Source organism: Ensifer sp. Root278 (genome assembly GCF_001429285.1).
In the GTDB taxonomy this organism is placed as follows: Bacteria; Pseudomonadota; Alphaproteobacteria; order Rhizobiales; family Rhizobiaceae; genus Ensifer.
This window is the reverse complement of the sequence record NZ_LMJJ01000044.1, coordinates 224287-281405: the sequence shown is the minus strand read 5'-3', so window position 1 is coordinate 281405 and position 57119 is coordinate 224287. Positions and strand designations below refer to the sequence as shown.

Annotated in this window: 50 protein-coding genes and 6 tRNA genes (1 of these 56 running past the window's edge); 28 read left to right on the top strand and 28 right to left on the bottom strand. The window is 61.4% G+C overall.

Features of this window, described 5'->3' with window-relative positions:
• Window positions 1-297 carry the beginning of an NAD(P)H:quinone oxidoreductase gene (wrbA, locus tag ASE60_RS32995; RefSeq protein WP_057255954.1) on the bottom strand. 303 nt of this gene lie to the left of the window's left edge, so the window shows 297 of its 600 coding nt (coding positions 1-297); it begins with the start codon at window positions 295-297; its stop codon lies off the left edge, out of view.
• Window positions 298-463: 166 nt separating this feature from the next.
• Here wrbA and ASE60_RS32990 point away from each other — a divergent pair, with 166 nt between their 5' ends.
• Both ASE60_RS32990 and gpt read left to right on the top strand, forming a co-directional pair.
• Window positions 464-1216 carry a competence/damage-inducible protein A gene (locus ASE60_RS32990; RefSeq protein ID WP_057255952.1) on the top strand — a complete coding sequence of 251 codons (753 nt, stop codon included), beginning with the start codon at window positions 464-466 and terminating at the stop codon, window positions 1214-1216.
• A gap of 174 nt (window positions 1217-1390) precedes the next feature.
• Complete coding sequence (gpt, locus tag ASE60_RS32985) at window positions 1391-1888, top strand: xanthine phosphoribosyltransferase (protein ID WP_057255950.1); 498 nt, start codon at window positions 1391-1393, stop codon at window positions 1886-1888.
• Window positions 1889-2070: 182 nt separating this feature from the next.
• Here gpt and ASE60_RS32980 read toward each other — a convergent pair whose 3' ends face one another.
• On the bottom strand, window positions 2071-3546 hold the full coding sequence (locus ASE60_RS32980) for a bifunctional ADP-dependent NAD(P)H-hydrate dehydratase/NAD(P)H-hydrate epimerase (protein ID WP_057255948.1): 1476 nt from the start codon (window positions 3544-3546) through the stop codon (window positions 2071-2073).
• Window positions 3547-3889: 343 nt separating this feature from the next.
• Here ASE60_RS32980 and ASE60_RS32975 point away from each other — a divergent pair, with 343 nt between their 5' ends.
• The 3 genes from ASE60_RS32975 to hspQ all read left to right on the top strand — a co-directional run bounded on the left by ASE60_RS32975 (window position 3890) and on the right by hspQ (window position 6326).
• The gene (locus tag ASE60_RS32975) at window positions 3890-4228 is read left to right on the top strand and encodes a P-II family nitrogen regulator (protein ID WP_003528058.1); all 339 of its coding nucleotides are present in this window, start codon (window positions 3890-3892) and stop codon (window positions 4226-4228) included.
• Window positions 4229-4292: 64 nt separating this feature from the next.
• Entirely contained in the window at window positions 4293-5702 is a 1410-nt protein-coding gene (gene glnA, locus ASE60_RS32970; RefSeq protein ID WP_057255946.1) for a type I glutamate--ammonia ligase, read from the top strand.
• A 294-nt stretch (window positions 5703-5996) separates the two neighbouring features.
• Window positions 5997-6326, top strand: a complete 330-nt coding sequence (gene hspQ / locus ASE60_RS32965) for a heat shock protein HspQ (protein ID WP_057255944.1) — start codon at window positions 5997-5999, stop codon at window positions 6324-6326.
• A gap of 77 nt (window positions 6327-6403) precedes the next feature.
• Here hspQ and ASE60_RS32960 read toward each other — a convergent pair whose 3' ends face one another.
• On the bottom strand, window positions 6404-7033 hold the full coding sequence (locus ASE60_RS32960; RefSeq protein ID WP_057255942.1) for an invasion associated locus B family protein: 630 nt from the start codon (window positions 7031-7033) through the stop codon (window positions 6404-6406).
• Window positions 7034-7340: 307 nt separating this feature from the next.
• Between ASE60_RS32960 and ASE60_RS32955 the strand changes: the two genes are divergently transcribed.
• A complete protein-coding gene (locus ASE60_RS32955) occupies window positions 7341-9122 on the top strand; it encodes an extracellular solute-binding protein (protein ID WP_057256086.1) in 1782 nt (593 codons plus the stop codon).
• A 90-nt stretch (window positions 9123-9212) separates the two neighbouring features.
• Window positions 9213-9875 (top strand): DsbA family oxidoreductase, encoded by a 663-nt coding sequence (locus ASE60_RS32950; protein WP_057255939.1) that lies wholly within the window; start codon window positions 9213-9215, stop codon window positions 9873-9875.
• 55 nt (window positions 9876-9930) lie between these two features.
• On the opposite strand, the gene mfd is transcribed toward ASE60_RS32950, so the two are convergent.
• Both mfd and ASE60_RS32940 read right to left on the bottom strand, forming a co-directional pair.
• A complete protein-coding gene (gene mfd / locus ASE60_RS32945) occupies window positions 9931-13434 on the bottom strand; it encodes a transcription-repair coupling factor (protein ID WP_057256084.1) in 3504 nt (1167 codons plus the stop codon).
• Between the two features lie 7 nt (window positions 13435-13441).
• The gene (locus ASE60_RS32940; protein ID WP_057255936.1) at window positions 13442-13747 is read right to left on the bottom strand and encodes a succinate dehydrogenase assembly factor 2; all 306 of its coding nucleotides are present in this window, start codon (window positions 13745-13747) and stop codon (window positions 13442-13444) included.
• Window positions 13748-14076: 329 nt separating this feature from the next.
• Between ASE60_RS32940 and recG the strand changes: the two genes are divergently transcribed.
• Window positions 14077-16182, top strand: coding sequence for an ATP-dependent DNA helicase RecG (gene recG, locus ASE60_RS32935; RefSeq protein WP_057255934.1), 2106 nt, complete (start codon window positions 14077-14079; stop codon window positions 16180-16182).
• 47 nt (window positions 16183-16229) lie between these two features.
• Here recG and ASE60_RS32930 read toward each other — a convergent pair whose 3' ends face one another.
• From ASE60_RS32930 to glmU, 4 genes are all read right to left on the bottom strand, one after another.
• Window positions 16230-16919 carry a DUF502 domain-containing protein gene (locus ASE60_RS32930; RefSeq protein WP_057255931.1) on the bottom strand — a complete coding sequence of 230 codons (690 nt, stop codon included), beginning with the start codon at window positions 16917-16919 and terminating at the stop codon, window positions 16230-16232.
• Between the two features lie 18 nt (window positions 16920-16937).
• Complete coding sequence (locus tag ASE60_RS32925; protein WP_057256082.1) at window positions 16938-17435, bottom strand: N-acetyltransferase; 498 nt, start codon at window positions 17433-17435, stop codon at window positions 16938-16940.
• Window positions 17435-19261, bottom strand: a complete 1827-nt coding sequence (glmS, locus tag ASE60_RS32920) for a glutamine--fructose-6-phosphate transaminase (isomerizing) (RefSeq protein ID WP_057255929.1) — start codon at window positions 19259-19261, stop codon at window positions 17435-17437. Before glmS ends, ASE60_RS32925 begins: the two co-directional genes overlap by 1 nt.
• A 249-nt stretch (window positions 19262-19510) precedes the next feature.
• Window positions 19511-20881: a bifunctional UDP-N-acetylglucosamine diphosphorylase/glucosamine-1-phosphate N-acetyltransferase GlmU gene (glmU, locus tag ASE60_RS32915; protein WP_057255926.1), complete on the bottom strand. Its 1371-nt coding sequence runs from the start codon at window positions 20879-20881 to the stop codon at window positions 19511-19513.
• A gap of 244 nt (window positions 20882-21125) precedes the next feature.
• Between glmU and ASE60_RS32910 the strand changes: the two genes are divergently transcribed.
• Window positions 21126-22892, top strand: coding sequence for a hypothetical protein (locus ASE60_RS32910; RefSeq protein WP_057255924.1), 1767 nt, complete (start codon window positions 21126-21128; stop codon window positions 22890-22892).
• Window positions 22893-22902: 10 nt separating this feature from the next.
• Here ASE60_RS32910 and ASE60_RS32905 read toward each other — a convergent pair whose 3' ends face one another.
• Entirely contained in the window at window positions 22903-24549 is a 1647-nt protein-coding gene (locus tag ASE60_RS32905; protein ID WP_057255922.1) for a Na/Pi cotransporter family protein, read from the bottom strand.
• A 350-nt stretch (window positions 24550-24899) separates the two neighbouring features.
• Between ASE60_RS32905 and ASE60_RS32900 the strand changes: the two genes are divergently transcribed.
• From ASE60_RS32900 to glp, 5 genes are read left to right on the top strand one after another with little or no spacing between them, the layout of a single operon-like run.
• A complete protein-coding gene (locus ASE60_RS32900) occupies window positions 24900-26792 on the top strand; it encodes a peptidylprolyl isomerase (protein WP_057255921.1) in 1893 nt (630 codons plus the stop codon).
• 18 nt (window positions 26793-26810) lie between these two features.
• Window positions 26811-27824, top strand: a complete 1014-nt coding sequence (gene trpD, locus ASE60_RS32895; protein WP_057255919.1) for an anthranilate phosphoribosyltransferase — start codon at window positions 26811-26813, stop codon at window positions 27822-27824.
• Between the two features lie 16 nt (window positions 27825-27840).
• Window positions 27841-28656, top strand: a complete 816-nt coding sequence (gene trpC / locus ASE60_RS32890; protein ID WP_057255917.1) for an indole-3-glycerol phosphate synthase TrpC — start codon at window positions 27841-27843, stop codon at window positions 28654-28656.
• Window positions 28656-29144: a cyclic pyranopterin monophosphate synthase MoaC gene (gene moaC / locus ASE60_RS32885; RefSeq protein WP_057255914.1), complete on the top strand. Its 489-nt coding sequence runs from the start codon at window positions 28656-28658 to the stop codon at window positions 29142-29144. The genes trpC and moaC overlap by 1 nt, the downstream gene beginning before the upstream one ends.
• 4 nt (window positions 29145-29148) lie before the next feature.
• A complete protein-coding gene (gene glp / locus ASE60_RS32880; protein WP_057255912.1) occupies window positions 29149-30360 on the top strand; it encodes a gephyrin-like molybdotransferase Glp in 1212 nt (403 codons plus the stop codon).
• A gap of 311 nt (window positions 30361-30671) precedes the next feature.
• Here the strand turns inward: glp and ASE60_RS32875 are convergent, their stop codons facing one another.
• The 8 genes from ASE60_RS32875 to pcsA all read right to left on the bottom strand — a co-directional run bounded on the left by ASE60_RS32875 (window position 30672) and on the right by pcsA (window position 39596).
• On the bottom strand, window positions 30672-31964 hold the full coding sequence (locus ASE60_RS32875; protein WP_057255910.1) for a hemolysin family protein: 1293 nt from the start codon (window positions 31962-31964) through the stop codon (window positions 30672-30674).
• Window positions 31965-32129: 165 nt separating this feature from the next.
• Entirely contained in the window at window positions 32130-32873 is a 744-nt protein-coding gene (locus ASE60_RS32870) for a FadR/GntR family transcriptional regulator (RefSeq protein ID WP_057255908.1), read from the bottom strand.
• 264 nt (window positions 32874-33137) lie between these two features.
• Window positions 33138-34208 (bottom strand): BMP family ABC transporter substrate-binding protein, encoded by a 1071-nt coding sequence (locus tag ASE60_RS32865; protein WP_057255906.1) that lies wholly within the window; start codon window positions 34206-34208, stop codon window positions 33138-33140.
• 48 nt (window positions 34209-34256) lie between these two features.
• Window positions 34257-35177 (bottom strand): ABC transporter permease, encoded by a 921-nt coding sequence (locus tag ASE60_RS32860; protein ID WP_057255904.1) that lies wholly within the window; start codon window positions 35175-35177, stop codon window positions 34257-34259.
• On the bottom strand, window positions 35177-36271 hold the full coding sequence (locus tag ASE60_RS32855) for an ABC transporter permease (protein ID WP_057255902.1): 1095 nt from the start codon (window positions 36269-36271) through the stop codon (window positions 35177-35179). The genes ASE60_RS32860 and ASE60_RS32855 overlap by 1 nt, the downstream gene beginning before the upstream one ends.
• The gene (locus ASE60_RS32850; RefSeq protein ID WP_057255900.1) at window positions 36261-37835 is read right to left on the bottom strand and encodes an ABC transporter ATP-binding protein; all 1575 of its coding nucleotides are present in this window, start codon (window positions 37833-37835) and stop codon (window positions 36261-36263) included. The genes ASE60_RS32855 and ASE60_RS32850 overlap by 11 nt, the downstream gene beginning before the upstream one ends.
• Window positions 37836-37883: 48 nt before the next feature.
• Window positions 37884-38861, bottom strand: a complete 978-nt coding sequence (locus tag ASE60_RS32845; protein WP_057255898.1) for a quinone oxidoreductase — start codon at window positions 38859-38861, stop codon at window positions 37884-37886.
• 9 nt (window positions 38862-38870) lie between these two features.
• A complete protein-coding gene (pcsA, locus tag ASE60_RS32840) occupies window positions 38871-39596 on the bottom strand; it encodes a phosphatidylcholine synthase (RefSeq protein ID WP_057255896.1) in 726 nt (241 codons plus the stop codon).
• A 275-nt stretch (window positions 39597-39871) separates the two neighbouring features.
• On the opposite strand from pcsA, the gene ASE60_RS32835 reads away from it, so the two are divergent.
• The gene (locus ASE60_RS32835) at window positions 39872-41083 is read left to right on the top strand and encodes a UbiH/UbiF family hydroxylase (protein ID WP_057255894.1); all 1212 of its coding nucleotides are present in this window, start codon (window positions 39872-39874) and stop codon (window positions 41081-41083) included.
• Here the strand turns inward: ASE60_RS32835 and ASE60_RS32830 are convergent.
• Together ASE60_RS32830 and ASE60_RS32825 are read right to left on the bottom strand one after the other, a co-directional pair.
• On the bottom strand, window positions 41051-42013 hold the full coding sequence (locus ASE60_RS32830) for an AEC family transporter (protein WP_057255892.1): 963 nt from the start codon (window positions 42011-42013) through the stop codon (window positions 41051-41053). The two genes, ASE60_RS32835 and ASE60_RS32830, sit on opposite strands and share 33 nt — an antisense overlap.
• A gap of 226 nt (window positions 42014-42239) precedes the next feature.
• Window positions 42240-42986, bottom strand: coding sequence for a cytochrome c biogenesis CcdA family protein (locus ASE60_RS32825; RefSeq protein WP_057256079.1), 747 nt, complete (start codon window positions 42984-42986; stop codon window positions 42240-42242).
• Window positions 42987-43177: 191 nt separating this feature from the next.
• Between ASE60_RS32825 and ASE60_RS32820 the strand changes: the two genes are divergently transcribed.
• Both ASE60_RS32820 and ASE60_RS32815 read left to right on the top strand, forming a co-directional pair.
• A tRNA-Lys gene (locus tag ASE60_RS32820) sits at window positions 43178-43253 on the top strand.
• A 422-nt stretch (window positions 43254-43675) separates the two neighbouring features.
• Window positions 43676-44179 carry a hypothetical protein gene (locus ASE60_RS32815; protein ID WP_057255889.1) on the top strand — a complete coding sequence of 168 codons (504 nt, stop codon included), beginning with the start codon at window positions 43676-43678 and terminating at the stop codon, window positions 44177-44179.
• Window positions 44180-44358: 179 nt separating this feature from the next.
• Here the strand turns inward: ASE60_RS32815 and ASE60_RS35955 are convergent, their stop codons facing one another.
• Window positions 44359-44688 carry a hypothetical protein gene (locus ASE60_RS35955; RefSeq protein ID WP_057255887.1) on the bottom strand — a complete coding sequence of 110 codons (330 nt, stop codon included), beginning with the start codon at window positions 44686-44688 and terminating at the stop codon, window positions 44359-44361.
• A 198-nt stretch (window positions 44689-44886) separates the two neighbouring features.
• Here ASE60_RS35955 and ASE60_RS32805 point away from each other — a divergent pair, with 198 nt between their 5' ends.
• The 3 genes from ASE60_RS32805 (at window position 44887) to ASE60_RS32795 (ending at window position 46122) form a co-directional block, all read left to right on the top strand.
• Window positions 44887-45129 (top strand): hypothetical protein, encoded by a 243-nt coding sequence (locus ASE60_RS32805; RefSeq protein ID WP_057255885.1) that lies wholly within the window; start codon window positions 44887-44889, stop codon window positions 45127-45129.
• Window positions 45130-45334: 205 nt separating this feature from the next.
• Window positions 45335-45589: a YMGG-like glycine zipper-containing protein gene (locus ASE60_RS32800; protein WP_057255883.1), complete on the top strand. Its 255-nt coding sequence runs from the start codon at window positions 45335-45337 to the stop codon at window positions 45587-45589.
• 269 nt (window positions 45590-45858) lie between these two features.
• Window positions 45859-46122 (top strand): hypothetical protein, encoded by a 264-nt coding sequence (locus ASE60_RS32795; protein ID WP_057255881.1) that lies wholly within the window; start codon window positions 45859-45861, stop codon window positions 46120-46122.
• Between the two features lie 164 nt (window positions 46123-46286).
• Here ASE60_RS32795 and ASE60_RS32790 read toward each other — a convergent pair whose 3' ends face one another.
• A complete protein-coding gene (locus ASE60_RS32790; RefSeq protein ID WP_057255879.1) occupies window positions 46287-47267 on the bottom strand; it encodes a GlxA family transcriptional regulator in 981 nt (326 codons plus the stop codon).
• Between the two features lie 459 nt (window positions 47268-47726).
• On the opposite strand from ASE60_RS32790, the gene ASE60_RS32785 reads away from it, so the two are divergent.
• Window positions 47727-48539, top strand: a complete 813-nt coding sequence (locus ASE60_RS32785) for an alpha/beta hydrolase (RefSeq protein WP_057255877.1) — start codon at window positions 47727-47729, stop codon at window positions 48537-48539.
• A gap of 64 nt (window positions 48540-48603) precedes the next feature.
• Here the strand turns inward: ASE60_RS32785 and ASE60_RS32780 are convergent.
• The 3 genes from ASE60_RS32780 to ASE60_RS32770 all read right to left on the bottom strand — a co-directional run bounded on the left by ASE60_RS32780 (window position 48604) and on the right by ASE60_RS32770 (window position 49351).
• Window positions 48604-48680, bottom strand: a tRNA-Arg gene (locus tag ASE60_RS32780).
• A gap of 36 nt (window positions 48681-48716) precedes the next feature.
• Window positions 48717-49022: an ETC complex I subunit gene (locus ASE60_RS32775; protein ID WP_034791376.1), complete on the bottom strand. Its 306-nt coding sequence runs from the start codon at window positions 49020-49022 to the stop codon at window positions 48717-48719.
• 252 nt (window positions 49023-49274) lie between these two features.
• A tRNA-Pro gene (locus ASE60_RS32770) sits at window positions 49275-49351 on the bottom strand.
• Window positions 49352-49594: 243 nt separating this feature from the next.
• On the opposite strand from ASE60_RS32770, the gene ASE60_RS32765 reads away from it, so the two are divergent.
• Both ASE60_RS32765 and ASE60_RS32760 read left to right on the top strand, forming a co-directional pair.
• Window positions 49595-50779: a GGDEF domain-containing protein gene (locus ASE60_RS32765; RefSeq protein WP_057255875.1), complete on the top strand. Its 1185-nt coding sequence runs from the start codon at window positions 49595-49597 to the stop codon at window positions 50777-50779.
• A 486-nt stretch (window positions 50780-51265) separates the two neighbouring features.
• Window positions 51266-51907 carry a DUF1062 domain-containing protein gene (locus ASE60_RS32760; protein ID WP_057255873.1) on the top strand — a complete coding sequence of 214 codons (642 nt, stop codon included), beginning with the start codon at window positions 51266-51268 and terminating at the stop codon, window positions 51905-51907.
• A gap of 48 nt (window positions 51908-51955) precedes the next feature.
• Here ASE60_RS32760 and ASE60_RS32755 read toward each other — a convergent pair whose 3' ends face one another.
• From ASE60_RS32755 to ASE60_RS32745, 3 genes are all read right to left on the bottom strand, one after another.
• Window positions 51956-52603, bottom strand: a complete 648-nt coding sequence (locus ASE60_RS32755; RefSeq protein WP_057255871.1) for an outer membrane protein — start codon at window positions 52601-52603, stop codon at window positions 51956-51958.
• A 184-nt stretch (window positions 52604-52787) separates the two neighbouring features.
• Window positions 52788-53267: a DUF192 domain-containing protein gene (locus ASE60_RS32750; RefSeq protein WP_057255869.1), complete on the bottom strand. Its 480-nt coding sequence runs from the start codon at window positions 53265-53267 to the stop codon at window positions 52788-52790.
• Entirely contained in the window at window positions 53267-53845 is a 579-nt protein-coding gene (locus tag ASE60_RS32745) for a cold-shock protein (RefSeq protein WP_043623636.1), read from the bottom strand. The genes ASE60_RS32750 and ASE60_RS32745 overlap by 1 nt, the downstream gene beginning before the upstream one ends.
• Before the next feature lie 196 nt (window positions 53846-54041).
• On the opposite strand from ASE60_RS32745, the gene ASE60_RS32740 reads away from it, so the two are divergent.
• The 5 genes from ASE60_RS32740 to ASE60_RS32720 all read left to right on the top strand — a co-directional run bounded on the left by ASE60_RS32740 (window position 54042) and on the right by ASE60_RS32720 (window position 56854).
• Window positions 54042-54482, top strand: coding sequence for a VOC family protein (locus tag ASE60_RS32740; protein WP_057255868.1), 441 nt, complete (start codon window positions 54042-54044; stop codon window positions 54480-54482).
• Window positions 54483-54879: 397 nt separating this feature from the next.
• Window positions 54880-56214 (top strand): YcbK family protein, encoded by a 1335-nt coding sequence (locus tag ASE60_RS32735; protein WP_057255866.1) that lies wholly within the window; start codon window positions 54880-54882, stop codon window positions 56212-56214.
• Between the two features lie 136 nt (window positions 56215-56350).
• Window positions 56351-56425 (top strand) — tRNA-Glu (locus ASE60_RS32730).
• 10 nt (window positions 56426-56435) lie between these two features.
• Window positions 56436-56510, top strand: a tRNA-Glu gene (locus ASE60_RS32725).
• 269 nt (window positions 56511-56779) lie between these two features.
• Window positions 56780-56854: transfer RNA gene (locus ASE60_RS32720), tRNA-Glu, on the top strand.
• The last annotated feature ends 265 nt before the right edge of the window (window positions 56855-57119 follow it).

Here is a 57119-nt window from a genome sequence, read left to right as displayed (position 1 = left end):
GGCCCACAGGCTGCCCGTCTGGTCGATGAAGTTGCGCATCTGCGAGGCAACGGTGCCGTAGCGCGTGCCTGCGCCGAAGATGATTGCGTCATATTGCGCAAGTTCTTCGACGGTGGCGATTGGCGCTGCCTGGTCCAGCTTGTAGTACGAAGCCTTGGCGACTTCTTCCGACACAAGTTCGGGCACGCGCTTCACGTCCACTTCGGCGCCGGCCGATTTCGCGCCTTCGGCCACCGCATAGGCCATCGTTTCGACGTGTCCGTATGCCGAATAATAGAGAACAAGAACCTTGGCCATAAAATGCTCCTTTGGATTCAAGCGATCCCACTTGATCACCGCTGCCGGGAAGATTTATCAAAATGCGGCCGCTTGCCAGAAGCTGTCCGAGAAACAGACTGTTCTCGCCCGTCGAACAATAAACAATCACTGTTAAATGATTGGCTTATATAAGTAGGAATTACCGATGAGCACAAAAATCGTCACTGCCGCGATGGTCGCCATCGGCGATGAACTTCTGTCGGGTCGCACCAAGGACAAGAACATCGGCCATCTCGCCGACATGATGACCATGGTGGGCATTGATCTGCGCGAAGTGCGGATCGTCGCCGATGACGAAGCCGCCATCGTCGAAGCGATCAACGCCGTACGCAGCCGCTACGATTACGTCTTCACCTCGGGCGGCATCGGCCCCACCCATGACGACATCACCGCCGACGCGATATCACGCGCCTTCGGCGTCGAGTGCGTCTACGAGCCCGAGGCGATGGCCCTGCTCGGCGCGATGTACGAGCGCCGCGGCATGGAGTTCACCGACGCCCGCAAGCGCATGGCGCGCATGCCGCTTGGCGCACGCCACATCCCGAATCCCGTCTCCACCGCGCCGGGCTTCGCGATCGGCAATGTGCATGTCATGGCCGGTGTGCCGCAGGTGTTTCAGGCCATGCTCGACGCCTTGCTGCCCGGCCTTCAGGTCGGTTCGCCCCTCCTCTCGCGCACCGTTCGCTCGCCATTCGGCGAAGGCGATATCGGCAGTCCGCTGACGGAGGTGCAGAAAAACCATCCGGAGACCAGCATCGGCTCCTACCCCAAGTTCGACGGCAAGAACTTCTCGACCGATATTGTCGTGCGTGCCCGCGATCCGCAGGCGCTGGCTGCGGCCGAAGCCGATGTGCAGGCGATGATCCAGGCAATCACCGAAGCACGCGCAAAAGCGTGACTTCCCTGTATAGCGCCCTTAGCGCGTCTTAAAGGACGCGCGGCGCTGTAGAGCCTTGCACTTTGACCGCTATTGCCGTTATTGCATGTCGGCAAATCAGGATGACGCGTTCCCGCCTGCCCGATCTGCCGGACGCTTCGTCTTTACCAAGTACAGACAAGCCGGAGCCCACTGATGTCGCTGCCCGATAAAGCCTTTCCCGTCTCCTGGGACCAGTTCCACCGTGACGCGCGCGCGCTTGCGTGGCGCCTCGCCGACAACGGCCAGGAATGGCGCGCCATGGTCTGCATCACACGCGGCGGCCTGGTTCCTGCGGCGATCATCTGCCGCGAGCTCAATATCCGCATGATCGAGACCGTCTGCATCGCGTCCTACCACGACTATGACACGCAGGGTCAGATGAAGGTGCTGAAGGGCATCGCACCCGAAATCGCCGAGAACGGCGGCGAAGGCGTGCTGATCGTCGACGACCTGACCGACACCGGCAAGACCGCCGCGGAAGTGCGCGCCATGCTGCCGAAGGCGCATTTCGCCGCCGTCTACGCCAAGCCGAAGGGCCGGCCGATGGTCGATACCTTCGTTACCGAAGTGAGCCAGGACACCTGGATCTACTTCCCCTGGGACATGGGCTTCACCTATCAGGAGCCGATCGCCAAGGGCACCCGCGGCTAAGAGCAATTCCAGGAAAAGTGTGAAACGGTTTTCCGTCCGGAATTGCGTAATTTCAAAGACTTAGATCATATCAGTGTTTCGATGAAACAATGAAATGATCTAAGAGCCGGGCAAACAGACAAAAGCGCCTCGAGCGGTCCCTCCCATGAAGTCCGGCTGCTCGAGGCGTTGCATTTCCAGCCTCACGCCAATGGCGGTATGACGCCAATCAATGTCTCGGCGGTGAGCCCCCGCCCGGCCTGGCTGCCGGCCGCGCCATGTCGCCACACGGCGGCCGCCGCTGCCTCGAAGGCCGGCATCCCTTGAGCAAGATGTGCGCCGATGATGCCGGCGAGAACGTCGCCCGAACCGGCCGTTGCCAGCCATGCTGGCGCATTGTTATTGACCACGGCCCGACCGTCCGGTGCTGCGATCACCGTGTCTGCTCCCTTGTAGACGATGACCGCATGGCTCTCGCGAGCCGCCTTCTGCGCCCTTTCGATCTTGGAGAGTGCGCCGTCGCCGGCAATTTGGGGAAAGAGGCGCGCGAATTCGCCCTCGTGCGGCGTCATGACCATCTGCCCTCCGCCCCTCGCAAGCGCGGCGAAGAGTTCCTCGCGGTTCGCCTGAAACGACGTGATCCCGTCTGCGTCGAGCACCAGCGACCGATCGCACAAAGCAAGCGCAAAGTCCCTCGCCTTCTTGCCGACACCGAAGCCGGGCCCGAGGACGAAGCTGCCCAAGCGACGATCCTGCAGCCATTTCGTCAGGTCTCGCTTACCTTCCACTTCGTTGACCATCACAGCGGTCAATTGCGACGCATTGATGCCGAGCGCAGCCTTTCCCGTTGCCACCGTGACCAGTCCGGCGCCGGCCGCGAGCCCTGCCGTGGCCGCCAGGCGCGCGGCCCCCGTTGCTTGCCGGTCGCCTGAAAAGACGACGAGGTGACCACGCCTGAACTTGTGCGTTGACGGCGCGAGATCTCCACGCCAGCCGGACCAGACCGTCGGCGAATTCAGACGCAGCGGGCCGGCCTCGGCCAGCACGATGCGCGGCGGGATTCCGATATCGAAGACGTCGAGCTTTCCGCACAGGGATCGACCGGGCAAAAGCCAGTGGCCCGGCTTCGGCGCCATGAAGGTTACCGTGTGGCGGGCTGCGAAGGCGGCGCCACGGACTTCACCGGTCCGCCCATCGATGCCGCTCGGCAGATCGACCGCGATGACCGGGAGCCCGCTCGCGTTGATCCGTTCAATGAGCTGAACGACGTCCCCCGAGAGACCGCGCGAGAGCCCGGCCCCGAACAGCGCATCGATGACGACATCGCCGGCCCGAAGTTCGATTGCGTCAAGCGACGCCGCCGGTCCCTTCCATTCCGACCGTGCGCGTGCGGCGTCGCCTTGAAGTGCCGCGGGATTGCCGAGTGTAAAAACCGCGACATCCGCCCCACTTTCCGCAAGACCGCATGCCGCGACATAACCATCGCCGCCATTGTTGCCCGGCCCGCAGAGCACGAGGAAACGGAGGGCATCCGGGAAGTGTCGCAAGGCCGCCGCGGTCACGGCCAGGCCGGCGTTGCGCATCAGTGTGAAGCTTTCGATGCCGGATTGGGCGGCCGCCTGATCGATTGCCGTCATTTCCGAGGGCGTGATCAACAAGTGCTGAAGTTCGGAGCGCATGTCGTAGACTTATCCATGCCCGACGGCGTGACGCAAGGTCTCACACCCAGCACGGATTTGCCCCAAAATTATGCATTTGCACATATTTGTTGCTCAAATAACGTGCTTCACCCTGTTGATGACTGAAAGCATCGACCGATGCCGGGCAACTTTCGATCGAAAATCATAAAAATTAGGCAGATCCCAGCCAGGAAATGGCATGGAAAACCCGCAATCCACGTCGTGGCAGTAGATTTTTTGTCGTTCTGACAGATTTTCGCAGAAAAACTGGCATGCAACGTGCATATTCAGGGCGAGCGGGCATGATCCTGCTTTAAAGGGAGAAGCGGAGAGACATTTTCTCATGAAAAAGATCGAAGCGATCATTAAGCCCTTCAAGCTCGACGAAGTGAAGGAAGCCCTTCAGGAAGTCGGCCTGCAGGGCATCACCGTCACGGAAGCCAAGGGCTTCGGGCGGCAGAAGGGTCACACGGAGCTGTATCGCGGCGCCGAATACGTGGTGGACTTCCTGCCGAAGGTTAAGGTCGAGGTCGTGCTGGCGGACGAAAACGCGGAGGCCGTCATCGAGGCAATCCGCAATGCCGCGCAAACCGGCCGCATTGGTGACGGAAAGATTTTCGTTTCCAATGTGGAAGAAGTCATCCGAATTCGCACGGGCGAAACCGGCCTCGACGCCATCTGATATCACGGGCCGTCCGGCCCGGTTCTTTTCAAACCTCGTCATCTCACACAGGGAATAACGGCAAATGACGACTGCAAGCGATATTCTGAAGCAAATCAAGGACAACGACGTCAAGTTCGTCGACCTGCGCTTTACCGATCCCAAGGGCAAGCTGCAGCACGTAACGATGGATGTGGTCTGCGTCGACGAAGACATGTTCGCCGATGGCGTCATGTTCGACGGCTCCTCGATTGGCGGCTGGAAGGCCATCAACGAGTCCGACATGGTGCTGATGCCCGATCCGGAAACAGCGCATATGGACCCGTTCTTCGCGCAGTCGACGATGGTCATCATCTGCGACATTCTCGATCCGGTTTCGGGCGAATCCTATAACCGCGACCCGCGCGGCACGGCCAAGAAGGCGGAAGCCTACCTCAAGGCATCGGGTATCGGCGACACCGTCTTCGTCGGCCCGGAAGCCGAATTCTTCGTCTTCGACGACGTCAAGTACAAGGCCGATCCGTACAACACCGGCTTCAAGCTCGACTCCTCGGAACTGCCGTCGAACGACGACACCGACTATGAGACCGGCAACCTCGGCCACCGCCCGCGCGTCAAGGGCGGCTATTTCCCGGTTCCGCCGATCGACAGCTGCCAGGACATGCGCTCGGAAATGCTGACGGTTCTGTCCGAAATGGGCGTAACGGTCGAAAAGCATCACCACGAAGTGGCCGCCGCCCAGCACGAGCTCGGCGTCAAGTTCGACGCGCTGGTGCGCAACGCCGACAAGATGCAGATCTACAAGTACGTCGTGCACCAGGTCGCCAACGCCTACGGCAAGACGGCAACCTTCATGCCGAAGCCGATCTTCGGCGACAACGGTTCGGGCATGCACGTGCATCTGTCGATCTGGAAGGACGGCAAGCCGACCTTCGCAGGCGACGAATATGCCGGCCTGTCGGAAACCTGCCTCTACTTCATCGGCGGCATCATCAAGCACGCCAAGTCGCTGAATGCCTTCACCAACCCGTCGACGAACTCCTACAAGCGTCTCGTCCCGGGCTACGAAGCACCGGTTCTGCTCGCCTATTCGGCACGCAACCGCTCGGCTTCCTGCCGCATTCCGTTCGGCACGAACCCGAAGGCCAAGCGCGTTGAAGTCCGCTTCCCGGACCCGACCGCGAACCCCTACCTCGCCTTCGCAGCCATGCTGATGGCCGGCCTCGACGGCATCAAGAACAAGCTGCATCCGGGCAAGGCCATGGACAAGGACCTCTACGACCTGCCGCCGAAGGAGCTGAAGAAGATCCCGACGGTTTGCGGCTCGCTGCGCGAAGCGCTCGAAAGCCTCGACAAGGACCGCAAGTACCTGACGGCCGGCGGCGTGTTCGACGACGACCAGATCGACTCCTTCATCGAACTGAAGATGCAGGAAGTGATGCGCTTCGAAATGACGCCGCATCCGGTCGAGTACGACATGTACTACTCGGTCTAAGACCATGCAGGCCGGCAGCAACACCGCTTCCAGCTAAGCACCCCATGCAGAAGGCCGGCGCCTCGATCGAGGTCGCCGGCCTTTCTTTTTCGGCTGATGCTCGCGCTCTTGGAAACGCCGCACCTTGTGGTGGGCGGCACGCTTTGCCGAATTGTGTGATATTATGTTGACGGCAACTTGTGCGCGTCTATCCGGACAGCTAGCGCAATTGCCCAACGCGGGGCGGAAGGGAGATCCCTATTGATGTTTTGGGTTCGCCAACCCAGATAATCTCCTGAAAGGATGTGTTGCGTCATGAAACAAAGAAACGCCAAATTCGAGATCGGACAGGTGGTTCGCCATCGGATTTTCCCGTTCCGAGGCGTCATTTTCGACGTCGATCCGGAATACGCCAACACCGAGGAATGGTGGAACGCCATTCCGCAGGAGATCCGCCCGAGCAAGGATCAACCCTTCTACCATCTGTTCGCCGAAAACGACGACAGCGAGTATGTCGCCTACGTTTCCGAGCAGAACCTGGAGTTCGACGACAGCGACCGGCCGATGCGCCACGCCCAAGTCGATGCCCTGTTCGACAAGGACGGCGTCGGCCACTACAGGCCCAAGGCGGCTTTCCGTCACTAGGGCTTTTCGCCCCGGACAAATAAAAACGCCCGGACGCTAAGTCCGGGCGTTTCTTTTTGGGAATAGCGAGAGATCGCTTAGTTCTTCTTGGCAGCCTTCTGGGCTTCTTCGAGCTTCTTGCGGGCGTCTTCCGCCTTCTTCTGCATTTCTTCCTGCAGAAGGCGCTGACGCTCTTCGAGCTGCGACTGCTCGATCGGCTCGCCGTCGAAAATACCGGTGAAGCCCGTGAGGGCCATCTTGATCGGGTTCGGAGCGCGCTGGAAGTTGACCGAGGTGAAGACCACCTCGTTGCCCTTCTTCAGGCTGGCGATCAGCTGGTCGGACAGCGGCGCTTCGGCGACGCACTTGTCCGGCATGCAGATTGCGTAGTCGAGCTTCACCGGCTTGCCGCCGTCGATCTGCATCTGGACCCCCGTCGGGATGAGGCGTGCGGACGGTACGGAAACCTGCAGGACCTTACGGTTGACCTTGCCGCTTACGGTGATGAGGCCGACGGCGGTCACGAGCTGGCCGTTGTTGGCGGTCAGGAGGTTCTGAACGATGCAGACGTCATTGTCTTCCTGCTTGGTGCAGATCTTGAACCAGCCCTGCGGCGGCTTGCCACCCGCCTGCTGGGCGGATGCAACACTCGGTACGCCCGCAGCAGCTACAGAGAGCGCCAGCGCTGCCATAGCCGAGCGTTTGGTAAAATTCGACTTGAAGATCATTGTGATTCCGTCTCCTGAAATCCGGTAACGGAACAGTTCGTTCCGCAGGTGAGTATCGTCAGCCGCCGTTGTCCTGTTGGCCAAATAAGGCAAATGCATGACCCCGTTTCCGGAAACACCTGTTACATTGGCTCGCTTCGATTATCCAGTGTTTCCTGTCATTTTTTGACTTGCTACTGGGCGGAATTTGGGCGGCTGATCGGTTGGCTTCATCGGTCTCCATTGGTAACGTTCAGGGAATCGGCCTGTTGATACCCCTTCACGGGAGGTGACTTTGCGTGCATTTCTTTCCGGTCTGGCCCTGCTCATGACCGTCACTTCGTTCGGCAATGGTGCGGTAGCCGCGCCCGTGCATGCCATTGCCATGCACGGCGAGCCGGCGCTGCCAGCCGATTTCAAGAACTTCCCCTACGTCAATCCGAACGTGAAAAAGGGCGGGAAGATCGCCTACGGCGTCGTCGGCAGCTTCGACAGCCTCAATCCCTTCATTCTGAAAAGCATGCGCACGACAGCGCGCGGCATGTGGGATCCGGAATACGGCAACCTCGTCTACGAATCGCTGATGCAGCGCTCGCGCGACGAAGCCTTCACCATGTACGGCCTGCTCGCCGAATCGGTTGAATGGGATGACGACCGGACCTTCATCCAGTTCAACCTCAACCCCAATGCCCGCTGGGCCGATGGGCAGCCGGTCACCGCTGAAGACGTGATCTTCAGCTTCGAACTGATGCGCGACAAGGGACGTGTCCCCTTCAGCAACCGCCTGACCAAGGTGGCGAAGATGGAGAAGGTCGGTGACCGCAGCGTACGCTTCACCTTCACCGAAGAAGCCGACCGCGAGCTTCCGCTGCTGCTCGGCCTCTCGCCGGTCCTGCCGAAACACGCCATCGACGTTGCAAGCTTCGACCAGACGAGCTTGAAACCGCCGCTCGGCTCCGGCCCCTATCGTGTCACTGAAGTGAAGCCCGGCGAACGCATCGTCTACAAGAGAAACCCGGACTACTGGGCGAAGGACCTGCCGTCGAAGGTCGGCCAGGATAATTACGACGAAATCTCGGTCGAATACTTCCTCCAGGAAAATTCGCTGTTCGAGGCGTTCAAGAAGGGCGAGATCGACATCTATCCGGAAGGCAGCGCCACCAAGTGGGCACGCGGCTACGATTTCCCGGCGGTCCGCTCCGGCGACGTCGTCAAAGAGACCTTCAAGCCGAAAACGCCCTCGGGCATGCTCGGCATCGTGTTCAATACCCGCAAGCCGATGTTCGACAATCTCAAGCTCCGCCAGGGTCTGGCGCTGGTGTTCGACTTCGAGTGGGTCAACAAGAACCTCTTCGATGGTGCCTACACGCGCACCCAGAGCTATTGGCAGAACTCGACGCTGAGTTTCCTCGGCGCACCGGCAGACGACCGCGAACTCGGCCTCATCGGCGATGCGCGCGATCGCATCAATCCGGCAATCCTCGATGGCACCTACCGGCTGCCGGTGACCGACGCCTCCGGGCGCGATCGCAACGTGCTGCGCGTCGCCGTCTCGCTGATGCGAGAGGCGGGCTTCCAGATCAAGGACGGCAAGATGGTGGACGCCAAGGGCGCGCCGCTCGCCTTCGAGATCATGAGCCAGAACGCGGGCCAGGAAAAGATCGCCCTCGCCTACCAGCGCTTCCTCGCGCCGCTGGGCATCCAGGTGTCGGTGCGCACCGTCGACGATTCGCAATACCAGCAGCGCAGTCAGTCCTTCGACTATGACGTGATCATCAAGTCCTTCCCGTCGACGTTGTCACCCGGCATCGAACAGGCCGGGCGCTGGTCCTCCCAGGCCAGGGATCGGCAGGGCAGCGACAACTTTGCCGGCGTTGCCGACAAGGATGTCGACCGCATGATCAACAACATTCTCCAGGCCCGCACGACCGAGGATTTCACGGCTGCCGTGCGCGCCCACGACCGGCTGCTGATCAACAATTCCTACCTGGTTCCGCTCTATCATCTGGACGCACAGTGGGTGGCCCGACGCAAGCACATCGGCCGCCCCGATGTGTTGCCGCTTTATGGCTATCAGCTTCCGGCCTGGTGGGATCAAAACGCCCAATAGAGGGTTGGTTCCCTTTTGGTAACGCATTGAAAGCCGGATAAAACCGGCTTATCTCGCCGACATACCAAAACAAGGAAAGGCACCCGCACCATGCAAACCGTCAGCATCGATATCGTCTCGGACGTCGTCTGCCCCTGGTGCTATCTGGGCAAGGCAAGGCTGGATCAGGCGATCACCAACGTCCCCGACGTGCTCGTCACCGTCAACTGGCGTCCCTATCAGCTCAATCCCGACCTGCCGCCGGAAGGCGTCGACCACAAGCAGCACCTGGCGGCAAAGCTCGGTGGCCAGGCGGCGGTCGATCGCGCCCATGATATGCTGCGCGAACTCGGAAACGCCGAGGGCATCGCCTTCGACTTTGACGCCGTGAAGATCAGCCCGAACACGCTCGACGCGCATCGGCTCGTCCGCTGGGCTGCAACCAGCGGCGAGGCAGCGCAGACGGCCGTCGTCGGCATGCTGTTCAAGGCGAATTTCGAGGAAGGCCGCAATGTCGGCGATCACGCCGTGCTTCTGGATATCGCCGAGAAGGCCGGTCTCGACCGTCCCGTCATCGCGGCGTTGCTGACCTCCGACGCCGATAAGGACGCGGTCAAGGAAGAGGTCGGTTTGGCCCGCGAGATGGGCGTGACCGGTGTCCCCTGCTTCATCCTCGAAGGGCAATATGCCGTGATGGGAGCGCAATCCGTCGACGTGTTGACGAATGCGCTGCGCGAAATCGCCGAGATGAAGGCAAGCGGCAAGCCGAACTGAGCCGCCGCGAACGCTGACGCTGCCGCATCACGCGGCAGCGCGATGCCTGCATAGGCTATTTCGCCAACCCTGCGAGCTGCGTCATCACCATCGCAGCGCCCGAAAGACGCTTCTCCGGCGTTGCCAGTTCCCTTTGGAAGAAGATGCTGTGGTCCGGCCGGATCTTCACAAGCGTACCCTGCTTGGCGATGTAACCGACGAGCGCGGCCGGGTTCGGGAATTCCTTGTTGCGGAACTGCACCACGACACCCTTCGGCCCGGCATCGAGCTTCTCGACATTCGCCGTACGGCACAGCGACTTGATGTAGACGATCTTCAAGAGGTGCTGGACCTCGATCGGCAACGGGCCGAAGCGGTCGATCATTTCGGCGCCGAAGCCGTCGATCTCCTTGAGATCCGTCAGTTCCCCGAGGCGGCGATAGAGACCGAGCCTCAGATGCAGATCCGGCACGTAGTGTTCGGGGATCATGACCGGGGTTCCGACCGAGATCTGCGGCGACCAACCGGTATCGTGGATTTCTTCTTCACCCTTGAGCTCGGCGACCGCCTCTTCCAGCATCTGCTGGTAAAGCTCGAAGCCGACCTCCTTGATATGGCCCGACTGTTCCTCGCCGAGCAGGTTGCCGGCGCCGCGAATATCGAGGTCGTGGCTCGCCAGCTGGAAGCCGGCACCGAGCGTGTCGAGCGACTGCAGCACCTTCAGCCGTCGTTCGGCAGGTCCCGTCAGCGTCTTGTTTACCGGAAGCGTGAAAAGCGCGAAGGCACGCACCTTCGAGCGGCCGACACGACCGCGCAGCTGGTAGAGCTGCGCAAGTCCGAACATGTCGGCGCGGTGCACGATCAGCGTATTGGCCGTCGGCACGTCGAGACCGGATTCGACGATCGTCGTCGAAAGCAGCACATCGTAACGCCCATCGTAGAAGGCGTTCATGATGTCTTCGAGCTCGGTTGCCGGCATCTGGCCGTGAGCAACCGCTACCTTCAATTCCGGAACGTCCGATTTCAGGAAGTCGTGGATCTCCGAGAGGTCACTCAGGCGCGGGCAGACATAGAAGCTCTGGCCGCCGCGATAATGCTCGCGCATCAGCGTTTCGCGAATCACCAGCGCGTCGAAGGGTGAGATGAAGGTGCGCACCGCCATGCGGTCGACCGGCGGCGTGGTGATCAGCGACAATTCGCGAACGCCGGTCAGCGCCAGCTGAAGCGTGCGCGGGATCGGCGTTGCCGAAAGCGTCAGCACGTGGACATCCGACTTCAGCTCCTTCAGCCGCTCCTTGTGCTTGACGCCAAAGTGCTGCTCTTCGTCGATGATCAGAAGGCCGAGATTGGCGAAATTGACCGACGTGCCAAGCAGCGCGTGGGTGCCGACGACGACGTCGGTCTTTCCGTCCGCCACCTCCTTCTTGGTCAACGCCAATTCCTTCGATCCAACGAGGCGGGATGCCTGCTGGATGCGGATCGGCAGACCGCGGAAACGCTCGGAGAAGGTCTTGAAATGCTGGCGCGCCAGCAGCGTCGTCGGCACGACGACGGCGACCTGTACGCCGTTCATGGCCGCGATGAAGGCGGCACGCAGTGCAACTTCCGTCTTGCCGAAGCCGACGTCGCCGCAGACGAGGCGGTCCATCGGGCGGCCGCTGCCGAGATCGTCGCGCACGGCCTCGATCGAGTTCAGCTGGTCCTCGGTCTCATCATAGGGGAAGCGCGCGGCGAATTCGTCATAGACGCCATCCTGCGCTGCAAGAACCGGTGCCCGACGCGTGTGGCGTTCGGCGGCGATACGGATGAGACCGCCTGCCATGTCCAGCAGGCGCTTCTTGAGCTTGGCCTTGCGTGCCTGCCAGGCGACGCCACCAAGCTTGTCGAGGATCGCATCGGTCCCTTCTGCTCCATAGCGCGACAGAAGCTCGATGTTTTCGACCGGCAGGAACAGCTTGGCATTGTCGGCATAGACGAGCTCGAGGCAATCATGCGGTGCGCCGACGGCTTCGATGGTGCGCAAGCCGACAAACCGGCCAATGCCGTGTTCGGCATGCACGACGTAGCTGCCCTCGTCGAGGCCCGCGACTTCGGCGATGAAGTCGGCCCCGCGCTTGCGGCGCCTCGAACGGCGTACCATGCGGTCGCCCAGGATATCCTGTTCGCCGATGATCACGAGATCGCCGGTCTCGAAGCCGGCCTCGATGCTGAGGACGGTCGATCCCGCCTCGCCCGGCTTCAGGCTCTTGACCTCGGCCAGCGCCTTGATCGGCTTGATGTTGCCGAGTCCGTGCTCGGCAAGCACCTGCAACAGGCGGTCCAGCGATCCCTCGCTCCAGCCCGAAATGACCACCTTGGCGCCCTTCGAGCGCCGCTCGGCGATGTACTTGACCGCCTGGTCGAAGACGTTGACGCGCTCGCTATCGGTCTCGCCCTCGCCGGCCGACTTGGCCCAGCGCATGCCCTGGCGCGCGTCGACCGATATCACCTGCCGGGCTTCGCCTTCATGCTCGTTGAAAGGCGACAGACGAATAGCGTCGCGCGAGGTCAGTGCAGCATTGAAGCCCTGCGAATTCAGATAGAGCAGTTCCGGCGGAACCGGCTTATAGGGCGTGCCCTGGGTCGTCTGCGATTTGCCGGGAGAGGCCGATGCCAGACGGGCATCGTAATAGTCGAGAATGAGCTTCGAGCGTTCGGCCGCAGCTTCACGCGCCAGATGATCGGTGACGATGCGGAAACCATGGAGATAGTCGAAGACCGTCTCCAGCCCGTCATAAAAGAGCGGCAGCCAGTGCTCCATGCCGGCATAACGCCGCCCTTCGGATACGGCCTGGTAGAGCGCATCGTCGCGGGTGGTCGCGCCGAAAAGCGACAGATACTGCTTGCGGAAATGGCTGATCGTCTCCGGCGTCAGCGACACCTCGCTCATCGGGTTGAGATCGAGAGAGCGGACCTGGCCGGTCGTGCGCTGGCTTGCGGGATCGAAGGAGCGGATGGTCTCCAACGTATCGCCGAAGAAGTCGAGGCGCAAAGGTTCGCCGCTGCCGGGCACGAAGACATCGAGGATGCCGCCGCGCACGGCATATTCGCCAACCTCACGCACCGTCGCGACGCGCTCGAAACCATTGCGCTCGAGCCGCATCGCGATGTCATCCATGCGCACCTGGTTGCCCGGGCGGGCCGAAAACGCCAGACTCTCGATCACATTCTGCGGCGAGATCTTCTGCAGGGCAGCGTTGATCGTCACCAGCACGATCGCTGCATGCGGTTTCTTCTTGTGCGCGATGAGCGCACTGAGCGCCGCGAGACGCCGCGCTGACGTGTCGGCGCTTGGCGACACGCGGTCATAGGGAAGGCAGTCCCAGCCCGGCAGCGTCAATACCGGGATATCGGGTGCCACGAAGCCGAGAACCTGCTCAAGATCCGCGATCCGTTGACCATCCGAGAGAATATAGGCGACCGGCTGGCCCGCCCGCGCGAGCTCGGCGAGAACCAGTGCCTCGGCGCCTGATGGAACCGGGCCGATCGTGATCTCTCGTTGTGCTTCGACAATCTTCTTCGGATCAAGGCCAACCAGCATCATCGCTCTATTTCATCCCTTCGGGAAGCTTGTCGAAATCCGGACGATAGGCGGCAATGCGCTCGAACATCGGCGTCTGATAGCGAACGGGCAGAGGTTGTTCACCGGTGATCCACCTGACGAGATCATTGTCCTCTTCGCGCATGATCGTCTCGAGTTCATCGAGCTCCACTTCGGAAAGCACCGAAAGCTCGGCCTCTGCAAACTGCCCGAGGATCAGGTCCATCTCGCGGATGCCGCGATGCCAGGCGCGGAACAGGATCCGCCGTCGCCGCGGATCGAGATCGGCGCTGGTGCGTGAGATGCCAGTCATGGAAATTCCTTCCTGCCGCCCGCTACCGCGCCGCGCGTCTTCCAAGGCGCACGAAAGTCGCTGTAGCACTTTAGATTGCTGCATGTTTTTGTCCCTAAACCGGATTGGATTTAGGGAGAAAGGAAACATGCAGGAGAGCGCCGCGCATTCGGACGAACACGCGAGGGACGCTCCAGCGCTTTGATTCCAGAGCACCTTGTCGCCTTCAGTGATACCACTTGAAAGCGGGACGCTCTAGGCTACGGTTTGTCGTCAATGGGCTCTATAAACTCTGAATTGGTGATTGTCAGCCTTGCCAAAGCCCGATTTATCATCGCAATTTCATCACCATGCGTCCCGCCCTGCTCGACCCGCTCTTCTCACCGCTCGACACGCTTCCCGGCATCGGCCCGAAGATCGGCGAGCTCTATGCCAAGCTGCTCGGCCGCGAAACGATCGAGGATTGCCGTGTCGTCGATCTTGTCTTCCATGCGCCGCATTCGCTGATCGACCGTCGCCAGCAGCCCGGCATTGCCCATGCGCCGCAAGGGGTAATCGTCACCATTACCGGCCGGGTCGATCGCCATCAGCCACCGCCGCGCGGCAAACCAAACCTGCCCTACCGCGTCTTCCTGCATGACGAAACCGGCGAACTGGCGCTCACCTACTTCCGGGTCAAAGGCAATTGGCTGGAGAAATCGCTGCCGGTGGATGAGACGGTGATCGTCAGCGGCAAGGTCGACTGGTTCAACGGCCGGCCTTCGATGGTCCATCCAGACTACGCGGTCCGCGCAAGCGAGGCGGAAAACCTGCCGCTGGTCGAACCGGTCTATGGTCTGACCGCCGGACTTTCGCCCCGGACCTTGCGCAAGTCGATCGAGGCGGCTGTCGCCCGCGTCCCGGAAATGCCGGAATGGGTGGACGATGCGCTGCTCACCAAGCAGGGCTTCGCCAGTGCGGCCGAGAGTTTCCGAGCGCTGCATGATCCCCGGGATGCAACGGATATCGATCCCCAGGCACCCGCGCGCCGCCGCCTGGCCTATGACGAATTTCTTGCCGGGCAACTGTCATTGGCACTGGTCCGGCAACGTCTGCGCAAGGTCGCAGGCATTCCGGTCCATGCTACCGGCGCGCTCTCCCGCCCGGTCATCGACGCCCTTCCCTTTTCGCTGACGGCGAGCCAGTCCACGGCTATTGCCGACATCCTCAAGGATATGGCAGGCACCGAACGCATGCTGCGGCTGCTGCAGGGCGACGTCGGCTCCGGCAAGACGATGGTGGCGCTGATGGCGATGCTCGCAGCGGTCGAATCCGGCGGCCAGGCCGTGCTGATGGCACCGACGGAAATCCTCGCCCGGCAACACCATGCGACCCTTGCCAGGATGGCCGCCCCGGCCGGCATCACGATTGACGTCCTGACTGGCCGCACCAAGGGCAAGGAACGCGATGCAATCCTTGATCGCATCGCATCCGGCGAGACGCGGATGGTGATCGGTACGCACGCACTTTTCCAGGATACGGTGAACTATAGAGAATTGACGCTGGCGGTGGTGGACGAGCAGCATCGTTTCGGCGTTCACCAGCGCCTGCGCCTGACCGCCAAGGGAATCTCGCCGCATATGCTCGTCATGACGGCAACACCGATCCCGCGTACGCTGGTGCTCGCGGCCTTCGGCGACATGGATGTCTCGAAGCTGACTGAGAAGCCTGCCGGGCGGAAGCCGATCCAGACCGTGACGATTCCGACGGAGCGTACCGGCGATATCGTCGAACGGCTGGATGCAGCGCTTCGCGAAGGCAAAAAGGCCTATTGGATCTGCCCGCTTGTCGAGGAGTCGGAAGCAGTCGACGTCATGTCGGCGGAAGAGAGGTACGAAGGCCTCGCCAAACGCTTCGGCAACACCGTCGGCCTCGTACACGGTCGCATGAATGGGGCGGAGAAAGATGCAGTCATGCTCGCCTTCAAGAATGGCGAGATCCGCTTGCTGGTCGCCACCACCGTCGTGGAAGTCGGCGTCGACGTGCCCGATGCGACGATCATGGTGATCGAACATGCGGAACGCTTCGGCCTTGCCCAGCTTCATCAATTGCGCGGCCGCGTTGGCCGGGGCGATGAGGCTTCGACCTGCATCCTGCTCTACAAGGGACCGCTCAGCGAAAATGGCCGATCACGGCTCTCGATCCTGCGCGACAGCGAGGACGGCTTCCTGATCGCCGAGGAAGACTTGAAGCTGCGCGGCGAAGGCGAGTTGCTCGGCACGCGCCAGTCGGGCACGCCGGGCTTCCGCATCGCCAGCCTGGAAGCCCATGGCGACCTGTTGGAAATCGCGCGGAAGGACGCCGCCTATGTGATCGAGCGCGACCCAGATCTGACGTCGGAACGCGGTGAAGCACTCCGGACGCTGCTCTATCTCTACCGACGCGACGAGGCGATCCGCTTCCTGCGCGCCGGCTAGAGGCGAGAAAGCGTGAGCCGGTTTCCGTCCCGAAGTGTGCCTCGATGTCAGGCGGTTTTCTGCTGGCTGATCTTCAGCGGCGCGTTGGCGAGCGGCTTGTAGTCGGGCGTCACCAAGCCGCCGGAAATCAGCAGCTTGGCTGCATCTTCCGCGCTCATCTCAAGCGGTATGATCTTGTCGCGCGCAACAAACAGCAGAAAGCCGGCAGTGGGGATCGGAGTCGGTGGCAGGAACACCGCCACCATGTCCATGCCACGATCGTCGAACTTGGATGCGATCTCGCCTTTAACGTCGGTCGCAATGAACACGAGCGACCAGAGGCCGGGGCTCGGATACTCGATCAGCCCTGCCTTCTTGAAGGACGACGACTGTTCCTGCAGCACCGTCTGGAAGATCTGTTTCGTTGCCTTGTAGATCGTACGGACGAGCGGCGTTCGATTGACCAGGGACTCGGCGAAATTGACGATCGACCGACCGACGAGGTTTGCGGTCATGAAGCCGACGAACGTGATCACGAAAATGGCAACGAGCAACCCGAAGCCGGGAATGGCTACGGGCGAATAGGTGTCCGGATTGTAGAAGTTCGGCAGATACGGCTTCACCCACCCATCGGCCCAATCGATGAACGTGCGCACGAGCCAAACGGTGATCGCCACCGGTGCGCAGACGATCAGGCCGGTCAGGAAATAGTTGCGCAGCCGGGTGCCGATATAGCCGCGTTTTGAGTGTTCCGTCATGCTTCTTCCGTCTTAACCTCACTCGGCCCCAAAGGCCGGATGATAGGCGACCGTGCCAGCCGCCATCGCGCTGGAAAGAGCCAGCGCCATGAAATATTGCGGCGCACAACCGGGGAATACAAGAGCCGATTCGTTGCGGAAACCGAACTTTTGATAATAGGCAGGATCGCCGACGACGACGCAGCCAGAGGCACCCTCGGCACGCAGCCATTCGAGGCCCTCGCGGATCAACTGCCTGCCGATGCCCTGTGCCTGAACGTCCGGCTTGACCGACACAGGCCCAAGCCCGAACCAGCCGGATTCTGCCGGCGTCAGAGTGACGGGCGAGAAGGCGACGTGCCCGACAATCTCGTCGTTCATCTCGGCAACCAAAGACACGCTGAGCGCCCCGGCTTCGCGCAGGCGTTCGATGATGAGGGGCTCGCTCTGATCACTGTGCGGATGCCCTTCGAAGGCGGCCGCGGTCACCTCGCGGATCCCCTTCTCATCTCCTGGGCGCTCATGCCGGACGTAGATCACTCAACGGTCACCGATTTGGCGAGGTTGCGGGGCTGGTCGACGTCTGTGCCCATGAACACCGCGGTGTGGTAGGCAAGCAGCTGGATCGGCAGAGAAAAGATCATCGGCGCGACGACCTCGTCGACATTTGGCAGCACGATCGTCGCCATCGTTTCGAGCTTGGAGGCGGCGGCCCCCTTCTCGTCGGTGATCAGGATGATCCGGCCACCGCGCGCAGCCACTTCCTGCATGTTGGAGACCGTCTTCTCATAGAAGCGGTCGTGCGGCGCGATGACGATGACCGGCATGTTTTCATCGATCAGCGCGATCGGTCCATGCTTCAGCTCGCCGGCGGCATAACCTTCGGCGTGGATATAGGAGATCTCCTTGAGCTTCAGCGCGCCTTCCATCGCCAGCGGGAAGCTGGTGCCGCGGCCGAGATAGAGCACGTCGCGGCACTTCGACAGCTCGCGCGACAGAAGCTCGATCTGCGGCTGGATCGCGTTCAGCACCTGGCCCATGATACGCGGCATTTCGGCGAGAGAGCGAACCAGCACCTGCTCCTCGTCTGCACTGACCGTGCCGCGGGCGCGTCCGGCGCCGATCGCGAGCGACGCCAGCACCGCGAGCTGGCAGGTGAAGGCCTTGGTGGAGGCGACACCGATCTCCGGACCGGCGAGGATCGGGAACACGGCGTCCGACTCGCGGGCGATCGTCGATTCGCGCGTATTGACGACGGCGCCGATCTTTAAGCCCAGCTCCTTGCAATAGCGCAGCGAAGCCAGCGTGTCGGCGGTTTCGCCCGACTGCGAGATGAACAGTGCTGCCGACTGCGGCGACAACGGGATTTCGCGATAGCGGAACTCGGAAGCGACGTCGATTTCCACCGGCAGGCGGGCATAGCGCTCGAACCAGTATTTGCCGACGAGGCCGGCAAGATAGGCCGTGCCGCAAGCGGAGATTGCGAGACTCGGAACCTTGGCAAAATCGATCGTGTCGCCGAGTGCCTTGATGCGGTTGCCGGCAAAATCGACGTAGTGACTGAGCGCGTGCGCGATCACCTCCGGCTGCTCATAGATCTCCTTCTCCATGAAATGCCGGTGGTTGCCCTTGTCGATCATATAGGCGGCGGCCGACGAGATCTGCCGCGGACGGTCGATGGCATTGCCGGCGAGATCGAAGATATGCACGCCGTTTGCGCCGATCACCGCCCAGTCACCATCGATCAGATAGGTGATCTCGTTGGTGAAGGGCGAAAGCGCGATCGCGTCGGAGCCGAGGAACATCTCGCCCTTGCCGTGGCCGATCGCCAGCGGCGGTCCGTTGCGCGCCGCCATGATCGTCGACGGGTCGTCCTCAAAGAGCACGGCGAGCGCATATGCGCCGGTGACCCGCTTGAGCATCGCATGCATCGCCTCGCGCCGGCCAAGGCCCTCGCGGCGGAACCTGGAGAGCAGATGTGCCACGACCTCGGTGTCGGTGTCCGTCTCGAACTTGGCGCCGTCGGCGATCAGTTCGTCCTTCAAATCGGCAAAGTTCTCAATGATGCCGTTGTGGACGACGGCGACACCGTCGGTGAAGTGCGGATGGGCGTTGCGCTCGGTCGGCGCGCCATGGGTCGCCCAACGCGTGTGCGCAATGCCGATCGTGCCGGCGAGCGGCTCTTCGCGAAGCCGGATCTCGAGATTGACGAGCTTGCCCTCGGCACGCCGGCGCTCCAACGCTCCACCATTGATGGTCGCAACGCCGGCGGAATCATAGCCGCGGTATTCGAGGCGCTTCAGCGCATCAACCAGGCGCTCCGATACCGGCTGGTTGCCAACGATGCCAACAATACCGCACATAGTCGTCTCCGATTTGTCCCCGCGCCCGTTGTGGCGCCTCAGCCGATAAGGGCGGATGTCCCGCCCGTTGCGCTGCCTTGGTAAAGCATTTGTCGAGCGAGGCAATCCGCCCCGATTTCACTTTCGGTTTCAGTATTTAACGCTCCGCAGGCTTCCTTGAATCGCAACCGATTCAGGCAAGAAAACCTGCAGCAATCAAAGCGCTACAGCGACCTTTGCGCATCCGATAAGGCGCGCGGCGCTGTAGATCTATTCGGCCGTTTTCGCAGCTTTCTTGGCCGCCTTCACAGCCAGGTAGCGCTCGCGCAGCAGCCGCGCCCGACCCGGCTTGATCTCCTGGCGCGCGCGGCCGAAGGCAACGGCATCGGCCGGAACATCCTCGGTAATCACGCTGCCCGAGGCGACCAGGGCGCCATCGCCGATCGTCACCGGTGCGACCAGCGACGAATTCGACCCGATGAAGGCATCTTCGCCGATGCGGGTCTCATGCTTGTTCACGCCATCATAGTTGCAGGTGATCGTACCGGCCCCGATGTTCGAACCCGCGCCGACGAAGGCGTCGCCGATATAGGTCAGGTGGTTGACCTTGGCGCCGGCGCCGATCTCCGCCTTCTTGACCTCGCAGAAGTTGCCGACCTTGGACTTTTCGCCAAGATCGGCGCCCGGGCGCAGCCGAGCAAAGGGACCAACTGTCGCCCCTGCCCGGACCGTCGCGCCCTCGACATGCGAGAAAGCGTGGATGATCGCACCGCTCTCGACGCGCGCGCCGGGACCGAAGACGACATTCGGCTCGACCAGCACATCCTGCTCAAGCACCGTATCCCAGGCGAGGAACACCGTTTCCGGCGCGATCATCGATACGCCCGACAACATCAGCTCGTGGCGCCGCCGCTGCTGCCAGAGCCGCTCGATGAAGGCGAGTTCGGCGCGTGTGTTGCAGCCGGTCAGTTCCTCCTCAGGAGCCTCGACGGCGATCGCCCGCCCGCCGATCTCGCGCACGATCTCGACGAGATCCGTCAGGTAATATTCGCCCTTGACGTTGGCGTTGCCGATGCGCCCGAGGAGATCGAGCGCCTTGCGGCCGTCGATCGCCATCAGTCCACCGTTGCAATAGGTGATGCGGCGTTCTTCGTCGGTCGCATCCTTATGCTCGCGAATGGCGAGCAAGGCACCGTCCTTGACGATTAGACGTCCATACCCGCTCGGATCCGCCGCCTCGAAGCCGATCACCACCACGTCGTTGCCGGCGGCAAGGCCATCACGTGCGGCCTTCAGCGGCTCCGGCTTGATCAGCGGCGTATCACCGAAGACGACGAGAATATCGTCATAGCCTTTCGCTATGGCGTCACGCGCGGCCAGCACTGCATGACCCGTGCCCAGCCGTTCCTTCTGCAGATAGGAAGAGACCGACACGCCGCCGACATCGGCCGCCGCCGAAACCGATTCCGCATCACGACCGACCACCAGGGCGATATCGGAAATCGAAGCGCTTGCCAGCGCCTGGACGACATGAGCGATCATCGGCCGGCCGGCGACCGGATGCAGCACCTTCGACATGGACGATTTCATCCGCGTGCTTTCACCCGCAGCCAGAATGATGGCCAGGCACGTCCGTTCCATACAATAGTCTCCTTGGTCTTTCCGAGGCCGACGCCCCCTGCACAATTTCTTAAATCGAAATCGCCTCAAGTACAAAATCACGCACGATTCGGCGCTGTGGTATCGCCAAGATATTGCGAGAAGCATAATTCTCACAATCACGTCGCATTAACCGGCTTAAAACCGGATGATGGCATAAGAAGGCGCGGAGCCTGTGTCAGCAAGCAGTGCGGGTGCATCGCTCCCCGGGGGGAACGAAACCGCAATGCATAGCCGCACCGAACTGGATGTACAGGCACGACAGGCGAGCGTGGCCCTCACCTTCGTCCGCTCACCATTGTTCTTGCTTGTCGTCACCCTCGGCGTGCTCGCGCTCCTGCTCTCCATCACGATCCGGCAGCCGATCGGCCCGATGTTCTGGGATCACTACCTTTATCTCGATGCCGCCAACCGCATACGAGACGGGCAAGTGCCGTCAGTCGACTTCTTCACGCCCGTTGGCGCGCTTGGCTACTACCTGTTCACGGGTCTCCAGGGCATCTTTCCCAACGGCCAGCCGTTGCTGCTGGCGAGCTGGTGCTTGCTGCTCGTCACCGGGCCGGCGATCGCGCTCGTCGTCTTCGACGTGCAAAAGCGCTCTGCGCTCCTTGCCTATGCGATCCTGCTGCCGTTCCTGGTCTTCTCGGTGGTGCCGTTCAACACCGGCGATTTCTACCCCTACCCCGGCTCCGATGGCTTCGGCATTTACAACCGCCAGGTCTGCCAGCTCCTCTACGTGCTGGCAGCGGCATTGGTTCATGTTCGCGACCGTCGTATTCTCGTGGTCGTCGTTGCAGCGGCGATGGCCGCTCTCTTTTTCGTGAAGATCACGGGCGTTATCGCTGGCACAGTTCTTTGCCTAGTGGCATTTGCCGCAGGCCGTATCCCCTTCAAATCAGCGGTAGCCGTAGCGTTGCTGTTCTTCGCCGTGCTGGCCGTGGTCGAGATTTCGATGGGCGCGGTGTCTGCCTATATCGACGACATCCTTGCGCTGCTGGCCGTCAATGACGGCAGCCTGTTGCCGCGTCTGCTGCAGGCGGCGTCGCTCAATGCCGGCCTGCTGATTCCGGCCGGACTGCTCGCGCTGGTGCTTTTCGTGGCGCACCTTCTGTCCTTTGCGCGGTCCTTGCGACAGCTTGGCGGGAACCCCTCTGCATCGGCACTCGCGGACGTCTTCGACCAATCGTTTCTTTGGCTGGCGGCCTTCGTTTTCGCCGGCATTCTTTTCGAAAGCCAGAACACCGGCAGCCAGGCCTTTATCTTTCTGCTGCCTTTGCTGCTCAAGATCGTTGTCGACGAGGTCAGCGGTGCCGCGCCCAAGCCACGTGCGATCACAGTGGCCATTCTTGCCCTGGCGGCCGCCCTGCCGCCGGCCAGCGCCATTGTTCAAAAGAGCGCTCGCGCCTGGATCGGCGCCGTCAACAATGTGCCGCTCGAGAGCCGAAACCTCAAAACGATGGGGGCAGTCAATCTACGGCCGATTCTCGCACTGCGCGCCGAGCGCCTGCGCGATATCTATGCGGCGCATCGCCCCACATTCGATGCCATGGCGGATGCCGGCGAGCTACCGTCTTTCCTGCTTTACAGCGATTTCGATTTCCAGGCCGGCTGGCTGACCAATGTGGATGAAGCCATCGATGCGATGCGCGCCTATGAAACGGCAAATGGCGTACGTTTCGAGACGATCCTCAACGTCGATTTCACCAATCCTTTTCCCTGGCTGATGGATCGCCGCGCGCCGGAACATGTCGCCATCGGTGCCGATCCGTTCCGTGCTGTCCCTCCGCCGGATGAAAATGTCCGCGCCGCTATCCGGTCACTCGACATCGCGCTCGTACCGACTTGTCCGGTCACCAACGTAAACCGCATGCTGCTTTCGCTCTATCAGCCGAGCCTCGAGCCCGGCCACACCCGAGTGATGCTGACGAAATGCTATGACGCCTTCATCCGCAATGAATTAAAGGCCGCGGCGCCCGCCGCCAGTGGCTCTTGAGATCTGACGATTAGGCTTCGGGCCGGAGACGGCTTTCGGTCAAAAGCCCGCTCTCCTCCAGGATCGGATAGGCGACGGACGCGATATGCGCGTTGACGCGCTTGAGATCGCGCAGCATGTCGAGATGCAGCGAGCTGGTCTGCAGGCTTTGAACCAGCCCGTCGCGCAACCGCTCGATGTGCCGCTCGGCCGAACGCTTCTCCATGTGGCGAACGCTCACCTTCACCTCGATGAGCTGGCGGGCGAGATCGGCATTGCGACTGACGAAGATGGATTGGGCAACGCGAAGATTGTCGATCGTAAGATTGAACAGGCTTTTCAGCTCCTGATAACCTTCCTCCGAGAACTTCAGACCGTTGTTGACCTTCTTGGCGATCTCATCGCAGAGCCCCTTCTCGATGATGTCGCCCATATGCTCGAGGTTGATGGCGTAGTCGATGATGACGATCGAGCGCCGGCCGTCTTCCTGGCTCAAACCATCGCGCCCCAAGCGCGACAGGAAGATCTTCACTTCCTGCTGTAGCTGGTCGACCTGTTTTTCGAACTTGGCGATGTCGCGAATATCGGAGAGATCGTTGTTCTCGAAAGCATTGGCTGCGCGCATCAGCATCATCTCGACCAGGTCGCCCACGCGCAGCACCTCGCGGGTCGCTCCGGAAAGCGCCATGACCGGGGTGTGCAGGGCATTTTCGTCGAGATAGCGCGGCCCGCTCTCTTCCGTCTCCGTATCGGGAATGAAGCGGACCATCAGTTGCGACAATAGCCCGGCAAAAGGCCAGGCGAGGATCGCGACGGCGAGATTGAAGGCAAGATGGATATCGACGGGCAGGTTCTGGCGCGGCAGCGGCAGGCTCTGCAGGAACTCGACGCTCATGCTGGTCAGCGGCAGCGCAATCAAACAGCCGACCGCACGAATGACGAGATTGCCGAGAGTGACGCGGCGCGCGGACGGGGCAGAAGCCAGGGTCGCCATGACCGGCGGGATCGCTCCTCCAAGGTTCGCGCCAAGCACGAGCGCCACCGTCAGCCCCACGGTGAGAATGCCCGCAGACGAAAGCGACAGGACCAGCATGACGACCGCCAGGCTGGAAGATGAAGCGAAGGCAAGCCCGGCAGATATGATGAGCGCGACGGGCCAGGCGCTGTCGAGCATGCCGAGAAACGCGGCGAGCGCCGGAGAATCACGCATCGGCTCGGTCGCCGAGCCCAGCAGATGCAACGACAGCAGCATGAGGCCGATGCCGACAAAGGCCGCCCCGAGACCCTGGCGGGCGTTCGAGCGGCTGGCACGGTGCAGAACTACGCCGACGAGGATCACGAGCGGCGACAGCCACTCGATGCCGGTCGCGACGATCCAGGCGGTCATGGCTGTCCCGACATTGGCCCCGAGAAGCACGATCTGCGCCATGCGCGAGCGCACGAGCCCCTTCTCCACGAAGGAAGCGGTCATCAAGGCGGTGGCCGTCGAACTCTGCAGGGCCAGCGTCGCCACAAGTCCGGTCGCGAACGAGCGTACGGCCCCGTTGGTTCCTTGGGCGAGACCGGCGCGCAAGCGCGCACCGAAGGCGCGTGTCACGCCGTCCTTGACGAGCGACAGGCCGAAGAGCAGCAGTGCGACTGCTCCAAAAAGATTGACCATCACGATTGTCGACTGCATGGCATGCCTTCCTGCGGGGTCTTCAGAATCGCCCCTTACCGTGCAACAGAAGCACAGTTCCAAGGCGTATTCGACACAATCTGACAGATAAATTTCAATTGCCGGCTAATGAATCCGACATGGATTGTACCGCGCGCGCCCGATGGGCTGGCGGGCTGACCGGCGATCTCACGCGCGCGCTGCAATGCGCCGGTGGCAACCATTGAAAACCGGGCGATCGGGATCGACCAACGATCCCGTGAGCGTGCGCAATTTGCGGCAAACAACCCTTCATTTCCTGTTTCGTTTGTTTTAAGGAACGAATTCGTTTTGGCCAATGGCCGCCGCATTGCAACGAGGTTTCTGCCCCCATGCTCGAATTCCTGAGAACTGCCGCCCAGACCTGGGTTGTCAAAGGCCTGCTAGTCATTCTCGTGCTGTCGTTCATGGTGTGGGGCGGCTCATCTCTGACGATGACGAACCAATCGGATGCGGTGGTGGTCGTCGGCGACGTCAAGGTCAAGGCGCCGGAGTTCCGGCTTACCTATGAAACCATGCTGGCTCAGGCCTCCCGCCAGCTCGGCACGCGGCTGACGCCACAACAGGCACGCGCCTTCGGCATCGAACAGCGGGTCTATTCGCAGGTCGTCGCCGGCGCTGCTCTCGACCAGCTTGCAGACGACATGAACCTCGGGCTGTCGCAGGACCGGCTGGCCAAGCTGATCGCCGACGATCCGGCGTTCCACAGCGTCAACGGCCAGTTCGACCGTCTGACGTTCTCCAGCGTTCTGCGCAACGCCGGCCTGCGCGAACAGGACTACATCAACAGCCAGAGCCAGACCGCGATCCGTTCGCAGATCGTCGATGCCCTCTCGGACGGTTATGCCGCTCCCAAGGTGCTGACCGACGCGATCGGCGCCTACCGCCACGAAAAGCGGACGGTCGACTACCTGCTGCTCTCGAACGCCAATATCGACGCTGTGAAGGCACCGGGCGACGACGTGTTGACGCCCTGGTACGATGGCCGCAAGGCAAACTATCGCGCCCCCGAATACCGCAAGGTCAGCTATGTAAAGCTCGAGCCGGTCGACGTCGCCGACACCGCAGCCGTGACGGAAGATGAGATGCGCACCGAGTATGACCGGCGCAAGGAGAGCTTCCGCACCGTTGCGACGCGGACCATCGAGCAGCTTACCTTCCCGTCGCGTGCAGCGGCTGACGCCGCAGCGGCCAAGCTCTCGTCCGGCACGAGCTTCGACGATCTGGTGAAAGCCGAAGGCAAGACGTCGGCCGACGTTCTTCTCGGCGAATTCTCCAAGGATCGCGTGCCCGATGCCAAGGTCGCCGAGGCGGCCTTCGCAGTTGCCGCAGACGGCGGCGTATCTCCGGTTGTCGACGGCGCCTTCGGCCCGGTCATTCTCCGCGTGACGAATATCCGGCCGGAAGCGGTGCGCAGCTTCGACGAAGTCAAGGAAGAGCTGCGCAAGGACATCGCGCTTTCCGCGGCGAGCGAAGAAGTCATGCGCCTCCACGACAAGATCGAGGACGAGCGCGCTTCCGGGGCTCCGATCAAGGAAGTGGCCGACCAGCTCAAGCTGAAGCTGGTGACCATCGATGCGATCGATGCAACCGGCAAGGACAAGAACGGCGACGACGTTGCCGGTCTGCCGGAGCAGGCAGCCCTTCTGCAGGAAGTCTTCAAGGCGGATGTCGGCGCAGAAACCCTGCCGGTGAATGTCGGCCGCGACGGCTATGTCTGGTTCGACCTCGATGAAGTTACCCCCGCGCGTGATCGCACGCTGGACGAGGCTCGCGACGAAGTCGGCGCCGACTGGATGGCAGAACAGCAGCGCGCAGCACTTGCCAAGAAGGCCGGTGAGCTGAAGCAGCGTCTCGCGCAGGGTGCAAAGCTTGCCGACATTGCCAATGAACTCGGCCTCGCCGTCGAAACGAAGTCCGGCCTGATGCGCTCCACTTCGGACGCCGCCCTTAGCCCGGCGGCTGTCGTCGCTGCCTTCTCGGGCCCGAACGGTTTTGTCACCAACGCTGCCGGCATCGGTGGCGAGGGACAGGTGCTCTTGCAGGTGACGGCGGTCGAGGATGGCGGCCCGACGGATGCCCTGCAGGACGATAGCCGTCAGATCGAGGCTCTGGCCAGCGTCAGCGGTGCAGATATTGTCGATCAAATGGTCGCCACGCTGCAGGCCGCTTATGGCGTGACGATCAACCAGACGCTCGGCGAAACCGCAATTGCGCAACGATAGGCTTCGAGGAAACAAACGATGAGTGATCTGAAGCCATTCGTCGCCAAGGTGGCCGCCCGTGAGGCGCTGAACCGCGAAGACGCGCGTGCCGCCTTCGAAATCATCATGTCGGGGGCCGCGACGCCATCGCAGATCGGTGGCTTCCTGATGGCGCTGCGCGTGCGCGGCGAAACGGTCGATGAGATCGTCGGCGCGGTCGGCGCCATGCGTGCCCGCATGCTGCCGGTCGATGCACCTGATGATGCCATCGATATCGTCGGAACCGGCGGCGACGGCGCCGGCACCTACAACATCTCGACGCTCGCTTCGCTCATCGTCGCCGGCGCCGGTGTACCGGTTGCCAAGCACGGCAACCGCGCGCTGAGCTCGAAGTCGGGCACCGCCGATGCGCTCTCGTGCCTCGGCGTCAAGCTCGACATCGGCCCCGAAGCTATCTCGCAGTGCATTCGCGAGGCGGGCGTCGGCTTCATGTTCGCACAGCAGCATCATTCGGCAATGCGCCACGTCGGCCCAACGCGGGTGGAGCTTGGCACGCGCACGATATTCAACTTGCTCGGCCCGCTCTCCAATCCGGCGGGCGTCAAGCGACAGCTGGTCGGCGTCTATGCGCCGCAGTGGGTACAGCCGCTCGCGGAAGTGCTGCGCGATCTCGGTTCCAAAAATGTCTGGGTCGTTCACGGCGAAGGCCTCGACGAGATCACCACGACCGGGACGACGCAGGTCGCTGCCCTCGAAGACGGCAAGATCTCGACTTTCACGCTGACGCCGGCCGATTTCGGCCTTCCTACGGTGACGCTCGATGTACTGAAAGGCGGCGACGGCGCGCACAATGCCGTTGCGCTCCAGGCCGTGCTCGATGGCGCCGAGAACCCCTATCGGGACATTTCCCTTGCCAATGCGGCCGCATCGCTGATGATAGCCGGACGGGCGAAAGACCTCGGCGAGGGCATGGCGCTCGCCCGCCAGTCGCTTTCGAGCGGCGGCGCCAAGATGGCGCTGCAGCGCCTGATCAGCGTTTCGAACGCAGCCTGAAGAAGGATCGGCAACGATGACGGATATCCTGCGCAAGATCGAAGCCTACAAGCGCGACGAGATCGCGGCCGCGAAAGCACAGACGCCGCTTTCCGAACTCAAGGCGCATATTGCCGAACAGTCTGCGCCGCGTGGCTTTCACTCAGCGCTCACCGCGCGCAGGGCCGGCGGCACATTCGGGCTGATCGCGGAGATCAAGAAGGCGAGCCCATCCAAGGGGCTCATTCGTCCGGACTTCGACCCGCCGGCGCTTGCCAAGGCCTACGAAGCTGGTGGTGCCGCCTGTCTCTCGGTACTCACGGATGCGCCGAGCTTTCAAGGTGCACCGGCCTTTCTGGAAGCCGCACGCGCGGCCTGCGGCCTGCCGGCACTGCGCAAGGACTTCATGTTCGAAAGCTACCAGGTGTTCGAGGCTCGGGCCTGGGGCGCGGACTGCATCCTGCTGATCATGGCTTCGCTCAGCGACGACGACGCCCGCCGCCTTGAAGATGCGGCCTTCGAGCTTGGCATGGATGTGCTGATCGAAGTGCACGACGCCGAGGAAATGGAACGGGCGCTCAAGCTCGCCTCCCCCCTCGTCGGCATCAACAACCGCAATTTGCGCACCTTCGAGGTCAACCTCGCCGTCTCGGAGCAGCTAGCAGGCATGGTCCCTTCCGACCGGCTGCTGGTCGGCGAAAGCGGCATCTTCACCCATGAGGATTGCCAGCGCCTGGAAAAGAGCGGCATCACCACCTTCCTCGTCGGCGAAAGCCTGATGCGCAAGAGCGATGTGGAAGCGGCCACGCGTACCCTGCTGACCGGCGCTGCAAACACATTGGCGGCCGAGTGATGGGTAAGCCGACGCTCACGCATCTTGGTGGCAGCGGCGAAGCGAACATGGTGGATGTCGGCGAAAAGGCCGAGACGGTGCGCATTGCGGTCGCCGAGGGCCATGTGCGCATGAAGGCGGAAACGCTGACGCTCATTCTCGAAGGCGATGCGAAGAAGGGCGATGTCATCGGCACCGCGCGGCTCGCCGGCATCATGGCCGCCAAGCAGACCGCCAATCTCATCCCGCTCTGCCACCCGCTGATGCTGACGAAGGTTGCCGTTGACATCACGCCCGACCCCACGCTTCCCGGCCTCCGGGTCGAGGCACTCGCCAAACTCACCGGCCGCACGGGCGTCGAGATGGAAGCGTTGACGGCTGTGAGCGTCGCGTGCCTTACCATCTACGATATGGCGAAGGCCGCAGATCGGGAAATGGAGATCGGCGGGATCCGGGTGGTCAGCAAGTCCGGCGGTCGGTCCGGCGATTTTCGGCGCGAAGGGAACTGAGGTCATGTCGCTGCTGTCCGTCGAAGATGCACTCGACCGAATTCTCGACAGCGCAACCCCGAGACCACTGGCAGAGCGTGTCGATCTTCACGACGCTGTCGGCCGCGTCCTTGCCGAGGATATCTCGGCACTCGTCACTCATCCCGCCTTCGACAATTCGGCGATGGACGGCTATGCGGTTCGCCATCAGGATATCGAGACCGCTGGCGCGGAACTTATTGTGATCGGCCAATCGGCTGCCGGCCATGGCTTCAAGGGAGAGGTGGGGCCTGGAGAGGCCGTCCGCATCTTCACCGGAGCCCCCCTGCCCGCCGGTGCCGATACGGTGATCATCCAGGAAGATACCGAGCGCCGGCCGGAAGACCGGATCCGCACCAAGTTCGTGCCCGGCAAGGGCCGCCATATCCGCTTGGCCGGACAGGACTTCGCTCAGGACGAAAAGGCGCTATCGGCTGGTAACCTACTCGATGCCGGGCGACTGACGCTGGCCGCGGGCATGAACCACGCGAATCTCCCCGTTTTCAAGCGGCCGAAGATCGCAATCCTTGCGACCGGCGACGAGCTTCTGCCTCCCGGGAGCAAGCCGGGGCCGGACCAGATCATCGCCTCGAACAGCTTCGGCGTCGCGGCAATCGCGCGCGACAATGGCGCGGAGGTCATCGATCTTGGCATTGTCGCCGACGACCAGCAGGCAATCGCCGCTCAGGTCGCGCGGGCTCAAGCAGCCGATGTCGACGTGCTTGTCACGCTCGGCGGCGCGTCGGTCGGCGACCATGACCTGGTTCAGGCAACTCTACTTTCCTGCGGCATGACGCTCGACTTCTGGCGCATCGCCATGCGGCCGGGAAAGCCACTGATGGTAGGCAAGCTCGGAGCTACGACCGTGCTCGGCCTCCCCGGCAACCCGGTCTCGAGCCTCGTTTGCGCGCTGCTGTTCCTGGAGCCGCTGACACGCAAGCTCGCACAGCTACCGTTCCGCGAACGCATGACGACGGCGAAACTTGCAAGCGCCTTGCCCGCCAACGACATCAGGCAGGACTATGTGCGCGCGCGGCTCACTAAGGGTGAGGATGGTGACCTCATTGCCCATCCGTTCTCGCGGCAGGATTCGTCGATGATGAAAGTCTTTGCCCAGTCCGACTGCCTGATCGTGCGCCGGCCGCACGCTGCAGAAGCACCCCAGGGCGCATCCTGCGACATCCTCAGGCTTCGCTGAACCGCTTTGTCAATTCTGCTGGCATCCGCGGACCGGCGGACCAAGCGTCGCCGATACTGGACGGACTCATTTCTGCTCCGGAGCCGTGGCTGGTGTCATGGCGCCGACATCATAACTCTGTACAAGCAAGCTACCACCGCCGAGGACCTCCGACTACGGATGTACTAGCGGACCCGCGGTGATCTGGAAAAAGGTCGGGTTTAGCCCGGCCTTTTGCATTTGCGGCGGGTGAGGCAATCCATAGCGACGCTACCGCCTCGCGCCGAGAGCAACTGCGCCCCCGGCCCCCTCGACACGTTTCATGGACTGGATCAGTTGGCCGCTTCGTCGCTTCGGCTGACCAGGATCTTGTCGATCCGGCGTGCATCCATGTCGATTACCTCGAACCGGTAGCCGTGAGCGATGGCGATATCGCCCTCCTCCGGCGTCTTGCGCAGCTGCTGCACCAGGAAACCGGCGATTGTCTCGAAGTTACCGTCGGCATCGATGCCTTCGATGCCGATCGTCAGGTGAATTTCGTCGATCGGCGTGCGGCCGTCGACGAGGTAGCTGCCATCCTCACGCACACGGATCAGCGCGTGTTCGATGTCGTCGTAGTTCGACGGCAACACGCCGACGATCGCTTCGAGGATATCGGCGATGGTGATGATGCCTTCGGTGCTGCCATATTCGTCGACGATCATCGCCAAATTGATGCTCGACGACTTGAAGGCTTCCAGTGCCTTTAGGCAGGAAGCCGTCTCCGGCAAGGTGTGGATTTCCTTTATGTACCTGCGCACATCGAACGGACTGGAGGTCGGGGCGTTCAGGACCTCCTTCGCTAGGACGGCGCCAAGCACGTCGCCGCTCGGTCCATCGACCACCGGATAACGGGAATGGTTGAATTGGCCGATCTTGCGGCCCACCGTCTCCAGACTGTCGTTGACGTCGATGAAGCTCACCTCGGTCCGGTGGGTCATAATCGACTTCACGTTGCGGTCGCCAAGCCGGATGATGCGGCGGAGCATCTCGTGCTCCGACTTCTCGATCGCGCCGCTTTCGACACCCTCGGCCATGATCGCGTGGACTTCCTCCTCCGTTACATGGTCCGGATCATCCGGGCGCATGCCGAGGAGGCGCATGGCGACCGATGCGGCCGTTTCGAACAGATAGACGATCGGAGCCGCGATCCGCGACAGAAGATGCATCGGGCGCGCGACGAACATCGCCAGCGCTTCGGAATTCTTCAGTGCCAGTTGCTTCGGGATAAGCTCGCCGATCACGACCGAGAGGAACGTAATCAGGGTGACGACGAGCGCGACGGCGACCGTATTTCCGTAGGGATGAATCCAGGCGATTTCATCGAGGGTCGGTGCGATCTTGGCAGCGATAGTCGCACCGCCATAGGCGCCGGCCAGCGTGCCGACCAGCGTAATGCCGACCTGTACCGTGGAAAGGAATTTACCGGGATCTTCCGCCAGCCGCAGCGCAACCTCGGCGCGGGCGTTTCCCTGTTTTGCCATCTGGCGAAGCATGGGCTTGCTTGCCGAGACGATTGCCATTTCCGAGAGAGCAAAAAATGCATTAATCAAAAGCAGGACGAAAATGACAAAAAATTCGGACATGGTCTCCAGATCACCGTTGACGAAAGCCGCTCCGCTGGGAACGACCAATCACCAGATAAGGCCAGCGGGCGATCTGAGCAAGCGCAAGCATTGAAATCTATGCGATCTGCTGAACATTGGAGATCATCAATAGCGGGATTTCGAACAATCCCGGAGAAGCTGAACTCAGGCGCGGTTATGCAAGGCGCTGCGGACCCGCTCGCGACCGATCTTGATCACATTCTCCATCGCGAGCCGGGCGCCGACTTCGTCGCGGCGGCCGATTTCCTCAACGATGCGGATATGGTTGCGGGCGACCTCGTCTATGCCGCCCCTTTCGGCGACAGGCGAGCTCAGCTTGAAGACGCCAACCAGCGCCGCTTCAATCAGCCCGCCGACCGTCCGCATGAACGGATTTCCGGAGGCTTCGGCGACAGCGAGGTGAAATTTCAGATCCGCCACGGCAAGGCTCTCTGCCGTGTGTCCCTCTTCGCCCATGGCAACGGCGAGCCGCATCATACGGCTGATTTCCGCTTCCGAGGCGTTTCGCGCGGCCAGGGCTGCTGCATGCGGCTCGAAGGCGAGGCGCACTTCACTCAGGTGGTAGAGAAAATCTTCATCGACCCCGCACTCGAAATGCCAGGTCAGGATATCGCTGTCGAACAGGTTCCAGTCGTTGCGCGGCGTTACGCGCGTGCCGATGCGGGCACGGGGCACGACCAGCCCCTTGGCGGCAAGCGTCTTCATGGACTCGCGCAGTACTGTTCGCGACACCTTGAAGCGCGCGGCGAGCTCCGGATCTCCCGGAAGGATCGAGCCCACAGGAAACTCGCCGGATATGATCGCCTTTCCCAGTTGATCGACGACATGCGCATGGCTCGTGCGTTTGCGCGAGCCGGACACAACGGTTTCCAGCAAACTCCTGTTCAATCCATCTCCTCCAGGCACTCCCCTGCCTGACTTTGCCGACACACGGATATCGGTGCTGCGCAGCGCCGCCGACCGTTTGTCCAAACTTGCGCAAACGAGTGTAGTTTGATCGACCGATTCCGGAAAGCCCCCGGAAAGACAGGCGAAATCGGCGTTGGCAAACGATGTCCGATCGTAGCCGCACAGGCTTGCCATGCCCCATTCTGAAACGAACAAACCCCGCCAGGCGGCGGGGTTTGCCCCACTTCGCTTCTGTGCAGCCGTTTACTTCGGCAGTTGGTCGTCGACGCCCTCGACGTAGAAGTTCATGCCGAGCAGGGTGCCGTCATCAGACGTTGCGCCGGCTGCGAGCCATTCGCTGCCGTCCTGCTTCTTCAGCGGGCCGGTGAAGGGCTTGAGCTCGCCCGACTTGATCTTGGCTTCGGTTTCCTCGGCCAGCTTCTTCACGTCATCAGGCATGTTGGTGTAGGGCGCCATCGTCAGGATGCCGTCCTTCAGGCCGTCCCAGCTCGATGTCGTTTCCCACTTGCCGTCGAGGAAAGCCTGCGTGCGTTTGATGTAATAGGCGCCCCAGGTGTCGACAATGGCCGTCAGCTGCGTCTCCGGGCCAGCCTTGATCATGTCGGAAGCCTGGCCGAAGGCCTTGATGCCGCGTTCCGCGGCAACCTGCATCGGAGCCGTCGTGTCGGTGTGCTGCGTCAGGATGTCGACGCCCTGGTCAACCAGCGCCTTGGCGGCATCGGCTTCCTTGCCGGGGTCAAACCAGGTGTTTGCCCACACGACCTTGATCTTGAAATCGGGGTTTACCGAGCGCGCACCGATGATGAAGGAGTTGATGCCCATCACCACTTCCGGGATCGGGAAGGATGCGATGTAGCCGGCGACGCCCTTCTGCGACATTTTCGCGGCGATCTGGCCCTGGATGTAGCGGCCTTCATAGAAGCGGCTGTTGTAGGTCGCGACGTTCGGCGCGGTCTTGTAGCCGGTGGCATGTTCGAACTTCACGTCCGGGAACTTCTGCGCGATCTTGATGGTCGCATCCATGAAGCCGAACGACGTCGTGAAGATCAGGCCGCAACCAGAGCGTGCCAGGCGCTCGATTGCGCGCTCCGCATCGGGGCCTTCCGGCACGCTTTCGAGATACTGGGTCTCGATCTTGTCGCCGAGTTGCTTTTCCAGCTCCTGACGGCCGATGTCGTGCGCCTGGGTCCAGCCGCCATCGGTCTTGGCACCGACGTAGACGAAGCAGACCTTGGCCTTTTCCTGAGCGCTGGCACCCGTGGCGAAGCCGATCACCGCCGCGGTGCTTGCGAGAGCGAGCAGTAGTTTCTTCATTTTTTTACCCCTGTCGGTTTGAGAAACGTTTGTCTGAAATACTGTCTGTCAGCGGTCCGGCACGAACGGTTTGCCGAGCGATGCCGGTGTATTGATCAAGGTCATGCGCCGGTTGTGCGAAATGAGAATGAGTACGACGATCGTCGCCACATAAGGAAGCGATGAAAGGAGTTGTGAGGGAATACCCAGACCGAAGGCCTGCGCATGCAGCTGGCTGATCGAGACCGCACCGAAGAGATAGCCGCCGGCCACCAGCCGCCAGGGCCGCCAGGAAGAAAAGACCACCAGCGCCAGCCCGATCCAGCCGCGCCCCGCCGACATGTTTTCCACCCATTGCGGCGTGTAGACGAGCGACAGCTGCGCACCGGCGAGCCCGGCGCAAGCGCCGCCGAACATGACGGCCAGATAACGGGTGCGGATGACGTCAACGCCGAGCGCGTGCGCGGAAGCGTGGCTGTCGCCGACAGCCCTGAGCTTGAGACCGGCGCGGCTGCGAAACAGGAACCAGTGCACGCCGGCGACAATCGCAATCGATAGATAAAAGATGATGTCCTGTCGGAACAGCAGCGGACCGATAACCGGAATGTCCGCCAGAAGCGGTATCGTGATCGGCTGCAGCTTGATGCCCTGAAGGCCGAGGAAACTCTCGCCCATCATGCCGGAAACGCCGATCCCGAGCAGCGTCAGGGCAAGGCCGGTCGCCACCTGGTTTGCCACGAGCGTCAACGTCAGGAAAGCGAAGAGCTGCGAGAAGATCGCGCCGCAGGCAACACCTGCAAGCATGCCGAGATAGGGCGAGCCGGTAATCTGGGTGATCGCGAAGGCGGAGACCGCCCCCATGATCATCATGCCTTCGACGCCGAGGTTGAGAACGCCTGAGCGTTCCGTCACCAGTTCGCCGATCGCGGCGAGCACCAGCGGGGTCGCGGCGGTGATGACACTCAAGAGGATCGCTTCGACAATACCCATCAGCGGCTCACCTCGGTGTTTGTCGCGGTCAACCGGTCGAAGACCAGTTTGATGCGGTAGTGGATGAGGGTGTCGCAGGAGAGCACGAAGAAGAGCAGCAATCCCTGGAAGACGCGCGTCACCTTTTCGGAAACGCCGATCGAAAGCTGCGCCGCTTCACCGCCGAGATAGGTCAAGGCGAGCACCAGGCCGGCGGCCACAATGCCGAGCGGATTGAGGCGACCAAGGAAGGCGACGATGATCGCGGTGAAGCCGTAGCCGGGCGAGATGACCGGGCGCAGCTGCTGGATCGCACCGCTGACCTCGGATATGCCGGCGAGCCCAGCCAAGGCGCCGGACAGCAGCATCGAAAACCAGATCATCCGGCGCGACGAGAAACCGGCAAAGCGCCCTGCCCGTTCCGACTGGCCGAGAACGGAAATCTCGAAGCCCTTCAGCGTGTAGCGCATCATGAACCAGACGAGGACTGCCGCGATGATGGCGAAAGCGAAGCCCCAATGGGTCCGTCCCGAGGCGATCATCTCCGGCAGGATCGCATCGACGGCGAAAGTGCGCGTCTCCGGAAAATTCATCCCACCCGGGTTGCGCCAGGGGCCACGCACCAGCCAGTCGAGAAAGAGCTGAGCGACATAGACCAGCATCAGGCTCGTCAGGATTTCATTGGTGTTCATATGCGCCTTGAGGAAGGCGGGAATTGCCGCAAACAAAGCGCCGCCGAGCATGCCCATTAGCATCATCAGCGGCAGCACCAGCGGCGACTGCCAGTCGTAGAAGACCACCGGCAGGATCGAACCGGCGATGGCGCCCATGATGAACTGGCCCTCGGCACCGATGTTCCAGTTGTTGGAGCGGAAGCAGACCGAAAGCCCGACGCCGATCAGGATCAGGGGGGCTGCCTTGATCGCCAGTTCGTGCAGCGACCAGACCTCGCTCAACGGTTCGACGAAGAAGCTGTAGAGCGCCATCACCGGGTTCTTGCCGAGCAGCGCGAACATGATGCCGCCGAAGACAATCGTCAGCAGGAAGGCGATGAACGGCGACAGGATCGAAAACAGCGTCGAGACCTTGGCGCGCTTTTCCAGTTCAATGCGCATGTGCGGCCTCCGTGCCTTCCGTCTTGCCGTACATGCCGCCCATCAGCAGGCCGATCTTTTCGCGCGAGAGTTCTTTCGCCGGATAGGGATCGGAGAGCCGCCCGTCGCTGATGACGGCGATTTCCGTCGCCACCTCGAAGATCTCGTCCAGATCCTGGCTGATGACGAGAACAGCCGAGCCCGCCTTGGCAAGGTCAACGAGCGCCTGGCGAATACGGCTGGCGGCGCCGGCATCGACACCCCAGGTCGGTTGATTGACGACGAGCACGCTCGGCTGCCGGTCGAGCTCACGGCCGACGATGAACTTCTGCAGGTTGCCGCCCGACAGCGAGCCCGCCGGCGGGTCCTCGCCGCTCTTGCGCACGTCCATCGCCTCGGAAATGCGCTTCGTGGCGCTCGTCACCGCATCGCGGCGGATGATCTTGAGGAAACCGCCACCAAGGAATGCCTTGGCGTCCGAACGGCTGCGGGCAAGCACGAGATTGTCCGAGAGCGGCAGCGCCGATACGGCGGCATGGCCGTGGCGCTCTTCGGGAACGAAGCCCGCGCCCATCAGGCGGCGGGCATTGATGTTCCTGTTGCCGACCGGCTTCTGCCGGATCTGCACGGCATTCTCGTCAACGACCGGATACTCGCCCGACAGCGCATCGAAGAGTTCGCCCTGGCCATTGCCGGCGACACCGGAGATTGCCAGCACCTCGCCGGCGTGGACCTTTAGACAGATGTTCTTCAGCGAAACGGCAAAGGGTGTGCGGGCCGGAACCGTCAGATGCCGCGCCTCGAGCTGCACCTGGCCCTTGGCGCTCGTGCCTTCGGCCGTCACCGCCGCGACGTCACTTCCAACCATCATGCGCGCCAGCGACGACGGGGTCTCCGCCTTCGGATCGCAAGCGCCCGTCACCTTGCCGTGACGCAGCACCGTTGCGCGGTCGCAGATGCGTTGGACCTCTTCGAGCCGGTGGCTGATATAGAGAACCGAGCGGCCCTCCGCCTTCAGCTTGTAGAGCGTTTCGAACAGGCGATCGGCTTCCTGCGGAGTCAGAACCGAAGTCGGCTCGTCGAGAATGATGAGGCGCGGGTTCTGCAGCAGCGCGCGCACGATCTCGATCCGCTGGCGCTCGCCCACGGAAAGATCGGCCACATGCGCCTTGGGGTCGAGCGGCAAGCCGTAGGCATGCGATAGGCGCGAAGCCTCTTCCGCCACCTTCGCGAGCGAGATGTTCGCATCCATGGAGAGCGCAATGTTTTCCGCGACGGTCAGCGCCTCGAACAGCGAAAAATGCTGGAAAACCATGCCGATGCCGAGTTTGCGCGCGGCGGCGGGATTGGCGATGCGCACGCTCTGGCCCTGCCAAAGGATCTCTCCTGCCGTCGGCGCCAATACGCCGAACAGCATCTTCACCAGGGTCGATTTTCCGGCACCGTTTTCGCCGAGAAGGGCGTGGATTTCGCCCTGTTCAATCTGCAGATTGATCCCATTGCAGGCCGCGAAGCTGCCAAACAATTTCGTCAGGTTGCTCACAGCCAATAGGTGACCGTTCGCCGCTACTCCCTCAACAGGCACGCTGCCCTCTTTCCCCTCTGTTGATCCGCGTCCGCCTTAAGGCTTCGATCACGGAATCAGCAGTGTTGTTCCACTTGTTTTTCTTGTCTCGAGATCCGTATGCGCCCGCCCTGCATCGGCGAGCGGATAAGTCTGATTTATATTGATACGCACTTTGTTGCTTTGCACAATATCAAACAGGGAATTTGCACACGCTTCCAGCGCAGGCCGCGTGGCAACGTAACCGAAGAGTGTCGGACGGGTCGCGAAAATCGATCCCTTCTGCGCCAGAATGCCGATGCTAAACGCGTCCACCGGACCGGACGAATTGCCGAAGCTGACCCAGAGACCGCGCGGCTTCAGGCAGTCCAGCGACGCCGGATAGGTATCGCGCCCGACGGAATCGTAGACGACATCAACACCGCGGCCATCGGTCAATTCCTTCACCCGCGCGACAAAATTGTCGGTGCTGTAGTTGATGACGTGGTCGTAGCCGTGCGCCAGCGCCAGATCGATCTTGCCCTGCGAGCCCGCGGTGCCGATCACGGTTGCGCCAAGCGCCTTTGCCCACTGCCCAGCGATTAGACCGACGCCGCCGGCGGCCGCATGGAACAGGATCGTCGCGCCGGGGCCCACCTGATATGTCTGGTTGAGCAGATATTGCGCCGTCATGCCCTTCAACATCATCGCCGCCGCGGTCTCGAGGCTGATGCCGTCTGGCACATTCACCAGTTGCGAGGCGTCGACATTGCGCTCACTGGCATAGGCGCCGTCGGCCGACGCATAGGCGACGCGATCACCAACGGAGAAGAGGCTGACGCCATCGCCAACCGCCGTGACGATGCCTGCGCCCTCCTTGCCCGGCACGAAAGGCAGGCCAGAGGCGGATTTATAGAGGCCGGTGCGGAAATAGACGTCGATGAAGTTGAGGCCAACAGCAACCTGGCGGATCTGCACCTCGCCCGGACCCGGCGGCGAGAGCGTGACGCCTTCGAGTTTCAGGACCTCCGGTCCACCGAGTTCGCGTACCACAATCGCCTGTGCCATTGCCTGCTCCTATTTCTGGCCGAGACTTGGAAAAATCTGCAGCACGAAGCCAATTACGTAGAGATAGATGCCTGTCACGACAAAACCGGTCACGACCCAAGCCGGCGTCGCGAAATGCAGGAGCAGCGCATAGACACCCAGCGCCGACCAGATCAGGAAGACGCCGAGGTTCAGCGGCCGCAAACGCTGGACGCGGACCGGGTGAAGGAAATTGATCGGCAGGAAGGTCAGCACCACGGAGACGAAGACGACGACCGACGCCGTCACCTCGCTCGCCTGGATGACGAACAGCGTGAAGACCACCATGTTCCAGACGACGGGGAAGCCAGAGAAAAAGTATTCATCCGTTTTCATGCCCATGTCGGCATAGTAGATCGCGCTCGAGACGACGATCGCACCCGCCGCCACGAAGGACCATGGCTCGCCGATCATGCCACTCTGATAGAGCGCAAAGGCCGGCAGCAGGACATAGGTCACGTAGTCGATGACGTTGTCGAGCGTGTCGCCCGACCAGTTGGGCAGCACTTCCTTGACGCGGACCTTGCGGGCGATCGGCCCATCGATACCATCGACGAGCAGCGCCAGGCCCAGCCACCAGAACATATCGACGAAGCGGTGCTCGGCCGCCGCAACGACGCCGAGGAAAGCAAGAAACGATCCCGAGGCGGTCAAGATATGCACGGAAAAGGCGCGAATCTCGGCGTAGGGAACTCGTTTGTAGTTAAAGAACTTCATCTGCGGACGCCGCCCACCCCTGCTGTTTTCCCCGTACGGACCCGGAAGCCCGCCTCAACCGCTCTGCGGCGCATTGGGCGTAATATGCACCCTTTGCAACGCATCGCCACTAAAATTCAAGCTCGGTCGCTTCCTGCAGCCCCATTGTCCTGTGGACACCTGCAAATTGCTTCTGCGCTGATTCTACCCATTTATTTCGCTCTCGCCCGCGACTAGAGGTATGATCGAGGCTCGGCCAAGACGCCTCGCAGCGTGCGTGAAAGGTTGGTTGCCTCATGGATCACTACGATATCGCCATCATCGGTGCAGGTCTCGCGGGATCGCTCGCGGCCATCGCGCTTGCCGACGCCGGTTACCACGTCGCCTTGATCGGTCCGGAGCCGACGGTCGCCGACGGACGCACCACGGCGCTGATGGACCAATCGATCGAGTATCTCAAAAAGCTCAACCTTTGGGAAAAGGTCGAGCCGCTGACGGCAACGCTCTCGACCATGCGCATTCTCGACGGAACCAACCGGCTGCTGCGTGCGCCGCCGGTCAATTTTCGCGCCTCGGAAGTCGGGCTCGACGCCTTTGGTTACAACATCCCGAACGCGCCTTTCATCGACATTCTCCGCCAGCGGGCCGAAGAGAGCCCGAAGCTGACGCGCATCACCGCCTCCGCAATCGGCTTCGACCTTTCGGATACTGTCGCGACGATCGAGCTGGCAAACGGCAGCCAATGCAGTGCGCATCTGCTCGTCGGCGCCGATGGCCGCCGCTCGCCGGTGCGCGAAGCGGCAAAGATCTCCGTCAGCACCTGGTCCTATCCGCAGACGGCGGTCGTTTTGAACTTTGCGCACGAACTGCCGCACCAGAACATCTCGACCGAGTTCCACACCGAAAGCGGCCCCTTCACCCAGGTTCCCCTGCCCGGCAACCGCTCCAGCCTCGTCTGGGTACGCAAACCCGACGATGCCGCACAGACGCTGACGTTGGATCTTGCTGCACTCTCCCGCGCGGTCGAGGACCGGATGCAATCGATTCTCGGCAAGGTGACGGTCGAGGGCACGCCGCAATCCTTCCCGCTTTCGGGCATGACCGCGCGGCGCTTCGGCAAGGGGCGTGTCGTGCTCCTCGGCGAGGCGGCGCACGCCTTTCCGCCGATCGGTGCCCAAGGCCTGAACCTCAGCCTGCGCGATGTGATGACGCTCGTCGATATCATCGGTACGGCCAGTGGAGAAACGCTCGCCGGCGATATCGGCGATCGTTTCGATAGCCGCCGCCGGCCGGACATCATCAGCCGCACGGCGAGCGTGGATCTGCTCAATCGCTCGCTGCTTTCCGGCTTCCTGCCGGTGCAGGCGCTACGCGCCCTCGGGCTGCACGTGCTTTCCGCCGTCGGGCCGCTCCGCAGCCTCCTGATGCGCGAAGGCGTTCATCCCGGCAGCGCGCTTCACGCCTTTAGGGATAGCCTACGGGAAAAGATCGGGCGGAAGAGCGCCTGAGCGGATCAGGTAAAGCAGGCCGGTGACGGTTGCGACCGACAGCGTCGTTGTGATCAAGATCGTCGCCGAGGCCCGCTCCTGCCATACGCCATACTGGTGGCCGATGACGAAGACGTTCGTTGCCGTCGGTAGTGCTGCCAGCAGCACCGCGGTCTGCACCCAGATCGGATCATAGTTGCCCGTCAGGCTCATGGCCGTGAACATGACGAGCGGATGTAAAAGCAGCTTGGCCGGAACGATGTAGCCGATCTCGACGGGAATGCGCTTGATCGGGCGCAGCGCCAGTGTCACGCCCATGGCAAAGAGCGCGCAAGGTGCTGCACACTGCGCGAGATAATCGATGAGCCGCTGAACCGGCACCGGCGGCTGCACCGCGAAGAAGGCGGCGACGACGCCGGCGAGCGTCGCAAGGATGAACGGGTGCAGGATGATCTTGCGCGCGACACTTGCGGCAAACACCAGCGGTTTTTCCTGTCGGCCGCCTGATATCGCCATCATCGCCGGCGCGACGGCGAAATGGGCTGCATTCTCGAAACTGAAGATCAGCGCCACCGGCACCGCGGCCGCATCACCCAACGCAAGAAGCGCCAGGCCGGGACCCATGTAGCCGATATTGCCATAGGCGGCGCCGAAGCCCTGGATCGTCGCCTCGGCAATGGAGTTGCGCCTGATATAGACGCCGATGAGAAAGATCAGCGAGAACACGATATAAGTCGCCCCGACCGTCGTCAGGATGAAGTCGGCGCGCGCCAGCTGCTCGATCGGCGTGCGTGAGACGAGCTTGAAGAACAGCGCTGGCAGGGCGAGATAGATGATGAAAGTGTTGAGCCACCCCATTGCCTCGCCTGGATGCTGGACGAAACGCGCCGTCAGATAGCCGAGAAAGATCAGGCCGAAGAACGGCATCACCAGGCCCGCGATTTCCGTCATCTTTCCCCTCGCATCTTTCACTTCCCCGCGCCGGCACCTACAGCGCCGCGCGTCTTACCAGACGCGCAAAGGTCGCTGCAGCACTTTGAATTGCAGCATGTTTTTGTACTTTAATCGGGTACGATTAAAGGAAACATGCAGTAGCCTTCGCACGCCTAGCCCATGAACCGGCCTGACGATTAGGCCGGCCCTTAGGAAAAGTGATTCCGAAATACGAGGGTATGCCCTAGCCGATTTTCATCAGGATCGGGAAGGTCGTCTGGAACCAGATGGCGACGGAACTGATGAAACCGAAGAGGAAAGCGAGGCCCGCCAGCACCAACAGGCCGCCCATCAGCTTCTCGACCAGGCCGAGATGACGGCGGAAGCGCAACAGGAAGCGCATGAAGGCGCCAGAGAAGCCAGCCGCGATCCAGAACGGAATGGCAAGCCCGAGCGAATAGACGGCCAGCAGCATGGCGCCGTCGGACACCGTGTCACGAGCAGCGGCGACACCGAGGATCGTGCCGAGTACCGGACCGATGCAGGGCGTCCAGCCGAAGGCGAAGGCTAGCCCCATGATATAGGCGCCGGAGAGCGTCGCCGGCTTGCCGCCGCCCTGGAAGCGTGCCTCGCGCGCCAGCAGCCCGATCTTGAACACGCCGAGGAAATGCAGGCCCATGATGATGATGATCACGCCGCCGATGCGCGACAGGAGATCCATATGCTGCCTGAGCAGCATGCCGATCGACGAGGCCCCTGCCCCAAGGGCCACAAAGACAGTTGCGAACCCGAGCGTGAACAACAGCGCCGCCGGCAGGACCGCACGCCGGGTGCTTCCGACCGTCGCCGCATCGCCGCTACGAAACTGGTCGACCGAAACGCCCGCCATGTAACAAAGATAGGGCGGCACGAGTGGCAGAACACAAGGGGAAAGGAACGAGAGGGCGCCGGCAAGAATGGCGGTCCAGATGGAAATATCGGCGATCGACAACGGCAAGAACTCCGGCATGCGGCATTTGGGCCATTCCTTAGCCGCAGGATCATGATGATACCAATCACCTTTTGGCGATCATTGCGCCATGCACCGTTTCTTCACAAAAGCCGCAATTTTTCGGTTGACCGACAGGAAACACGCGTGCATATGTCCGCCCACTTCCGCCGGGCTTCACAGCCGCGGCCAGGGAGCGCGTAGCTCAGCCGGTAGAGCAACTGACTTTTAATCAGTAGGTCCAGGGTTCGAATCCCTGCGCGCTCACCAACGAATTCAAGGGGTTAGGGCCATTCCTAGCCCCTTTTTCATGCGCCCCAGCAATAACATGCTTTCCCTTATTCTCCGGGCTTTTTTAGGCGCTTCCCGCCCTTCCCGGTATCAAAATGGTCTCACGAAAACATGAGGGCGGAACGCCTTCAGAGCCGTCGGCTCCAGAGACCCTTGCATGCGCCCGGAAGTTGCCACTTGGATGTGGCGCGGCGGCGGCTTTGGCACACATTTGCACTAGCTTTGTCACAACGAGAAATCCGTAGCGCGCCTTTTTGGCGACGGTCACCCCGAGGCCCGCAACTTCCGTCTAGTTGCATTGCCGCAGTGTCGGCTCATAATCGCGCCATCGCCGGGCGTAGATGAGGGCCTCGGCGGCTGGAAGATCATCACGCTTTCGCCCCAGTATAGGAGGTCGCGCGATGTCTCCGACGACCAATTCGAAGATGCTTCTCCCGCACGAAATCGACCAGATAGACCAGATTTTTAAGGACGTCCTGCGTGGGCTCGGCCTGTCGCGGAATAGTGAGGCCGCTGAGGCGATCGCAAGCCGCATTATCAATTGCTACCAAGGCGGCGTTCGTGAGAGCGGCGCTCTGAAACACATGATCGGATTCTACAAATCCGCTGCGTTGGATCCGAACGCGGACACTCTTCGGCAGGGCAACCAAGAGGTCTCGATGGAGGAGATTGCGGGAGGCCTAAACAGCCGGATCACCCCGGACGAACTAGACATGCTTCAACGGACGTTCGACCGGGTGTGCATCTGGTGCAGTATCCCGCGTCATGGAAAACGCGCCGATTTACTGGCCCGGTACATCACCGATCAATTCCGCGAGGGACTGAGCGACGAGGCCGCACTGTTCGGCGACGCCATGTGGCGGGAGCAGAATTCCGACGCCGCTCGATATCGCCCGGATGCCTAGCTCCGTTTCGGGATATCACACTGGACTTAAGTTCAAGATCACCAGCAGGCTATCTGATCTGCAATAATGTGAGGCGCGTTGGCAGCTTACATTGTGCATTCTCGCCACTATGAGGGGGTCATGCCCGAGCGCAAGCCGACGACCTCATCGACCTGCTGAATGTCCTCACGCGATTCCCGCTAAAAATCGAAGTAGACCGTAACGCCGGATCGACGCTGGTAGCGGTAATAGTCGCGGTAGCCATAGTAGCCGCGGTCACGGTAGCCACCATAGTAACCGTAATGGCGGGGGTAGCACCTGCCATAGTAACCGCAGGCGTACCGCCTATCCCACCGACGATCCCACCGGCGATCCGCGCGCCAATGACGATGACTCCGGTGCTTAACCAGTTCGACAGTGTCCGTCTGCACTTGGACGGGTTTCGGCGCGAAAATCGGAGCGGCGCTTAGCGGCAACGCGAAAGACGCAGCCAAGCCAATCGCTGCGAAGGCGGATAAGAGCTTTTTCATCGTAACTCCTCCTATCTGCCAATTACTGTGGGCTGATCAGCCTGAACCTCCGATGAACAATGGACCCCGCACGGGCCGAGTGGTCTGGCACCATCGGAGCCGTCCCCGCGAGCGGTATGGCGGCGGCGCAGGCGTGCAGTTCCGGAACTTCCTGTCGAATCGACAGTTCCTTCCCTGACCACCACAAGGAGAAACATCGTGGCGAAAGATCTGAAAGCGGGCTTCACCGGAAAACCCATCGAACCACCTACAGGCGCCCGCAAGGTCGCAAAGACAGCCGCCGACGCCGTGAGCCGTGAGGCAAACGCCGCGGCGGTCGGGGCCGCAGATCACCCGTACACTGCAGCCGGACTAGCGCTTGCCGTCGGCTTGCTTGCGTTTGCGATTGGCTACGTCATGGGCCGATCGTCGGTCGCCAGCGGGCAAAGCTACTGGCGATAGTTGCCCCTGCGCTTAGATGATCTACCGCCGGTTGGTGGACCGCCGGCTGTGGGCCTCGAGCGAGCAATGCCTGACCGTCAGAGATTCCTTGCTCCCAGCAAAACACCACTATCGACAATTGCGCGCGTTGCGTAGATGCTTAAGCTCGCGCTGAGGATGCAGAGTGGTGAACTCCCAGGTTGATTTGTAGCAAAGGGGTGAAAGCATGAAAAAGCTTATCATTGCGATTGGAATGATTGGTACGCTTGCGTCCTGCACGCAGACCGAGAAAGGGACGGCGATTGGCGCTGGCACCGGTGCCATCATCGGGGGCGCCGTGAGCGATAGCTGGGGCGGCGCGGCAATCGGCGCTGTCGCCGGCGGCGTCATAGGCAACCTGATCGGTCGTTCGCAAGAGCGCGCCGGCTATTGCATCTATCGTGATCGCTACGGTCGGCGATACGAAGCACGCTGCCGATAACAGCAACATTCGGAGCGGACGGGGTGTCAATTTCGACGCTCCGTAGCTTCGAATCTGGCCAGCGGCCTTCCCATCGCCAACAACCTAGCCGCCACGCGTAGCGCCTGGGCGGTCGGGCCATGTTTTTGGATGGGGCCAAGCCATGCCGGCACCAGCTTCTCGGTGCCAAGTACAAGATGGCGGTGACGACTAGCATCGATGCCCGCTGGAGCAGCGATAACTGCCGAACAGCATGAGACGTCCTTTATCAAGCGTGTTAGACTGCGGAAATGACTGACGAAGAGCAGACGTACGAGTATTCAGAATTTTCCGGCCAGTTCAGTGACGACGGCGTCGTCGTCGAATTGCGCATTTATCGGCCAGCGGGCTCGAATCTCGATTGGGTCCTCGAGGTTATCGATGAGGAAGGTTTTTCCACCACGTGGGAGGAACCCTTCCCCACCGATCGCGAAGCCTTTGAGGAGTTCATTGCGACCGTGCGGCGAGACGGCATCCAGGCGTTTACCGACGAACCGCCGCAGACGGTCCACTGACCCCTAGTCCTGATCTGAATATCTGAGATGTCTACAGCGCCGCGCGTCTTATCAGACGCGCAAAGGTCGCTGTAGCACTTTGAATTGCTGCATTTTTTTGTCCTTTAATCGGGTACGATTAAAGGACAAAAACATGCAGCAGGCGCGTTTGGCCTTTGCCAACGCTAAGCCGCAGCCGCTCGCCGCGCCAGCCGCATCTTCAGTGGGCTCATGCCGTATTCGCGGCTATAGGCACGCGAGAAAGCCGACAGGCTGTCGAAGCCGCAGCGGAGTGCAATCTCGCGAATCGGGCTGCCAGAATCGCGAACCAGACGGTGTGCGACCTGAAGGCGAAGGCGCAGATAGTAGGCGCCGGGACTGGTCGACAGTCCCCGCGCAAAAAGTAACTCCAGCTTGCGCTGCGAAATCGACAGCCGCTTCGTTAAAGCCGCGATCGTCAACGGACGCTCAAGGGTGCGCTCCATCAGCCGAATCGCCTCGGCGAGCTCCGGGTCGCGCGTCTCGATGCGCCCAAGCGAAACGAATGGCTGAACGTCGGTCGCGTTGTGCGTTTGGTCGTAGACGAAGATGCTGGCGACATCGAGTGCCAGCGCCGAACCCAATCTCTGCGTGATCCAGTGCAGCATCATGTCGAAGGTCGGCGATGCGCCGCCCGATGTCCAGAACTTGCCGTCGGCGACGAAGCGGTCGCCAAGCACGGTCAAGGCCGGAAAAGCCTGGCTGAAATCTTCGAGCTCTTCCCAGTGGGCGGTCGCCCGCCGGCCATTGAGCAAGCCGGTTCGCCCGAGCAGCCAACAGCCTGACTCGATGCCGGCGACGATGTCGAAATGCCGGGAGGACTCCTGCAGGATCCCGATGAATTTTTTTCCCACATGCCGGTCGAGATTGAAACCGCCAATCACCAGCAGCGCGTCGCCGGCGAGCGGCTGGGCAAAGGTGCCATCGACCACGATCGGCACGCCGCAGGTCAACGTCACCGCCTTTCCATCCGCCGAGAGCAACCGCCAGCGAAATACATCGCGACCGCAGATGCGGTTGGCAGCGCGCATTGGATCCAGCACCGAGGCGAGCGACATGATCGACGACTCCGGCAGGATGACAACAGAAACTTCGATCACAGATTGTGGGCGTCCATCGGAGGGCATGCGGGAAATGTCAATTTTTGAGCGATAAATGTCAATTCCGGAAATGGCGTTCGGGCATTATCAGTCCGTATCGATCTCCCTACGCGCGGCGCTGCAGCCCCGCGCAGAGACGTTCCCCTTTCCGCCTTTTGCCGGAACGGGCCGGTTGGAGCCATCCACCGGCCCGTTTTTTTATGTGTCATCACAAGAGGAAGGGCCGCAGGCGGCCGTCACAGACATTGTCGACCAGGCTCACCTGGTCCAGTCTTCGTGCGGACGTCGAGGATCGGCACGGCGTGAGCAAAATACAGACCAATTACAACTTCTACCGGATGTTAGCGAACATATCCGCCACTGGCTCCGGACGTTTCGCACCATCCGCTGACACTGCAGTACTCAGCATCAATATTTTCGGATATTTCGATCGATGTCGTTTTTTTTGACGGAGACTCTTCTCTCCCTGTAGCTGGATGTGGCGTCATGAGCATCACAAGATTTCTACTCATCTTGCCGCTGGTGGCGGTGCTGACCTATCTCGTTCTTCTCGGCCTCATCTATTTTTCGCAGCGCACCCTTCTCTATCCCGGTGCCGACGCCACTGCCGCACCGAACCCAGCGAGTTGGGGTGAGAACGTCTCCGTCAAAACACCGGATGGTGAGACGCTGCACGGGCTTTATAGTCACGGTAAGCCCGACAAACCCGGTGTGCTGCTCTTTTTCGGGAATGGAGATCGAACAGACAACTATGGGTTTCTCGCACAGGCATTGGCTGCGCGGGACATTGGATTGCTTGCGATTTCCTATCGCGGCTATCCGGGATCGACCGGCTCACCAAGCGAGGACGGCTTGCTGACCGACGGCATCGCGGCGTTCGACTGGCTGGCGCATCGCAACAAAGGGGGCATCGTCGTGCTCGGCCGCTCGCTCGGCACCGGCGTCGCCGTGAACACGGCGGCACAAAGGCCAGTCTCCGGCGTGATCCTTATCTCCCCATATCTGTCGGTTCTGTCGGCCGCCGAAGCGCGCTATCCGTTCCTGCCGGTCGCGCTTCTCATCAAGGATCCCTTCCGCTCCGACCTCAAAATAACGACGGTGAAGCAACCAAAGCTTTTCATTCACGGGCGGTTGGACGACAGCATTCCCCTGTCGTCGGGCGAGGCGCTCTATCGCATTGCGCCTGAACCCAAGCAGATGCAGATCGACGAGCGCGCCGGCCACAACGACATCTGGAACGACAATACGGTAAGCGAGGTTATCCACTTCGTGGAGGCGCTGAAGCGGAACGCCACATAGGCCGCCCTGCGCACCTCGTGACAGGATCCACAAATTCTATCGAAGAAACAGATCGTTAGAAACTTGGCGACCCCTGCAGGATTCGAACCTGCGACAACCTGCTTAGAAGGCAGGTGCTCTATCCAACTGAGCTAAGGGGCCGTCCCGGGCTTCGCCCGTCGAATGCGACCGGAGGACTTAGTGGGTCCAGGGCTGCATCCGGTTGAAACGGAAGTTGTCCGGATAGGACACGCTCTTGCGCGTCGCTTCCTTCGGCGCGATCACGCGGTATTCGATGCCGTTGCGCTCCGCATAAGCGATGGCCTGCTCGGCGTTTTCGAAGGTCAGCCGCAGCTGCTGCTTCATGTCGCCGGAACTGGTGTAGCCCATGATCGGGTCGATCGTGCGCGGCTTTTCCTGATCAAACTCCAGCACCCACAGATTCGTCTTGGCCTTGCCAGACTGCATGGCGGTCTTTGCTGGACGATAGATCTTTGCGGACATGGTTTCGAACGGCTCCATACTTTCGCTGGCAACATTCACGGGCGCCAGCATTCCGTCATCCCATAACGCAGATTGATTTAAAACGGAATGACTTTTGGCCGGATAAATTCGGCTTTTCGGCTAGACGACCGCGCGGGATACAGGTTCCGCTGACACGGCCCTGCAGTCGCCGTTCAACAAGTGCCCAAAAGGCAATATCTGACGAAGTGAAAAGACGCAGGGAGATCAGGAACGCCACCTTCGGCGTTACGATGGTCGGAGTGGAGAGATTCGAACTCCCGACCCTCTGGTCCCAAACCAGATGCGCTACCAGACTGCGCTACACTCCGTGCCAACGGCGCCGGAGATACACGCTTCGCCCTTGGGCTGCAACATGTAATTTCGTTGACGTCCACACTGATGAAACCTGCATTCGTCCCACCCACAGTCCGTGGCAGGCAGAAATGTCCCGAAATGGGACAAAAGTGTCGGTCTGTCATTCGAGTTTAGTAATCGCTAAATCCATTGCGGCTAGAGCCAAGGGTGCACAACTGCACCGCGCCAGCCTCCCAAGCCCGCCCGAGCATCATTCCATGAACACCCAACTCGATCTCACCACCGTTCTGCTGCTTCACAAATCGTCGTTCCTCGTCGGCGCGTTCTGCTTTCTTTATGCCCGCTGGCAATCGCCGCGGGATGAAGGTCTCGGAATTCTCGCGAGCGGCTTCTTCTTCCTAGCTCTTGCGTCGACGCTCGCCGGCTACGGCGAACAGCAGCTGCTGCCGGCCTATCTGTGGACGCTTTCGAGCTTCACGCTCGGGATCGGCGGTTATGCGCTGTTCTGGATCGGTGTGCGCCGCTTGAGCGCTGGCCGGCGACGCAAGGCGGACTGGCTGGCACTTTCGATACCGGCCGCGGGCGCAGCAATCGGTCTTGCCACGCATTTCCATGTGGTCAACTACATCCGCGCCAGTGTGTTCAATGCCACCGCCTTTGCATTTCTGGCGGCCGCCGCCCTCGCCGTCATCGCCGATCGCAACAGGGAGCCGCTGCCGGTACGCGCGCTGTTTGCGGCGGCCATGACCGTCGGTGCCAGCCTCTGCCTTGCCGTGGTGATCGGTCTTGTGAAGCCGGGCGTCATACCGATCACCACCACCTACGCCTTTTTCCTCTCGATCATATGCCACTTCGCGATCGCCCTTTTTGCGCTCGTCCTCGTCAAGGAGAGGGCCGAAGCCGAGCTCAGGTGTTCAGCCGACACCGATGCCTTGACCGGCGCGCGCAACCGACGCTGGTTTCTCACGCAACTGCCTGGATCAAACTGGCATGGCGACTGCCTCATCGTCATGGATCTGGACTTCTTCAAGCGCATCAACGATCGCTATGGCCACCAAGCCGGCGACCAGGCGCTGATCGCCTTTGCCGATCTGATGAGGAAGAACCTCAGAAAGGGCGATTGCTTCGCCCGCCTTGGCGGGGAAGAGTTCGGCCTCTACCTGCCGCAGACCAGCGAAACGCAGGCGCTTTTCATCGCCGAGCGCCTGCGTCGCGCCGTCGAAGAACTCGTGGTGATCGGCAACGAGCAACACATAGCGCTCAGTGTCAGCATGGGCCTCGCAGCCGGCGGCAACGAAGGGTCGTGGGAGGACTTGTTCAACAGGGCAGACGCGGCGCTCTATGAAGCCAAGCGCGGCGGTCGCAACCGCGTCACGTCATTTTCCTCAGTGACTGCTCCTGCTTCAACGTCAATGGAGCTGAGTTTCGGCCGCGTCGGCTGAGGAAGAACGGCTACGCCGTCCAAAAAAGAAGCGGCCGTCCCAATGCAGAGGCCGCTCCAGATTGGAGGTGTAATGCCTCATACTACTCCTATTGAGCGAAATTGCCTGTGGCCAAATTTCACCTATTCCGAGCAAAAAGCCACCATGGCGCGTAGGCATGTCAACTCCGCACTTTGCGCGGCACACGCCGCGGTGTAGAACGGGCACGCAGCCACAATCGCGCTCTCCTGGAGTCTCGCTTTGCCTTTGTAAAATCCGGTCTCGCTAGTTTCACCCCGTACGCCCGATAGCGCCCGACGCTACCGGTATGATATTTCATGCGTTCGTTGAGGTGACGATTCGAGACCGGAATGGCATTGCCGATCTCAAGCCCGGTGCAACACCACCAGGCGGAACCATCACCTACAAACGCTGCCAGACCGCGTCCCCGGAACGGGTACTCAAACCGTCGTCTCGATGGACTTCCTATTGGAAGAACCAGACGACATGTCTCACACATTGACGGTCCTGTGGACCATTGAACCACACGCCGCGCCGCGCCCCTGGCTCGCCTGCAGCCGTTGCCGCGGCGCGCGCCCATTCGAATGCAGCCGCAAGACGCGGCTGAACGCCAACGGCCGGCGGCTGGATGCCTGGCTGATCTATCGCTGCGCCGACTGCGACGACACTTGGAATCGCCCGATCTTCGAGCGGCAGTATGTCCGCGACATCGCACCTGAAACGCTCGATGCGCTTCAGAACAACGACCCGCGCTGGATTCGCCGGGTCTCGTTCGACGTCGAGGGCCTTCGGCGAAGCACCGACAGGATCGAAGAATTCGCCGCTTGCCATGTGACAAGGCGCGTCGTCGCTCGACCGCGGGACGTCTGTACCCATCTTGAGATCGTCCTTGAGGTGCCGTTGGCAGTCAGTATGCGGGCGGATCGCCTGCTGTCGGCGGAACTCGGCCTGTCGCGCAACAGGCTCGTCCGGCTTGAGGAAGCAGGACGGCTGACGCTGCTGTCCGGCTCACGCAAGGCGTTGCAACGGCCCATCCGGGACGGTCTCCGCGTGGCTCTCGATCTCTCGGACGAAGGCGATCGAGGCGAAATTGCCGATCGCGCAGGGGGAATATTGCAGCCTGCATGAACGAACCAAGGAAGCGGCGGCCAGATGCTGGCGCTGCCTGCGCATTGGTCAGAATTTTACACCGACGCCGATGGTGAACTGCTGCTGATCGAGATCGACGTTGACGCCGCCGATGTCCTTGTCGCCATAGTCGTTGTAGCGATACTCGGCGCGCCCGAAGACGTTGTCGGTGAACGAATAATCCACACCGGCGCCGATCGTCCAACCGTTGAAGGTCTCTTTCTCCTTCGAGGCTCCGGGCACATCGACGAAGCCGCGGGTGACCGCCCAGCCTCCTGCCCCGTAAAGCAGCGCTTTGTCGTTCAGCACATAGCCGACGCGTCCGCGTATCGCGCCGGAGACATCGGTGCCGACTTCGGCGGAGGTTCCGCCAACATCGACGCTCTTGTCATTCCAGTTGTAGTTGACATCGCCCTCGATGCCGTAGACCCAATCACCCTGCTGATAGTTGAAACCGGCAAAGGCACCGAGCAAGCCGCCGTTGAAATCTTCTGAACCGCTGCCGCCGGGCGCGCTGAAATCGCCATTCAGCCAGCCGCCACCGCCCTGAAGGCCGACATACCCGCCGGTCCATACGAAAACGGGCGGCGTTTCGACAACCGGCGCCGGCTCCAGCGCCGGCGTCAGGTCTGCCGCCATCGTGTTTTGCGCGAACGCAGCGGCCGCCACGATCGCAACAACCACACTCCGGACCATCACAGATGCCTCCTGTCGTCTTCGGCAGAATATTAGCAATTTATTAAGTTGAAGTCTGCCCAAAAGGCTTTGCAGTCGTCATCGAAAGGATCGATTCGTCTCGATACAGGTGATTTAGGCGCTGATGCCCAAACTACAAGGCCAACGGATGCCAGCTGTCGATTTGTGATCATCTCCCCCGGGATCATCGCCCCGGGATTCGAGCGCCTTCAAGACGGTCTCCGGCCCGAATAGCAAGGCGTTTGACAGTGCCGGCATTGAGCTCGAGAACGAAGGCGACCGGCTCGCCGGAATCAATGATCGCTTCGGAAAATGGGACGGCGCCCTGGCGGATCGTCCGCACCACGCCCTTGTTGTCGATGAACAGCATGTCCAGCGGCAGATAGGTGTTCTTCATCCACATCATCACGCGGCGGGTTTCACCGAAATCGAACAACATGCCGTGATCCGGCGCCATCGACCGGCGGAACATCAGTCCCTGCTCACGCTGGTCGGGATCGACGGCAAGCTCGACGGTCAGTTCGTGCACCTTCCTGTCGGCGGTCACGAGCCGCATCTTGTCCGTGGTGAACTCAACCTCCGCCAAAGCCGCAGCGGCAAAGGCGAACAACAAAAAAAGCGCCACCAGGGCGCTTTTTCCGGAAAGATCTCGTACCGCGAGCATCAGTGCGACCGGCTCGTCGGCGACGGGCCGTCCGGATGGATCTCGGCGGCCATCAGGCCCTTTTCGCCATCGCCGAAGCGCACCAGGACAACCTGTCCCGGACGAAGCTCCGTGAGGCCGAAGCGCCGCAGGGTCTCCATATGAACGAAGATGTCCTCGGTCCCCTCGCCGCGCGTCAGGAAGCCGAAGCCCTTGGTGCGGTTGAACCACTTGACCAGGACCCGTTCGAGGCCGCTGGTCGGCGTCACCTGCACATGGGTGCGCACCGGCGGAAGCTGAGACGGATGTACGGCGGTCGACTGATCCATCGACAGGATGCGGAACGCCTGGTAGCCGCGATCGCGCTTCTGGATGAGAGCCACGACGCGCGCGCCCTCGAGAACCGTCTGGTAACCGTCGCGCCTCAGGCAGGTCACGTGGACCAGCACGTCCTGCATGCCGTTGTCAGGCACGATGAACCCGAAGCCCTTGGCGACGTCGAACCATTTGATCACGCCCGTGATTTCGATGAGGTCGAGAGCGTCACTGCCAAAGTCGTCACCATGCATGACGTCTTTTGAAGATGTCCTATCCGCCATTCTCTCCCAGCCCCTCGTTTACGCGCGACTACCGATACGGTTAACTGATTCTTATTGACCAGAATAACATCGTCCCGCCGCGGATACGCAAGACCCTCGGCATATTTTGGCCGAGATCTAATATGCGGACGCAGCCTTGCCTCTGGCTTGCTGGCGGCTCAGTATACGCCATCTTCTGCAAAACAGGGACATTGCAATGCGCTATCTGCACACGATGGTTCGCGTCAAGAATTTGGACGAGGCCTTGAACTTCTACTGCACGCTTTTCGGCCTGACCGAAATCCGCCGTTACGAGAACGAGAAAGGCCGCTTCACGCTCGTTTTCCTCGCGGCCCCCGGCGACATCGATCGCGCACGCGGAGAACTCTCACCCTGCCTCGAACTCACCTACAACTGGGATACGGAAGATTACACCGGCGGGCGCAATTTCGGTCACCTCGCCTATGAGGTCGACGATATCTACGGCTTCTGCCAGCATCTGATGGACAATGGCGTGACCATCAACCGCCCGCCGCGCGATGGCCATATGGCCTTCGTACGTTCCCCAGATGGCATTTCGATCGAAATCCTGCAGAAGGGCGAGAACCGTCCGGCGCAGGAGCCCTGGGCTTCGATGGCCAATACCGGCGCATGGTAAGCCCCGCGCAATTCTGACTGGCGAGGATGCCCCTATGTGGCCGGTCATACCGGCTGGCATGGCCGAGTCGCCGATCAGCAGCAGCAATGAATGATCCAAGGCCCGGTCGATCCGGGCCTTTGCATGTGTGCAACATGCGGGCTCAAGGTTAGCGCCGGTTTACAAATCGCGTGTCGTTGAGTATTTTTTCGCGCGAAACGTTGATGCCGGGTCCTATCCGCGATGTCTCGTGGCGGCGACCCCCTTTGTACTTGGCCTGATCTTTTCCCGTGGCGTTCTTTCGGACCGCCGCGAGAAACATGAGTTTGTTTGTTCTGAGCGATGTTTCGGAACTGAGACTTAATGCACGACAAGGCGAAGGTTTCGCCCGTCATGCACGGAGAGCGGGGATAGGACGTTGCAACATCCGGATACGAAGGGCGCAGTGCTCGCTGCCATTGCGCGGGCGGCAGCTTTATCCGTCTCACTCCTGGCACTCAGCGGCTGCGTGTCGGCCGTTGCCGACAACGACGTCACCGCCGGGCTGGGCCTTGAGGGACAGACAGCGGCCCAGGCGGCCGAATCGGCCGAGCAAGGCACGGTCCGGGATGCGCAGGTGGCCGCGCTCGGCAGCGATCCGCAGGCGCAACAGACCGCCACCACGCAGGATTCCGGGCAAGCCCAGTCCCTGACGATGCAGAACACAGGCCTGCGTGCCGCTTCTTCCAGCATCTACGGACAGGCAGCGGCGACGCAGGGCATGCCGAATACCCAGCCGCAGGCCAATGGAACTGTGCCGCTGCCGGCGGGCCAGCCCGCCATGAACGCAACCACCAACAGCTTGTTCAGCGGCACCCAGCGACAGCCTCAGCCCATCATGACGCCGCAACAGGGTGCCGCGAACGAGGCCACCGCTGCGCCGGCAGACACGGCGGTCGCAGCCTACGCTCCCGCTCCGGCGCCGGACGCCCTTCCCGCAGCCGTCCCCGTACCGCTCAGCGCCGAGGCGGCCGCCGGCGGCGAAAAATCGGCTGCACCTCAGGCCGTGGCCAATGCAGAGGTTGCGCCAGCCGCGGCTGAAGTGGCGATCGCGGAACCGATGCAGGCGACCGCGGAGGCAAAGGAAAGCGACGGCGACAAGGAAGCGCCGAAAACCTGGACACTCGCAACGCTCTTTGCCGGGAAACGCAAGGAAAAACAGCAGGAAGCACTGCGCGCCGCGCAACCAGCGGAAAAAAAGACGATTACCACCAGCAACGCGAGCCGGCCGCAGACGGCCTCCCTCGCCTACACGCTTCCGGGCGTCAAGCTGACTTCGCTCTATAATTTCGAGCACGAGGAACATCTCGGCGACGACGACGATGGCGCGCCGGTTCAGGTCGCATCCCTGTCGGGCCTGGCACGGCTGGCCCCGAGCGGGTTGATCCTGCAGACCGAGAAGGTTGATGCCGGCTGCTTCAAGCCTGAGCTCATGCAGATGCTGAAGAAGGTGGAAACGCATTACGGCAAGCAGGTGATGGTGACCTCCGGCCTCAGGCCGATCAAGGTCAACCGGGCGAAGCAGTCGCTGCATACCCGCTGCGAGGCAGCAGACATCCAGGTCCAAGGCGTCAGCAAGTGGGATCTTGCCGAATTCCTGCGCAGCGTTCCCGGTCGCGGCGGCGTCGGCACCTATTGCCATACGGAGTCGGTCCATATCGACATCGGCGCTCAGCGAGATTGGAACTGGCGCTGCCGGCGCGGCAAGGGCTGAAGCCAACCGCTTGTTTCCATGGATTATTCCAAGGAATCTACCCTTCGGCTCGCGACTGTGGAATTTTTACAGAAATATGAAGATTGCCGCTTGCGGTTCTCAAATCCTCTGGCTATAAGGCGCCCACACAGCGAGTGCGCCCTTCGTCTATCGGTTAGGACACCAGATTTTCATTCTGGGAAGAGGGGTTCGACTCCCCTAGGGCGTCCCACACAGCGAGTGCGCCCTTCGTCTATCGGTTAGGACACCAGATTTTCATTCTGGGAAGAGGGGTTCGACTCCCCTAGGGCGTGCCACTGTGTTGAGCTTCCTCCCCCACATAAATCACTGATTTTCCCGCCTGACACAGCGATCTTTCCCGTCGCCGACGTCTTCCAATCCGGTCATTTAGTCCGCGGATTTTTCTCGTTGTTTTGAACAGGAAAAGCACAAAAATCCTGAGATTGGCGCTTGCGGTATCCAGAGTCGCTGGCTATAAGGCGCCCACACAGCGAGTGCGCCCTTCGTCTATCGGTTAGGACACCAGATTTTCATTCTGGGAAGAGGGGTTCCCCACACAGCGAGTGCGCCCTTCGTCTATCGGTTAGGACACCAGATTTTCATTCTGGGAAGAGGGGTTCGACTCCCCTAGGGCGTGCCACTGTGTTGATCTCCTCCCCCATGAAAATCGATATTTTCCTCGTCTGAAACGGTGATTTCCTGCCTCGGACACGTCTCCGATTCCGGCCTTCAGGCGCCGAATTTTTCTCGCCGTTTTTTAACAGGAAAAGCACAAAAAACCTGAGATTGACGCTTGCGGTATCCAGAGTCGCTGGCTATAAGGCGCCCACACAGCGAGTGCGCCCTTCGTCTATCGGTTAGGACACCAGATTTTCATTCTGGGAAGAGGGGTTCGGTATCCAGAG

Bases quoted from the DNA above. Each gene is read 5' to 3' on its own strand.
- ASE60_RS32990 (WP_057255952.1), top strand. From the start codon at position 464: ATGAGCACAAAAATCGTCACTGCCGCGATGGTCGCCATCGGCGATGAA.
- gpt (WP_057255950.1), top strand. From the start codon at position 1,391: ATGTCGCTGCCCGATAAAGCCTTTCCCGTCTCCTGGGACCAGTTCCAC.
- ASE60_RS32980 (WP_057255948.1), bottom strand. From the start codon at position 3,546: ATGCGCTCCGAACTTCAGCACTTGTTGATCACGCCCTCGGAAATGACG.
- ASE60_RS32975 (WP_003528058.1), top strand. From the start codon at position 3,890: ATGAAAAAGATCGAAGCGATCATTAAGCCCTTCAAGCTCGACGAAGTG.
- glnA (WP_057255946.1), top strand. From the start codon at position 4,293: ATGACGACTGCAAGCGATATTCTGAAGCAAATCAAGGACAACGACGTC.
- hspQ (WP_057255944.1), top strand. From the start codon at position 5,997: ATGAAACAAAGAAACGCCAAATTCGAGATCGGACAGGTGGTTCGCCAT.
- ASE60_RS32960 (WP_057255942.1), bottom strand. From the start codon at position 7,033: ATGATCTTCAAGTCGAATTTTACCAAACGCTCGGCTATGGCAGCGCTG.
- ASE60_RS32955 (WP_057256086.1), top strand. From the start codon at position 7,341: ATGACCGTCACTTCGTTCGGCAATGGTGCGGTAGCCGCGCCCGTGCAT.
- ASE60_RS32950 (WP_057255939.1), top strand. From the start codon at position 9,213: ATGCAAACCGTCAGCATCGATATCGTCTCGGACGTCGTCTGCCCCTGG.
- mfd (WP_057256084.1), bottom strand. From the start codon at position 13,434: ATGCTGGTTGGCCTTGATCCGAAGAAGATTGTCGAAGCACAACGAGAG.
- ASE60_RS32940 (WP_057255936.1), bottom strand. From the start codon at position 13,747: ATGACTGGCATCTCACGCACCAGCGCCGATCTCGATCCGCGGCGACGG.
- recG (WP_057255934.1), top strand. From the start codon at position 14,077: ATGCGTCCCGCCCTGCTCGACCCGCTCTTCTCACCGCTCGACACGCTT.
- ASE60_RS32930 (WP_057255931.1), bottom strand. From the start codon at position 16,919: ATGACGGAACACTCAAAACGCGGCTATATCGGCACCCGGCTGCGCAAC.
- glmS (WP_057255929.1), bottom strand. From the start codon at position 19,261: ATGTGCGGTATTGTTGGCATCGTTGGCAACCAGCCGGTATCGGAGCGC.
- glmU (WP_057255926.1), bottom strand. From the start codon at position 20,881: ATGGAACGGACGTGCCTGGCCATCATTCTGGCTGCGGGTGAAAGCACG.
- ASE60_RS32910 (WP_057255924.1), top strand. From the start codon at position 21,126: ATGCATAGCCGCACCGAACTGGATGTACAGGCACGACAGGCGAGCGTG.
- ASE60_RS32905 (WP_057255922.1), bottom strand. From the start codon at position 24,549: ATGCAGTCGACAATCGTGATGGTCAATCTTTTTGGAGCAGTCGCACTG.
- ASE60_RS32900 (WP_057255921.1), top strand. From the start codon at position 24,900: ATGCTCGAATTCCTGAGAACTGCCGCCCAGACCTGGGTTGTCAAAGGC.
- trpD (WP_057255919.1), top strand. From the start codon at position 26,811: ATGAGTGATCTGAAGCCATTCGTCGCCAAGGTGGCCGCCCGTGAGGCG.
- trpC (WP_057255917.1), top strand. From the start codon at position 27,841: ATGACGGATATCCTGCGCAAGATCGAAGCCTACAAGCGCGACGAGATC.
- moaC (WP_057255914.1), top strand. From the start codon at position 28,656: ATGGGTAAGCCGACGCTCACGCATCTTGGTGGCAGCGGCGAAGCGAAC.
- glp (WP_057255912.1), top strand. From the start codon at position 29,149: ATGTCGCTGCTGTCCGTCGAAGATGCACTCGACCGAATTCTCGACAGC.
- ASE60_RS32875 (WP_057255910.1), bottom strand. From the start codon at position 31,964: ATGTCCGAATTTTTTGTCATTTTCGTCCTGCTTTTGATTAATGCATTT.
- ASE60_RS32865 (WP_057255906.1), bottom strand. From the start codon at position 34,208: ATGAAGAAACTACTGCTCGCTCTCGCAAGCACCGCGGCGGTGATCGGC.
- ASE60_RS32860 (WP_057255904.1), bottom strand. From the start codon at position 35,177: ATGGGTATTGTCGAAGCGATCCTCTTGAGTGTCATCACCGCCGCGACC.
- ASE60_RS32855 (WP_057255902.1), bottom strand. From the start codon at position 36,271: ATGCGCATTGAACTGGAAAAGCGCGCCAAGGTCTCGACGCTGTTTTCG.
- ASE60_RS32845 (WP_057255898.1), bottom strand. From the start codon at position 38,861: ATGGCACAGGCGATTGTGGTACGCGAACTCGGTGGACCGGAGGTCCTG.
- pcsA (WP_057255896.1), bottom strand. From the start codon at position 39,596: ATGAAGTTCTTTAACTACAAACGAGTTCCCTACGCCGAGATTCGCGCC.
- ASE60_RS32835 (WP_057255894.1), top strand. From the start codon at position 39,872: ATGGATCACTACGATATCGCCATCATCGGTGCAGGTCTCGCGGGATCG.
- ASE60_RS32830 (WP_057255892.1), bottom strand. From the start codon at position 42,013: ATGACGGAAATCGCGGGCCTGGTGATGCCGTTCTTCGGCCTGATCTTT.
- ASE60_RS32815 (WP_057255889.1), top strand. From the start codon at position 43,676: ATGTCTCCGACGACCAATTCGAAGATGCTTCTCCCGCACGAAATCGAC.
- ASE60_RS35955 (WP_057255887.1), bottom strand. From the start codon at position 44,688: ATGAAAAAGCTCTTATCCGCCTTCGCAGCGATTGGCTTGGCTGCGTCT.
- ASE60_RS32800 (WP_057255883.1), top strand. From the start codon at position 45,335: ATGAAAAAGCTTATCATTGCGATTGGAATGATTGGTACGCTTGCGTCC.
- ASE60_RS32795 (WP_057255881.1), top strand. From the start codon at position 45,859: ATGACTGACGAAGAGCAGACGTACGAGTATTCAGAATTTTCCGGCCAG.
- ASE60_RS32790 (WP_057255879.1), bottom strand. From the start codon at position 47,267: ATGCCCTCCGATGGACGCCCACAATCTGTGATCGAAGTTTCTGTTGTC.
- ASE60_RS32785 (WP_057255877.1), top strand. From the start codon at position 47,727: ATGAGCATCACAAGATTTCTACTCATCTTGCCGCTGGTGGCGGTGCTG.
- ASE60_RS32775 (WP_034791376.1), bottom strand. From the start codon at position 49,022: ATGTCCGCAAAGATCTATCGTCCAGCAAAGACCGCCATGCAGTCTGGC.
- ASE60_RS32765 (WP_057255875.1), top strand. From the start codon at position 49,595: ATGAACACCCAACTCGATCTCACCACCGTTCTGCTGCTTCACAAATCG.
- ASE60_RS32760 (WP_057255873.1), top strand. From the start codon at position 51,266: ATGTCTCACACATTGACGGTCCTGTGGACCATTGAACCACACGCCGCG.
- ASE60_RS32755 (WP_057255871.1), bottom strand. From the start codon at position 52,603: ATGGTCCGGAGTGTGGTTGTTGCGATCGTGGCGGCCGCTGCGTTCGCG.
- ASE60_RS32750 (WP_057255869.1), bottom strand. From the start codon at position 53,267: ATGCTCGCGGTACGAGATCTTTCCGGAAAAAGCGCCCTGGTGGCGCTT.
- ASE60_RS32745 (WP_043623636.1), bottom strand. From the start codon at position 53,845: ATGGCGGATAGGACATCTTCAAAAGACGTCATGCATGGTGACGACTTT.
- ASE60_RS32740 (WP_057255868.1), top strand. From the start codon at position 54,042: ATGCGCTATCTGCACACGATGGTTCGCGTCAAGAATTTGGACGAGGCC.